We start from the raw sequence: 55,038 nt of genomic DNA on the forward strand, positions 1-55,038 counted from the left end.
AAACCGATTTCCGGGCATTGGGACCATCGCGTGACCCGTTGAATCACGTTCACGAACGCAGTTCAAGAGTTTGTGAACAACGCTCGAGCGTGTCGAGTCATGGGTTTAGCGATGGTTGCTAAGGCGGACGCGCTGCGGACATGTCCGCACCTACTGCGGACGCGGGCGCAGTGACGGGCGCAGTGACGGGGTTTTCGCCATCGTGGCGAGAACGTCCACAGGCTTGGATGCAGCGGCGGATGCAACGCCCCACGGCGGGGCGATGGTCGGCCACGGAGTAGCGTTCCACGGTGGAACGCCACTGCGTCGGCCAGCGTCGGCCACGCGCCAGTCGTTGCCATAAGGCAACACGTGAATTTCGACATTTGCGATTGGAGCCCTGCGACGGGGCGTCAATGGCGTTCGGGGCGATTTCGGGCCGCCCGCGGTTTTTGACGGTCGAGCAACTGATTTCGGATCGGATCGGCTGCGCCCCCTACTGGTATATTAGATGTGTCTCACCAGTGAGACTATGGGAGTAGCCAAAAGGGGCCTTACAGTCTCACCAGTGAGACTATAGACGTTCGATAGTCTCACTGGTGAGACTATGCTGTCTCACAGGTGAAACTATGTGTCTCACCAGTGAGACTATGAGCCGGCCGCTCCTGCGTCTTTTTTTTGGGGAAGCGCGACCACGTTGTCGACGACGCGGGGACGCTTGAACTCGTTTGTCGGAGCCTCGCCCGTCACGTCATTGCGGCGATGTGTCAGTCGATATTCTGCGGCCGTGCGCTTCATGCTGTAGCTCGACGCCTTCATGAGACGGACGAAGCCGGCGTTCTCCAACTCGAGGATTGCACGCGCGGCCGTCGCATGGCTTATGCCGATGCGTTTGGCGAGATCGCGCGTCGGCACGACGATCTTGCCGTTGTTGCAGCCGTCGTAGCGCAGCACAATGTCGATAAATGCCTTCGCTGCGACGCCCGATAGATCGCGCCAAGCCGGCGTCTCGGCGATCGAGAGCGGAAGGGCGGCAAACCGCCCCTCGCTCTTGCTCCGGCCCGTGCGATCATGTTTCGCCATTCGGCCGGGCCTCTTTGCGCAGATACTCGAGCAGGCTCGCCTGAGTGTAACCACGCTCCCCACTCGCCTCGTCGATCCAAGCCCAGGACATACGATTGACCCGAAGCCTCGGCCATTTCCGGGCCAGCGCCGCGCGGCTGGGGACCCGCGTGTTCTGGCGCTCTTCGGCCGCCGCCAGGGCGCGGCGCGCGGCGTCGAGCTTCTCGCTGCGGGCGCCCATTACGCAGCGTCCCGCTTGACCGCCTTGGCGTCGCGCTCGGCGATGCGACCGGCGATCCAGCCGATAACCTCGCTGCGGACGAAGGCGATCCGCCGGAATCCGACCGGAACAGGCTGCGGGAAGCGACCCTCGGCCCGATAACGATTAATCGCTGTGCGGGACAAGCTCGTCAGCTCGCACGCGTCATTGAGCGAGATAAGAGTCGGGATATCGATATTCGGCATTGCCATTCCTCACTGGGTTGGAATGGTTGCCAACTATGAGCATAACGACGCGTTGGTCACGTCACCCGAACGAGCCACGAACGGGTTACTAAAGTCCTCTATCCTTGAAGTGATTTCGAAGGATGGGTCCATCCAAGTGCTTAAACGCATTCCAAGCCTCACTCACGGGCTTGATTGAGATTAGATATTTTTTTGCGACGATTTCCCATGCATCTCTGACTTTCGCTCCATTCGAGACGAGGCGCATCGTTTCATAAAAATACGTGGGGTATCGTTTATCCGCATCGCGCTGTGTCTTCGTCTTTTCTGATTTGAATACGAGCCGAACACCTTCATGACCGGGGCTATCGGTGTCGATCAGATCGGCAAGCTCCCGCAGGATGAATTCCGGGGGAGCTACGCCAGCGCGAAGGCGCTTCACGAATTCGGCCGGTTCGCCCTTGGCAAGCCGTATGAGCGAAAGTGCCCAAGCCGAGGGCCCGTCCAATTCCCACGTCGTCGGATCGTTCATATCGAAGCGCTTGAACAGTAGATCGTCGTCGTTCTCGTTGTTCATCAGCTGGCCCTCGCGATCGCGACCACATTTGCCGGCCGGACGGTCGCGCAATAGCTCGCCCATGCGGCCATGAGCCGCCGCCGCTTCTCCAGCGCATCGCCGCGTCGATATGCGCGCTCCACCGCGTCGCCAACGGCATGGCTGAGCGCCGCCTCGGCGACCTCGCGTTGAAAATTCGTTTCCTCGGCCGCCCAGTCGCGGAAGCTCGATCGGAAACCATGCACGGTGTATTCGCCGGCGCCGGCCGTCTCGAGCGCCTTGGAGAGCGTCATGTCGGACAGTGGACGCTTATCGCGCTGGCCCGGAAAGACCAGAGCATTGACAGCGACGGCCTCCATTTCGCGCAGGATCGTCACGGCACGATCGGAGAGCGGGACGCGATGCTCCTTCTCCGATTTCATCCGCTCGGGCGGGATCGTCCAGACCTTCGCCTCGAGATCGATTTCCGCCCAGGTCGCGCCGCGCGCCTCGCCGCTGCGCACGGCCGTCAAGATCGTGAATTCCAGCGCCTTCGCCCCTACCCCGCCGATCGCACGAAGACTCACCAGGAAGGCCGCCACGTCAGAATACGGCATAGCCGCATGATGACCGCGCGAGAGCTTCGAATGGGTTGGTAAGATTTGGTCGAGATGGCCGCGCCATTCGGCCGGATTATCGCCGCTGCGCAGGCCGCGCGCCTTGGCGTGGTCGAGAACGATCTTCATGCGCTCGCGCACCTTCGTCGCCGTCTCGATTTTTTCATGCCAGAGAGGGCGAAGGACTCGAACCACGTCCTCGGTCGTGAGCTTATCGACGGGAATCTTTCGGATCGAATTGGCGTAGCTCGTGGCGAAGCGCTGCCAGCCGGCGAGCGTCGCCCTGCCCCGCCATTTCGATTTCATGGTCTCGATGTATTCGTCCGCCACCTTGCCGAAGGTGACTACGGCGACGGCCGCCTTGCGCTCGGCCATATCCGTCTTCGGATCGCCGCCGGCGCCGACAATCTCGCGGGCCTCGTCCGCCTTGGCGCGGGCCGTGGCGAGCGTGACGCGCCGCGTCCCGGCGTCATAGGAGCCGAGCCCGATTTCGCGCCGGGCGCCGAAGCGCTTCCAGATGAAAACCCACGATCGCCGGCCGGTTGGCTGGACGCGAAGATAGAGCCCGTCGCCGTCTCCGTAGATGCCCGCGACGGTTAGAGTCCTGATTTTTGAGTCAGTGAGCTTGTGTCGAGCCATGCGTAACGACCTTCATAACCGGGGCCTGTGTCACCAGGGTTAACCTCGGCGACACTCTCGCTCCCGTGGTTATGAAAATCAATGCGATGTTTCCAGTAAGGACAGCAAAAACAGTCGCTTGCCCCCTGCTCGGGGAGCCAACCGCTACCTTTCTCCCGAAATCCGCACACTCTCGAGCGAGGCGTCCACGCCGGCCCGTTCATCGCCAGCCAAAATTGTCGACGGCGAAGAATTGTGAAGTCTGCGTTCGTTCTCGAGCCCCGTCGCGCTCCGCGACGGAGCCGTCGTATTCTTCTGTGTCAGAAATCATCCTGATCCGAGAGCACTGCGTGAACCTGTCCCATGATCGCCGACAGCATATAGAGAGCCGCATGTTGCGGATTGCCGTGACACGCCTTGGCGGCGACGATGATGACAGATGATGTATTGACAGATATTGCAAGTAAAATATCATCAACCATACGCCGACCTCTTTCGTTCTCGATAAAGTCTTTTATATCCCGAAACTTTATCGCATCAAGATCGTCGCATATTTGGGCTATGTCATTGTTAATATCGACAATCATGATTTTCCTCCTTTTAGATTTCAGATTTTTATTGGGTCTTATGTTGCCGCCGCAGCTGCTGAATAGATATCACTTGCATTTAACTGTGCTTATATTTGACGATACATTTGTAATCGTGCGCGTGGTCAGCACGCTATTCACACCCGTGCTTACAACGCCGACGCTTCGGCCGTCGCCCCTGTGAATACCGCCTCTCGGCGCCTAGATTGGCGGCACGGGAGCCTCGCCATGCAAAAAACCATCGTCGTCACTGTCTCGCATGACCTCGGGGTCGAGACTGCGCGGGCGCGCGTCGCCGCCGGACTCGACCAGCTGCGACGGGACTATGTGGACAAGCTCGCCCATTCCGAGGTCGCCTGGACCGAAAATGCGGCCGATCTGAAGGTCGTCGCCTTCGGCCATGCGATGCAGGCGCGCATCGACGTGCTGGCCGATTCGCTGCGCATAGAGGTCTTGCTGCCGTGGCTTCTCGCCGCGCTCACCGGCCGCATCCAATCCGCCCTCGCCCATAGAGCCGGCGAGGCGCTGCAGATCGAGCGCAAGCCGGAGGGTTGACGCTCAGCGCCGCTCGCCGGCGGCCGGCCGCGCCGCGCGACGCCGATAATATTGCAGGCGCGTCGTGCGCAGGCCGTCGACGCCATGGCGATCGATGAAGCTCTGCCAGGCCTCGAACTCGTCTCTGGTGAGCGAATAGCGCCGACAGACCTCGTCGAGCGTGACCCGCCCGCTGCGCACCGCGGCGACGACCTCGGCTTTGCGGCGCGCCACCCAGCGCGTCGCCGTCGGAGGCAGGCTCGCGGAATCGAATCGATTCTCGACGCCGGCGTTGTCGCCGACCGGACCAAGCGTCGTCATGCGCCGCTCCAAAAGGAGATGTTCCGCATCACATCGCGGAAGCAGGTTTCCGCCGGAACGGAGACCGATGCGAGATTTCCAGCAAAGGTTGAAAAAAGTCTTTCGGCGCGGCGTGGCGCGAGACGCGCGCTTAACCACATCCGCTCGCGGCTCCGATCATTCGGCGCGCCATGGTCTAGACTGTGCTTCGATTCGAAATCGGAGCCGTCCCATGTCGAAAGCCCTGCTCGTCGCATCGATCGTCGCAGGCGTCGCTCTCGCGACCGCCGCCACGGCGGAGCCTTTCGGCGCCGCGCGCTCCCGTGAGAACGGCGTTCAGCCCGCGCCGCAGACGCGGGCCGCCGAGGACCAGCGCCGACGCGATCTCTGGGAGGCGCGCGAGCGTCTGGCCGAGCAACGCCAGCGCCAACGCCACAGGCAGCAGGCCGGCCAGAACGCGGGCGGCTATCCGGGACAAACGCCCTACGCCTATGGCCCGCCGAATGGCGGCTATGGCGCTGGCGGCGGCTATTCCGGCGATTACGGCAATTACGGCAATCCGCCGCCGCCGCGCCCCGCGCCGCCGCAATCGCCGCGCGGGCTGCATGACGGCCTCTGGTATTACTGAAGCGTCGGCGCGGTCCCGGCCCCGCCGCGGCGCTCCAGCGCCGAGCTCACGATCTCGAGCGCTATGGCCAGAAGCGCCTCGGCGTCATTGGGCTTGACGAAGACCTTGTCGGCGCCGGCGCGCATCGCCTCCTCATGGATCGAGGGCGCGGTGGAGGTCGTCAGCACATAGACCGGCAGATCCTTCAGCAGCAGCGAGCGACGCAGCGACTTGAGGAATTTGACGCCGTCGAGCCGCGGCATGTTGAGATCGAGCACCAGCACATCCGGCAGCTTGTCGGTGATCTCCTCGCGCGAGACGAGAAAGATCGCGTCGAGGCCATTGTCCACCTGCTCGCATTCAATGTCGCGCTCCAGCATGGAGCGCACGGAATCGAGGGCGCGCTTGAACAAAAAGACGTCGTCCTGATCATCCTCGATGATTAAAACGCGGCAGGCTCGGTTCTTCGTCTCGACAGCGGACATCACAATCCCCATCTTCTCGATTGCGCTCGTTTCTCCGACGCTGTTTCCTAAAATAGGATGCGGACGCCCCGCGCGCAGCCAACGAGCGCGTCAGACGCGCGCGAGAAGGGGTGCGAGGATGAGCTTCGACAGCATAGGCGAAGATCAGTTTCGCCTAGCGGTGGAATCGGCGCCCGCCGCTATGATCGTCAGCAGCGCCGACGGGCTCATCCAATTCGTCAACGCGGAGACCGAGCGTATGTTCGGTTATCGTAGCGACGAACTGGTCGGGAAGTCCATCGATATTCTCGTGCCGGCGCGCATGCGCGCGGCGCATTCCTCCTTGCGCCAGAGCTTCTTCGCTCATCCGAGCAAGCGGCCGATGGGCGTCGGCCGCGATCTCAAGGCGACGCGCCGCGACGGCAGCGAGTTTCCGGTCGAGATCGGACTCACGCCGATCGAGAGCGAGAGCGGCGCGATCGTGCTCGCGACCGTGCTCGACATCACCGCGCGGCGCGAGGCCGAGAACGCGCTGTCGCAGCGAGCGGCCGAGCTCGAGCGCGCCAATGAGCGGCTCGCGCAATTCGCTTATGTCGCCTCGCATGATCTGCAGGAGCCGCTGCGCAAGATCGCCGCCTTCTCCGATATTCTCGAGCAGGCGATCTCTTCCGCGAACCAGACCGACATGACCTACGCCAACAGCGTCATGCGCTCCTCGGCGCTGCGAGCGCGCGAGCTCGTCGACGATCTCTTGACCTATTCGCGCGCCATCAATGACGCGCAGAATGTCCAGGAGCTCGATCTGCGCGAGGAGATAGAGCTCGCCATCGACGATCTCTCCGAGGCGGTCGCCGAAACCGGCGCGCGCCTCAGCATAGAGGCGCAGCATGTCGCCTTTCGCGCCGATCGCTCGCAATTCGCACGGCTCACGCATAATATCGTCTCCAACGCGCTCAAATACCGCAAGCAGGATTGCGCGCCGGACATCGTCGTCTCGACGACGCAGAACGAGCGCGAGATCGTCGTCGCTTTCGCCGACAATGGCATAGGCTTCGAGAGCAAATATGAGCAGATGGTCTTCGAGCCGTTCAAGCGGCTGCATCCCAAGGGCCGCTATCCCGGCACGGGCATCGGCCTCGCGATCTGCAAATCCATCGCCGATCGCCATGGCTGGCGACTCTCGGTCGCGTCGCAACCGGGGCGTGGCTCGACATTTTATGTCGCAATTCCGATGAAAAGGCCCGGCAATACGGAGTAGGCGTCAACGGGTCGCCGCCCACTCGTCACGATACGGAGACACGACGATGATCGACCTTCATTTTTGGCCGACGCCCAATGGCCACAAGATCACGCTCTTTCTGGAAGAGACGGGGCTCGCCTATCGGATCGTCCCCGTGGACATCTCCAAGGGCGAGCAGTTTGCGCCGGCCTTTCTGGCCATCTCGCCCAATAATCGCATGCCCGCGATCGTCGACCATGCGCCGGCCGACGGCGGTGCGCCGGTCGCGCTGTTCGAATCCGGCGCCATTCTCGTCTATCTCGCCGAGAAGACCGGCCGCTTCCTGCCGACCGATCTGCGCGGCCGCGCGCGCACGCTGGAATGGCTGTTCTGGCAGGTCGGCGGCCTCGGCCCCATGGCCGGACAGAATCATCATTTCCGCAATTACGCGCCGGAGACGATCGCTTATGCGATCGATCGCTATGTGAACGAGACCAATCGCCTCTATGGCGTGATGGAGCGGCGGCTGGCGGGGCGCGACTTCCTCGCCGACGATTACTCCATCGCCGACATGGCCGCCTATCCGTGGGTCGTTCCCTACGAGAGACAGGGACAGAACCTCGACGACTTTCCCAATGTGAAACGCTGGTTCGAGGCGATCCGCGCGCGGCCGGCGGTCGAGCGCGCCTATGCGAAAGGCGAGGCGGTCTCCCGCCCGCGCGAGGGCTTCACGGAAGAGGAGCGAAAAATTCTCTTCGGCCAGACCGCCGCGAACGTCCGCGGCGCCGGCTGAGAGCGCTCACTCGCTCGGCTTTTTCGCCTCGCGGGCGAGCCGGCGCTTCTTGTTCCGCCATGACGCGAAGAAGATCACGGCGAGGAAGATATTGATGGCGATGACCCACCTGTCGCTCCAAGGCAATTGGGTCCAGATCGTGTGCAGATAGGACAATTCGCTCTCCCTTGGCGGGCGCTCGCGGCCCGCTTTTTTCGTTTTTCGCCGTCGCCGCGGCGCAGGTCCGGAATTTACGCGCAATGGCGCTTTCGATAAAGGGCCGGCGCTCTCATCCCGCCCGCAGAAGCTTCACCGCCTCGTCGCGCTCGAAGAGATAGAGCAGGACCCTGAGCGCCTCGCCGCGGGGGCTCGAAAGCTCCGGATCGCGGCGCAGGATCAGCTCGACGTCGTCGCGCGCCGTCGCCAGCAGCCGCGCATGCGCGGCGAGATCGGCGAGGCGAAAGCCCGGCAGGCCCGATTGCCGCGAGCCGAGGATTTCCCCCTCCCCGCGCAGGCGCAAATCCTCCTCCGCTATGCGAAAGCCGTCCTCGGTCTGGCGCAGCATGACGAGCCGCGCCTTGGCCGTCTCGCCCAGCGGGCCCTTGTAGAGCAGCAGGCAGGAGGATTTGCCGGCGCCGCGGCCGACGCGTCCGCGCAGCTGATGCAATTGCGCGAGGCCGAAGCGCTCGGCGTGCTCGATCACCATCACCGTGGCCTCGGGCACGTCCACGCCGACCTCGATGACCGTCGTCGCCACGAGAATGCGCGTGCGGCCGTCCTTGAACGCCTCCATGGCGGCGTCGCGCTCGGCGGCCTTCATGCGGCCGTGAACGAGGCCGACGATCTCGCCGAAAATACGCGTCAGATCCTCGTGACGATCCTGCGCGGCGGCGAGGTCCAGATCCTCGTTCTCCTCGACCAGCGGACAGACCCAATAGACGCGCGCGCCGGCGGCCAGAGCGCGGCGCACGCCCTCCACCACATCGCCGATGCGCGAGACCGGCAGCGCGCGCGTCTCGATGGGCGAGCGGCCGGGCGGCTTCTCGTCGAGGACGGAGCTGTCCATGTCGCCGAAATAGGTGAGCGCCAGCGAGCGCGGAATCGGCGTCGCCGTCATCACCAGAACATCGACGCTCTCGCCCTTGGCGCCGAGCGCGAGGCGCTGCTGCACGCCGAAGCGATGCTGCTCGTCGACGACGGCGAGGCCGAGATCGGCGAAGGCGAGCTCGCTCTGCACCAGAGAATGCGTGCCGATGACGATGTCGACGGCGCCGGCGGCGATCGTCTCGTAGAGTCGGGCGCGCTCGGACGGCTTGGCTCTCCCGGTGAGCAGAGCGAGGCGCAGCCCCGCGGCTTCGGCGAGCGGCAGCAGGCGCTCATAATGCTGGCGCGCGAGAATTTCCGTCGGCGCCATCAGCGCCGCCTGCCGCCCGCATTCGACGACGCTCACCATAGCGAGCAGCGCGACAATGGTCTTGCCGGCGCCGACGTCGCCTTGCAGCAGCCGCAGCATGCGGCGCGAGGAAGCGAGATCGTCGCGTATCTCGGCGAGCGCGCGCTGCTGCGCGCCGGTGAGCGCATAGGGCAGCGCCGCCTCGATGACGCGCCTGATGCGGCCGTCGCCGGCGCTCTCGCGGCCGGGCTCGCGGCGCATTTTGGAGCGGATCAGCCGCAGCGCCAATTGCTGCGACAGCAATTCGTCGAGCGCGAGACGCTGGCGCGCCTTGCTGGCGGGCTCTATGTCGGCCGCCGATTTGGGATTCTGCGCCTCGGCGAGCGCGGCGGCGAAATCGGGAAGCCCATTGGCCGCCAGCACGGAGGGGTCCTGCCATTCCGGCAGGCGCGGCAGCCGCTCCAGCGCCCCGGCGACAGCCTTCTGCACGAAGCGCTCCTGAAGCCCCTCGGTGAGGCCATGCACAGCCTCGGCCGGCGGCAGCTTGGCGAGGCCGGCCTCGTCGAGCACGCGGTCGGGATGCACGATCTGGCGGCGGCCGTCATAGAGCTCGATCTTGCCGGAGATCCAGCGCGTCGCGCCGACCGGCAGGCTGCGCTCGATCCAATCGGCGTTGGAGAGGAAGAACACCAGCTCGGCGTCGCCCGTGTCATCCTCGACGTGGACCTTGAACGGCGCCTTGGAGTAGCGCCCCTGCGGCTTGCGATGCTCGGCGACGCGCACCTTCAGCACGACAACGCGATCCGTCGGCGCCTCGGCGATCGTCGGGCGCAGGCTGCGGTCGACGAGATTGATCGGCAGATGAAACAGCACGTCGACGAGACGCGTCTCCTTGCCCGGCCGGGCGAGCAGACGGTCGAGATGCTTGGCCGTCTTCGGGCCGATCCCGGGAAGGGCGGCGGCGCGGCCGAATAGCGGATCGAGGATCGAGGGACGCATAGCGCGCCTTTTCTCCTATCGGAGGCGCTTTGTCATGTCCGCCCGCGCTAATCCGGCAGCACATCCGGCGTCTCCCAGGCGAGATGCTGGCCGCCGTCCACGGCGATCATCTGTCCGGTGACGCTGCGCGCCTCGGCGAGATAGACGACGGCGTCGACGACTCCCGAGACATCCGCCGGCCGGCGGAGCGGGACCCCGCGCGCCTCCGTCTCGAAGCCTTTTTGTCCATGCACGGCGTTGGGAAACACCGGCCCCGGCCCCACCGCGTTGACGCGAATGCGCGGCGCGAAGGCTTGCGCCATCGTGCGCGTCGCCGTCCACAGCGCGGATTTGGCGAGCGTATAGGTGAAATAGCGCGGGGTCGGCCGAAACACGCGCTGGTCGACGATATTGACGATCGCCCCCTCGGCGTCCTCCGGCAATTGCGCCGCCATGTCGCGCGCCAGCAGCAAAGGCGCGCGCAGGTCGACGGCGAATTGCCGGTCGAAGACGTCGAGCGTGAAATCCTGCGCGGCGTCGAGCTCGAACACCGAAGCATTGTTGACGAGCAGCGTTATCGGCCCGAATTGGCGCGCCGCGAAGCCCATGAGATCCTGCGTCTCGCGCGGGTCGGAGAGATCGGCGCCGACAACCGCAGCGCGGCCGCCCTTGGCGCGGATCGCCGCCGCGGCGAGCTCCGCCTCCTCGATCGAGCGTCGCGAGGCGTGCAGCACCACGGGGCGCCCGGCATGCGCCAGCCGCGCCGCGATCGCCAAACCGATCCGCCGCGCCGCGCCGGTCACCAGTGCCGGCCCCGAACCGCCTGCGCTCATCGCACGAATCCCCATCCTGCTCGCGAGCAAGGGAATTCTCACGCCGCGGCGCCGCGGTCAATGCGCGATCGAGACGTAACCGAAGGCGATTTTACGCATTATTAGGCAATCTGAACGCCTGTTTGCGATAGACTGATCTGGAGCCGGATCGATGACGCCAGGATAATCTCGGTTAATTCTAAATATAACATGGTTTCGACACAATCAATACGTTGGAGAGCGCGCCGGTTTTGCTTTGAGACGAGCGCGGGCTCGGGCGGCGCAAGGCTCCGTTAACGTGAACGATTTTAATTCGACTGAGCTCTGGCTGGGCCTTGCCCCTCGCCTACGCCGAGTTTTGTGACCGCGAGCCGAAGGCCCCGAAGGCGCGCGAATGTGGAGTCGAGTTCGATGAGACCTATGCTGCTTCCCGCGCTGCTGGCGCCCGCTCTGCTCTGCGCCGGCGCGACCGCCCTCGCCGCCGATCTGCCGCGGCGCTCCGCCCCCGCCACCGATTATTACAGCCCGCCGCCCGCCTTCACCTGGCAGGGCTTCTACATCGGCATCAACGGCGGCTATGCGCTCGGCGCGTTCCAGAACGGCAGCAAGACTCTGCTCGGCGACCCGAATGGGTGGGTGGTCGGCGGCACCACCGGCTATAATCTCACCTTCGCTCCGAACTTCCTCGTCGGCGTCGAGGCGGACTTCGATTTCAACAGCTCGAAGGACGGCCGCTCGCCTTTCGTCGGCGTGTCCGGCAATGGCTCCGTCGACAATACGCTCACCATTCGCGCGCGCGCCGGCGTCACTGTCGATCGCGCATTGCTGTTCGTCACCGGCGGCTTCGCCGGCAGCAACACGTCCGTGAGCGTGAACAATGTGTTCCAGGGCTTCTACGGCCAGCAGTCGAAATTCCTCGCCGGCTGGGCGCTGGGCGCCGGCGTCGAATTCGGCATCGCGCCCAATCTCTCGGCCAAGGCGGAATATCTCTTCACCTCGGTCGGCGGCGATCGCTATTTCGATTTCTCTGCCAATTCGCTGCAGACGAATATCGACACGTCGACGATCCGCGGCGGCCTCAATTATCACTTCTAGAAGCACACGCCGATCCCGCCAGACCAGCTCCCGATCCAGACCGATCGGGAACTGGTCTCGCCTTTCGTTCGAAGCGCATTCTCGTCGTTCGAACCACTCGGCTCGAACGACTCGGCTCGAAAGGAAAGCGTGAGAGAGCGGGGTCTGCAGTCATTCGCGCGACGCACGATCGGATGCGCCTTTCACGGATGTCGTCGCGATCAATTCATGTGCGGCTTGCTCAATGCGCGTGAGCCGGCTTTGAAAAGCAGATAGGCGACGATCGACACGGCGACGACGGCGATCACGACGGCCTCCGCGAGCAAAGTGAAAACGATCGGATCATTGGCTCCATAAATGGACATTGCCGGTTCCTCCAGTCGCCTGTGCGATATTTCGAGACGCCAAGCTTGCATGAAAGATTAGGCGTTCGATCAGATGCACGACGAGCGCGCGCGTCGCCGCAGCGTCAAACAACCGCAGCAGCGCTGCACTCGCCCGCAGAAGCGCGCAGCGCGAATGAATTTGATTTTCATCAAATGAAAGATTGATCGCAGCGGCGCGGCGCCTCTCGTCGGCGCGCATCGGCGACATAGTTCAATCTCGTTCGGAAAGAACGACGCGACGACGCGCGTTCTTTCGCAGCACGGACGCGCGACAACGCGCGTTCTTTCGCAGACGCGCGACGACGCGCGTTCGCAGCATGGACGGAGGAGATCGCATCATGAGCACAGTCGTCAGATTGTCGGCGGTCGTGTTGGCGCTCGTCGTCGGCCCGCTCGCCGTCGACGCCGCCGTCGCCAAGGAAAAGCGTTGTCGGCAAGTGTGCGAGGAGAGAACCGAATATGAGCCGCCGCCCTGCGAGCATAGGACGAGCTATGTGCAGCGCATCGTCGAGCGCCGGACCGTCTATGTGGCCCAGCCCGAGGTGGTGGCGACCCCGGTGATAGCCTACCCCGCCTATTCTTATGGATACGCCTACCCATACGGATATGGTTACGGCTATGGCGCGAGCTACGGCCTCGTCGGCGCGAGCTACGGCGGCGGCTGGGGCTGGTAGATGGCGCTGGTAGATCAGAGCGCTTTCGATCGAGACGGAATCGTTCGTACGATCAGAACGCTCCAAACCGCGAGCGCGGCGCGATGCATCGAGCGCCGCGCCGCCAGCGACTGCAATACGCGTTTGACAATGTCGAGGCCTCGCCTGATAGTTCAGCCTGAAAATTTTTCAGGCTGGCGAAGATGATCGACGAACAAAATAGCGAATTTCTCGATGATGAATCCCGCTCCGAGGCTTCGCCGAAACTCTCCCGCCGCGCGCTGCTGACGGGGCTTTTCGTGCTTCCGATCGCCGCGCTCGACGCCAGCTCCGCCGAGGCGCAATATATCGGATTCGGTCCCTTCCGGCTGCATCTCGGCCCGACCGGCGGCGGCTATAACGGCGGCGGAGGCTATTCCCATCGCACGCGCCGGCCCCCGCGCCAGGCCGTCCACCATCATAGCGGCGGAGGCGGCTCACGCCATGCCTCGCGACGCAGCCGGGGTGGCGGCGGCGGCCATGACGGCGGGGGTGGCGGCGGCGATACGGGCGGCGGCGCCAACAGCAGCGCGACCGGGCTCGGCAAGGCGGATTACTGAAAAATCCGCCGAAACGCTTCCGTCAATATTTGCCCGCTTTGCGGAGCGCCTCCAACGCCTGGGCGGCGCCTGGAAAATCCTGCGTCTTGGCGAGGCGGTAGAGTTCGCCGGCCTTCCTGACGTCCTTCTTCAGAACGTTGGACACGCCCTTCTCATAGGCTTTGCCCAGCCAGAACTGGCCGCGGGCGTTGTTCTGCTCGGCCGCCTTGGTGAACCAGCGAACCGCCTCCTCGAGGTTTTCGCCGCCGTCCGCGTCGCCGTTCTGATACATGTTGCCGAGCATCGCCTCCGCTTCCGGAAACTCCTTCTCCGCTGATTTCTTGATCCATTTGAAGGCTGTCGGAAGATGCTGGGAGCGCCCCTGCCCTTTCAGCGAAATCATGCCGACGATGAATTGCGCCTCCCTCTCGCCTGTCTCGGCGAGGGGCTCGCCGATCGCGAAAGCGCGATCGAACTCCCTCTCCTTCACCGCCCGGCGCAAATCGGCGATCGTCCCGGCCGAGCCGAGCGAGGCTTTCTCGACGGTAGCGGTCTTCTGACCCGGGACAGACGACGGCTGGCAATCGGCTATGCTGAAACCTTCATTGCATTTGGGCTTCGACGGCGTATCCGTCGTCGCGACCGCCGGCCGGTCGATCTCGTTTCGCACCGGCTTGATCTCTCCGACCTGGGCGTAATCATAGCTCTTCGCCGTCTGGCGGCGATCGATCTCGGGCTCCGCCGCGCGTCGGTCGCGCTCTATTCGCTCATCGTGCTTCTTCGCCCCGCCTTCGGCGTCGCCGCCGCCGCCGAACAGCAGAGGCGCGACGGCCGCGAAGGCGACGATCGCCACCGACACGCCCTGCAACGCCGGATGAAGCGATTTGAAGCGCCGGACCAGCGAGGTGGAGCGGCTCCGCGCGACGGCCAGAGCGACGGACGGCAAGGAGGCGGCGGCGGCGGCGCTCGCGGTCTGCGTCGTCCTGTCGAGGAGATGGGCGGGGCTCTGGACGATCGTCGTCGCGTCGACGCGCAGGCTCGTCGCGCCGATCGCGTCGCTGAAGGCGCGGATCGACGGATAGCGCTGCTCGGGCCGCTTGGCGAGCGCCTTCATGAGCGCGGCTTCCAGGGCCGGCGTCACGCCGACGACGCGCGGCACCAGCGGCGGCGGGTCCTTGCCGATCTGCGCCTGAAGCAGCTCGACCTCGTCGAGTCCGGCGAAAGGCGGCGCGCCCGAGAGAATCTCGTAGAGCACGACGGCGAGCGAATAGAGATCGCTGCGCTCGTCGCCCTCGCTGCCGCGACGCTGCTCCGGCGCCATGTAGAGCGGCGTGCCGATCGCCGTGCCGGCGCGCGTCATCCGCACGCTGCCCTGCACGCGCGCAATGCCGAAGTCCATGATCTTCACGCGGCCGTCATTGCCGATCATCAGATTGGACGGCTTAATGTCGCGATGGATCACGCCCATCTGATGCGCATAGGCGACGCCATCGGCCGCCTGCGCGATGATGGCGAGGCTCTCCTTGACGCCGAGCGGTCCGCCGCGGTCGCGCAGCACATCGTCGAGCGCGCGGCCGCGCACCAGCTCCATCACCATATAGAGCGCATTGCCGTCGGGCAGGAGCGAGTAGAGCGTCGTGATGTTGGGATGGTTCAAGCGCGCGAGGCTCTGCGCCTCGGCCTTGAAGCGTCCGACAAATTCGGGGTCCTGAGTCAGCTCCGCGCGCAGCGATTTGATCGCCACCTCGCGATCGATGAAAGTGTCGAAGGCGACATGCACCTTGCCCATCGCGCCGGCGCCGAGCAGCTCGACGATCCGGTAATGGCCGATCATTCTCTGGTCGCTCATGACCTTATGCCTCTATCGAACGACAATGACGCGCGTCGGCGGCCCGCCGTCCGCGACGACTGAAATCTTCTGCGTCGCCGCTTGATCGGCGCGCGCGCCGGGCGGCTGCGCGACGATGCGAAACACGCCGACCGAAATATTGTCGTGACCGCCCGCCGCGAGGGCGGCCTTCACCAGCAGACCGCAGGACTCCTGCGGCGCGCGCTCGGGAACGATCGCGGCGAGATCCGCCTCGGAGACGAGATTGGAGAGGCCGTCGGAGCACAATACGATCGCGTCGCCGACCTCGAGCGGCAAGCCCTCCGACCAGATCGTCGGCGCGACCTCCTTGCGCGTTCCGACCGCCTGGAGAATGACATTGCCGCCGGGGCTGCGCTCGGCCTCCTGCTGCGTCATCACCCCGTCGCGCACCAATTGCGCATGCAGCGTCTGATCGTCGGAGAGCTGCGTGACCTCGCGGCCTCTGACGATATAGGCGCGACTGTCGCCGACATGGGCGAGCCAAAGCCTGCCGTCGCGAATGACGACGGCGGTGCAGGTCGTGCCCATGCCCTTGCATTCGGGCTCACGCGCGCTCTGCTCGAAGATGGCGCGATTGGCGGCGTCGAACGCCGCCTTCAACGCGCGCGGCGGCTCGACATCGAGCGAGTAGAACACGCGGCGCACCACTTCCGTCGCGAGAGCGCTCGCCACCTCGCCGGCGGCGTGGCCGCCCATGCCGTCGGCGACGATGGCGAGATAGCCCGATCTCGCCTCCGACGCGCCGGGAGCCGGCGCGACGAAGGCGACGCTGTCCTCATTGGAGGAGCGCACACGGCCGACATCGGTCTGCATCGCGCCGATGACGCGAAATGCGCTCCCGGGAGCTTCGAGCCCCGTCATCATTCCCCGACCTTCGATCAATTGCGCTGCGCGCGCAGCAGGTCCCGCCCGAATTTGATCGGCACGGCCAGCGTCACGCGCGCATCGCCGCGGCTGCGGCTATAGGTGAACAGGCCGATGACCTTGCCACTCGAGTTGAACACCGGGCCGCCGCTATTGCCGGCGCCCGTCGCCAGCACGGAGAGCTGAATGCGCTCGCCGGCGCTGGTCAGCGTCACGCCGTCCTTTTCCTTATAGCCGGTGGAGAGCTTGGAGACGATGCCGTCCGTCACCGTCGCCTCCGGAATGACTTCGTTCTGGACGCGCGTCAGGCCATTCTCCACCGTGACCTGCCGCTGGACATTCTCCACCGAAATGCCGGGATAGCCGAGCACGACGACCTTCTCGCCGATGGTCACAGCATCGTCGTCGGCGAGCTCGACCTTGTCCAAGAGCTGCGGCGAGTCGATCTTGATGAGCGCGGCGTCGGAATCCGCGGAAGCGCGCACCAGAGTGGCGTTGACGCCGAGCCGCGCGCCGGGGAACCGCACCTCGAGCTGCTCGTTGCGGCCTTCGAACGTGCGCTGCTCATTGCGCGTCATGTCGGGAATATTGTTGCGGCCGATCGGTATGGCGACGCTCGACGGGAAGATGACGCCGCCCGCCTCCGGGACCCACATGTTCAAATCCGCATAATCGTCGGATTCGAGATCGATGACGCCATATTTGCGCAATTTGGCGTTCTTCGCGCCTGGGCCGCCGCCGAGATCGAAGACGAAGCCGAAACGCGACGTGTCGTAGGTCACCTTCCAGCCTGCGGCGACATGCTTGTTGGTCAGCAGATAGCCCTGCTCGCTGATGACGAATCCGGACCCGTGTCCCGCGCCGGCGATCTGCAGATTGGAGCGCTGATCGTCCTCGAGCGTCAGCCAGCGCACGACGCGGCCATTGGGCAGGCGCACATAGGCCGGCAGCGTGTCCTTGCCGATCTTGAACGTCTGATGGAAGATCGGCTTGCCGGTCTGCGTGTCGAAGAGACGCCAGCGCAGATCGATGCGCGCCGTGGCGTTGGCGTATTTATTGTAGATATCGAGCGGCGTCATGCCGATGAGATTGGTCTTCACCTCGCCCTGGAGGGCCGCCGCGCGCTGGTCGACATGCTTGGTGTCGGCCTTGACGTCGGCGAGCTCGGCCTGATGACGCTCGTCATCCTTGAGCTGCTTCCAATAGACGGCGCCGCCGCCCAGCGCGATGAAGGCGAGGAGACCGGCCGCCACGGCGCCCCAGGTGCGGCTCACCGAGCGACGCTCCTCGACGATCAGCCGCTGCACCGTCTCCTGGCCGACGCCGACCTTGTGTGGCGGCGCCTGGGTCCCGGTGGAGGCGATCTCGGCGACGGCGGTGGAGGCCGCCGTCTGCGCCGTCTCGATCAGCCGGGTCGCGGCGGAATCGTCTATGCCGATGACGCGCGTGCGCGCCGCGAAGCTGGCCGGACGCGGCTGTAGATCGAAGGTGAATTTCGGCCCCTTGGCGCCGCCGAGCTCGATCTTGTCCTCGGGCAGCAGCTCGGCCTCTTGAGAAATGCGCTGGCCATTGAGGAAGGTGCCGTTGCTGCTGGCGAGATCGATCAGCTTGAACTTCGCCTCGTCGCCTTCGCCCTCGATGCGGATCACCGCATGCTGCCGGCTGACCACCCCATCGATGGTGGGATCGAAGGCGATTTTCGAGGTCGGATCACGGCCGATGGTGATCTCTTTCAGATCGCCGATCGGAAGCTGCTCGATCTGATTGGCCTTCGACCCAGACAAATGTCGAATGACGACGCGCTCGACGACTCCACCCATAGCCCCGCCCCTGAAAAATAATCGCGACTTTGCTTCTGCGCGCGGAAACAATAAAAAAAATGCGCCAGTGTCGCCTCGATTTACAGAATACCAGGGGCTCGAGCCGACTAGCAAGAGGACTTCGCCGAGCGAGCGCCGACCGACTTGCGCCGAGCGGCCCGATCGTATAGCACCTTCGCGCTGGACGATGAGCGCGGAGTCCCTCGCCCGATGAGCAAGAAGCCCTTGAACCTGATACATTTGTCGACGCTGGTCGCGGTCGCGATCCTGGTCGGCACGGAGCTCGTCGGCGCCTCCTGGGCGGCCGGCTGGGCGCTCGGCGGCCTATTTCAGCTCGATCCGGCGGTGAGCCGCATTTTCGAGGTCGTGTTCGCGCTGGCGGGTTTCGTCGGCCTGTATTTCTTCATGCGGACAGCCGTCCGCCATGAACCGATACGCTGAGCCGCCGATACTGAGCCGCCGATACGCCGAGTTGCTGATCCGCTGATTTCACGCGCCTTCGGCCGACGACAGGCGCTTCCCCGCGCTGCGAGGTTTCCCGCATGATCGACGACACCGATCGCCGCTCCTTCCTCAAGGCCGCGGCGGCCACGAGCGCGCTCGGCGCCGTGGCCGCGACCGAGGCGCACGCCCAGCCCGTCGCCGGCCGACTCGATCTCGGACCGGCCGAGCCCTTCTCCTTCGAGCGGCTGAAGGAGACGGCGCGGCGCCGCATCGCCGAGCCCTTCCGTCCGCCGAGCCAGCCCGATCCCGAGATCACCTCGAAAATCGATTACGAGGCCTGGGGCAAGATCCGCTATGGCGCAGATTACGCGCTGACCACCGGCGCCGGCCGTTTCCCGGTCGAATTCTTCCATCTCGGCGCCTTCTTCAAAAAGGCCGTCCACATGTATGCGGTCGAAGGCGGCCAGGCGCGCGAGGTGCTCTACAATCCCAAATATTTCGACATGCCGGAGGATTCGATCGCGCGCCGGCTGCCGCCGGGAGCGGGCTTCGCCGGCTTCCGCATCCAGGAGCCGAAGGACGGCGCGCTCGACTGGCGCAAGAACGACTGGGCGGCCTTTCTCGGCGCCTCCTATTTCCGCGCCATCGGCGCATTGCGCCAATATGGGCTCTCCGCCCGCGGCGTCGCGCTCGACACTTGGGCGCCCGACCGGCCGGAAGAGTTCCCGGACTTCACCAATGTCTATATCGGCCCGGAGACCGCGGACGGACTGACGCTGCATCTCCTGCTCGAGGGCCCGTCCATCGTCGGCGCCTTTCGCATTCTCGCAAAGCGCGGCGAAGGCGTGGTGATGGACGTCGACTGCTCGCTGCATTTGCGCGGGAGCTTCAGCCGCTTCGGCGTTGCGCCGCTGACCTCCATGTATTGGTTCTCCGAAACCAAGAAGCCGACCGCCGTCGATTGGCGCCCGGAGGTGCATGACTCCGACGGTCTCGCAATGTGGACCGGACGCGGCGAGAGACTGTGGCGTCCGCTCAACAATCCCGGCCGCGTGATGGCGTCCGCCTTCTCCGACGAGAATCCGAAAGGCTTCGGCCTGCTGCAGCGCGACCGCAATTTCGATCATTATCTCGACGGCGTGTTCTACGATCGCCGCCCGAGCGTGTGGATCGAGCCCAAAGGCGATTGGGGCAAGGGCGCCGTGCAGCTCGTCGAGATTCCGACCGACGACGAGATCCACGACAATATCGTCGCCATGTGGGTTCCCGAGACGCCGGCCGTCCCCGGCGCGACATTCGATTTCTCCTATCGTCTCCATTGGCTCGCCGACGAGCCCATTCCCATGCCGCTCGCGCGCTGCGTCGCGACGCGGCTCGGCAATGGCGGCCAGCCGGGCCGGCCGCGGCCAAAGGGCGTGCGCAAATTCATGGTGGAGTTTCTGGGCGGCCCGCTCGAGCGCCTGCCCTTCGGCGTGAAGCCCGAGCCGGTGCTGTGGTCGTCGCGCGGAACCTTCTCCTACATATACACAGAAGCGGTCTTCGACGGCGTGCCCGGCCATTGGCGCGCGCAATTCGATCTCACCGTCGACGGAAACGATCCTGTCGAGATGCGGCTCTTCCTCGCGCATAAGACCGAAGCGCTGTCCGAGAACTGGCTCTATCAATATCACCCGTTCTGAGGCGCAGGGCTCAGCCCGCTGCGTCGAGCCGCGACGGATAGTCGCCCTCGCGCAGAAGGCGCGCCAGCGCCTCTGCGGACCGGCGCCAGGACAATATGTCGCAGGCCTGGGCGGGGGCCGAGGCGGCCAGCGCCTCCTTCATACGAGCCAGCAGAGCGTCGCTGTCGGCCGGATCGAAATAGGAGACCCAGTCGCCGCCGACCTCCCGGAAGACGCGAATGTCGCTGGCGATCGCGCGCGCGCCGAAATGCGCCGCCTCGACCAGCGGCAGGCCGAAGCCTTCCGCGATCGAGGGAAACACCAGCGCGCGCGTGCGCTCGTAGAGATAGCGAAGATCGGCGTCGCTCGCGCCCTGCAGCCAGAACAGGCGGCGTCCGAATTCGGGATGCTCGACGATGCGCCGCTCCAGAGACCGCACATTCCAGCCTTTCGAGCCGACGATCACATAGCGGACGTCGGCGCCTTCCTTCCACCAGCGGTCGAAGGCGCGCAGCGCGATCGCATGGCCTTTGCGCGGCTCCAGCGTGCCGACGCCGAGAAAGAGCGGCTGAGCGCCCGCCGCCGCCTGGACCGCGCGCGGCGACGGCGCCGCATCGCCGGAGGTCCGAAAATCCGCGCCGAGCGGCCACCAGCCGAGCCGTAATCCAGGCTTGCAGGGCAGCGGCCTCGCGCGCGCGGCGCGCGCGTAGGCCTCGAAATCCTCGATGACGGCCTTGGAGATGCCGACGATCGCATCGCTCTTGCGCACGAGCAGATCGAACCAATCCACAAAGGCGACATGCGCCGAGATTGTCACCACCGACGGATAGAGGAGCGGAATGAGATCATAGAGGCAGCCGATGGTCTCGCCGCCCGCTTGCGCCACCCGATCGATCATCCGCGAATATTCCGCGGTGAGATGCCAGCCGGCGTCGAGCAGAAGAAATTTGTCGCCGGCGGCGGGCGTCACCTCGTCGGGCAAATTCTCATGCATGAAATGGGAAAAAAGACGCCCGTTCTCCATGAAAACGGCAATTCCGGCGCCGCTCTCGACCATGGCGCGCGCGATCTCGCGCACGACGCGCTGAATGCCGGTGCGGCCGATGGAGCGATGAGTGGCCGTCATATCGATGAGCAGCCGCGCGCTCGTCGCGGGCGCGGGAATATCGCCGGTCAGCGCTGTGCGCCACGCCGTCGCCTTTTCGCCGCTCGGCTTGCGCCACACGCCGTCGTGAAGCCGGCCGAGCCCGAGCAGCCGCGTCAACGTCCAATAAAATTCACGGGCGCGCGCATAGACGAATTTCGTAAATTCATCGACCTCGCTCCGCGCGAGCTCGTCGATCTCCGCCTTCATCTCATGCAGCAGATAGGCCTCGATCTGGCCATCGCCCGTCGTTCTTTCGACCATCTGTCCGCGACCTCTCCATCGTCGTCGCGGACAATAACGGCATGATCCCGCTATTCCAAACGGCCGCCCGAATTCAAACGGATTGGCCGCCCTAGCGCGCGCACGAAGCGCGCGCTCGAATGCGAAAACGCCGGCCATGATCGCCCGAGGGATCGTGGCCGGCGTAGCGCAAGCGAGAGCGTCTCGCTCAGAACGCCCCGTGCGAAATGATGGGCGCGTAGTGGACAAGGGTCAGGATCAGAGCGATCGCGCCGATGAACCACGCCAGAGACTTGACGATGTCCTTCCCAGAAGTCTGCAGAGCCATTTTCTTCTCCATTAGACGCCGCCGCTCGTTTTTTCGAATTGGCTGCATGCAGAGGCGTCGAGACGTCGCAGCTTATCTATCGAATGGCGACATATTTCGTCGCGCGCAAGTTAATTTTTCGAGCAGGTCCGGAAAACGGCTCACTGCGCCTGCCGCGGCTCGCCGGCGTCCGGCCCCATCTCGCCCGGACCCTTCATCTCCTCATGGCCCGAGCGGTGATCCTCTTGATGCATATCACCCTCTCGAGGCGTATCTGCGGCGCCGCGGCTATTCGCCTTCTCCCACCGCTCCATCGCCTCGGCGTCATGCGCATGCGCGGCGTCGGGCGCGTCGATCGCCGCGTCGATGAGCATTTCGCCGGCCTTCTCGAACACCAGAGTGAGCTCGAATCCCCAGCCGACCGGATTGATCTTCTTGATGCCGGACAGATGGACGAAGGAGCCGCCGGGCGCGAGAGTCACTTTCGCGCCATTGGGAAAGAAGATCGCGTCCGCCGCGACGGCGAACTGCGGAGCGACATGCAGATCGAAGCCGCCGATCTCGGGAGATTTTACCCCGATCAGACGATCGGCGGCGTCGCCGCGATTGTAGACCACCATGAAGAGATTGGCGTCGCTCTCGCCGTCGCGCGGCGCGCGCAGCCAAGGATGCTCGACCTTGAGCCCGCCTTTCTCATATTCATGCGCATTGGCGAAACCGAGGCCGCCCGCCGCGAGCGCAGCGGCTCCGCTCAACAACAGAACGCGTCGTCGATCGATAGACATGCTCGCCTCCTTTTCGGCGAGCCGCAGGGCCGCGGCGTCGCCCCCGTGACGACGAAAGCGCTCCGCCGCGATCAGGCCCGCGGCGGCTTCGTCTTGAAGGAGTTCTTGTACCAGAGTCCGAATCCGACCAGTCCCAGCACCGCAAAAAATGTCGCTATCGTGATGTTGCGGGTCTCGGTCTCGCCGACCGAGAAAGGAAAGCGCGAGACATAGTCTTTCGATCCATCCTCGTTTCGCGCTTTCACCAGTCCGATGAATTTGCCTTTTTGCTTGAAGTCGTATTCGAAATTGAGCGTGCCGGTGCGATATTTCTTCGCCGGCACATAGGTCTCCGTGTTCTGCTCGAGGTTCTCGTCGTCGTTGGACTGACCGACGTCTCGCAGAATGCGGATCTCCAGGCTCATGTCGCGCAGCTCGTCCTGCACGGCGTCGAGCACGATGATGGTCGGGCCGACATCGGGAATGTCGTCGCAGAATTGCTCGCGCGACTTCAACGGCTGATAGCCGGTGAAGTTCATCTGATCGGGCCCGATCTTCATCTTGCATTGGCCTTCGTCGATGCTGACGCCGCCATGCGCCTGCGCCTGCGTCGCACAGCCTATGCTCACGAAAATCACAGCGGCAAAAAATCGGACGTTCATCGTATTCCTCCCTATTCCGCACGTCATTCGCGCGCGCGTTTGGTCCGAGCGCCGCCGCCGTTCGGCGCTCATCGTGATACGATAGATATATATCGTATAGCGATATAAATGCAAGATGGCATTGCACGGGCCCTGGGGCGGCCCAGCGGGCGCCTTGACCAGGCGCGGGGCGAAGGTCATCATGCGCGCTTGGCCGAAGGTCGCTTGGCCGAAGGTCGCGGCAGCGCATCCGGGAGAGCGAGTAAAATGGCGACGGCGCTCGAGAGCCGCCCTCAGGAAGACGACGACAGCCGCCCGTCGGAGGAGGAGCTTCGCGCGCTCGCGAATTTCCGCTACGCGCTGCGGCAGTTTCTCGCCTTCAGCGAGCAGGCGGCGGCGACCGTCGGGCTGACCATGCAACGCTATCAGGCGCTTCTCGCCGTCAAGACCTTTCGCGCTGGAGCGCACATCAGTGTCGGCGAGCTCGCCGACCAATTGCTGATCCGCGATCACAGCGCCGCCGAGCTCGTCTCGCGTCTCGAGCAGGCCAAGCTCGTCAAGCGCAAGAACGATCCGCTCGATCGGCGCCGCTCGCTCGTCGTGTTGACCGCGCTCGGCGACCGACGACTGGCGCAGCTCGCCTTTTTGCATCTGCGCAAGCTGCGCGCGGATAAGAGCGCCTTTCTCCCGCTCTTCCAATCGGAGCAGGAGGCTCAGCCCGACGAGACGCCCGATCGCGATCCGGCGCAGAGCTGACCATGCGACGCAAAGGCCTTCTGGTCGCCTCGCTCTTATTGCTGTCGCCATCGCTCTGCGCGGCCGACGGTGCAGCGCTTCGTCCCACGCATTTCGTCCGGCGCGGCGCCGTCGTCTGCCTGCGCCGCCAGGATTTGACGAAGATCGAGCACGCGACGAACAGCCTGCGCTATTTCGGCCAGCTTCGCGCGCTCGTCGCCGAAGGACGCTGTCGACGCTACGCCGAGCGCGAGAAAATCATCGAGATCGGCGCGATCGAGCAAGCCGAACGACATGCGATCATTTCGATCAGAACAGACGAAAAGCCCGATATCGTTCGGTGGATATCACCGCACGACATTCGGGCGATCAAACGATTCTCGCATCTTCGGTGAACGACCCCCGGAGCCGTCTTCGCGGACGGCTCCGAGAGACGAGCGGCGACGACGGATCAGGTCTGCGACGACCACGGACGCATGAAGCTCAGAACCGTCGCGCTCAGCGTGCTGCCGGTGAGCACGACCGTCGCGCCGAGAGCCAGTAGAGCGACGAGATTGAGAACGAGATCATTGCTGTTGCCGGCGACCGCGAGAACGCCGAGCACGATAGCGGCCAATCCGGCCAGCGCCTGAATGCCGGCCGAGCCGGACGCCATCTCGCTCGCCAGAAACTCACCGCCGATGTTCTGCGCGACATTCTGCGACTGCGTGGACTGCGTGGACTGCGTCGCTTCGCTCTTGGCCTGCGCGTGACGCAGCGTGTAGAGATGCCACACGGCGTTGCTGCTGAGCACGAGCGCGGTTCCGAAAGCGATCGTCGCGATCGGCGTCAGCACGCCGGAGTTGATGCCGAGCAGCGAGAGCACGCCGAGCACAATTCCCGCCGCTCCGACAAGGAAGACAGCCGAGAGGCTGCCGCCTCCGAAATGTTCGAAATTCGCGGTTTTGGCGCCCGCGGGAAAGATGATCTGCGCATATTCGGACAGCATTGCGCCGCCTTGAATGAGCAGCGCGACGCCGAACACGATCGTCGCGATGCCTGCCATGAGCGGCGGATTGACTCCGGCCAGCCCACAGACGGCAAGGACTATTGTTGCGATGCCTCCCACCGCATCGACGAGACCGCCATAGACTGCGGCATTTTCTTGCGCTGTCGCCTCTCGGAAGGTCATGGACATAAGGACACTCCGTTTCCTGCAGCCCGTCCTGCAACCCCGCGCACCATCTAGTTGCGCTGTCCGAGCCGGCAAGAGCGACGATCGCGCCCGTCGGCGCGAGCGTCACCGTCGCGCTCCGACATCGAGCCGGGCGCAGGAACCAATCCCAGCCGAACGTGTTCAGTGGAGTCGGGGAATTGTTTTGTCGGGCGGCCGGCCCCATTGGCGACGGAGGGCGTGATGAAATACAGAACTCTCGAAGAAATAACTAAACTTGCCGGAGTCGAGCCGGTCGAAGCGCGGCGCGAGCAAGCCTCGCTGCGGCGCGCGCGATTGGAGCGGCTCGCCACATTGATCGAAGCGCATGTCGGACGCATTCGCCTCTTCTCGATGATGGAATACGTGCCCGTGAAGGATCGCGTCAAGCTGCGCCAGGACGAGTCGCCCTTGTCGATCGCCTATCGCGATACCCTCTTCCGCGAGCAGGGCTTGAAGGGCGACAGGCTCGGCGACGCGATCGACTTCTTCCAGCTGTCCATGCGCGAGGCGCATCATATTTTCTGCGATTGCAATTATTCCGGCGCGATCACGCCCGCCGCCGTCGCGGCGCGCGCGCGCTCGGTCGCCGAAAAGAAAACGCTCGGTGAGCTGTGGCGCGGCTTCACGCAGCGCCTGGGCTTTGCATGAAGCGATCGTGACGCGATCGGCGCGACGCGCCGATGAATTGATCGAGCGCGGCGCCTCGGCGCCGCGCCGCGCAGGGAGACAGCTCAGGCCGCGGTCACGCGGCGCCCTGCGTTCATCAATGCGAAAGGCGCGCCGGACAAAAGAATATCCAACGCCGCGAGCGATTGATGCCGCCCGTTCACCGAGAGCCGCGGGAGCGCCGAGAGATGATCGCGGTGCTCGGGAAAAATCATGCCGGGACGCGTCGTCACCGCGCTGGCGAAGCCGAGCCGCGCGGCGAGCTCGAACTCTCTTCGTCCCGCCGATGTCGGATCGCCGACCGGATAGCAGAAATGCGGGACCGGCCGCTCGAGCTCGGCTTCTATGCGCAGCCGGCTCTCGGCCATCTCGAAAATCGCCGTCGCGCAATCGACCTTGGCCAGTCGCGCATGGGTCACGGAATGCGCGCCGATCGTCGCGAGCGAATGCCGCGCCAGCACGCGCAGCTCGCTCCATCCCAGACAGAGCCGCCGCGTCAGCGCATGCGGCTCGAGCCGCGCTTCGGCCGACAGAGCGGTGACGACGCGCAGCAGCTCCTCCTCGTCGTCCGCGCGCAATTGCGCATAGATTTCGGCAAAGGCGCGGCGCTTCTCGGTCGCCGTCGCGGTATCGCAGCGCACGCGCCTGCCGCCGGCGATGACGTCGACATGATCGAGACGTCGGATCGCCTCCTCGAGCTCGACCCACCACAGCCGCGCCGAAGCATCGGCGTATCCGGAGGTCAGATAGAGCGTGAAAGGCGCGCCGTGGCGCTCCAGCACGGGCAGCGCATGCTCGACGAAATCGCGATAGCCGTCATCGAAGGAGAGCACGGCGAAAGGCGCTCCCGACACGCCGTCGCGCAGCCGCATGAGCGCGGTCTCGAGCGAGACGATCTCGACGCCGCGCTGACGCAGCCATACGATCAGCGCATTCAAGAACTCCGGCGTGATCTCCAGCGGCTGATTGGGCTCGAAAGCCTGCTCGAGCCGCGGCCGCACGCGATGAAACATCAATATCGCGCCGAGCCCGCGTGTAAAAGGCTCGGCCAGATGGTGGGCGCCGCTCGCGCGGAAGAACTCCATCCCCGCTTCGATCGCCATTCGACGCCATTTCGTCACAGCCGCGCCTCCCGCGCCATTGCTTTTCTCGCGCCACCATCTCGAGGTCTCGTTGACCTTTCCTTGCTAGTGTCGTGAAGAAGCGCAAACATCAGCAATGCGGCGGCGATATGGTTAACGCAAGAGCAGAAAATCTCAGAGCAGAAAACATCATGGAGCTTTCGCGGTTCGAAACGACGATCGACGAAATCGCGCTCGATGTCTTCTCCACTTTCGAGGGGGCGCGCGACGATTGGGAGGCTCTGTTCGCCGATGCTCCGGCGAGCGCCTATCAATCTTTCGGCTTCGCGCGCGATTGGTTCGAGACATTCGGCCGCGCCCGGCGCCTCGAGCCGATGATCGTCGTCGCCCGCCATGCCGCGGGCGCGCGCCCGCTCGCTCTGCTCGGGCTCGGCGTGTCGCGGCTCGGGCCGCTGCGGATCGCGCAATTTCTCGGCGGGAAGGAGAGCAACTTCAACCTCGGCCTCTTCGCCACGGACGCGCGTCTCGACGCCGCCGCCATTCGCGCGCTGCTGCGCCGCGCCGCCCGCGCGGCGGGCGTCGATCTCTATCGGCTCGGCAATCAGCCGCAGGCTTTCGATGGCGTCGGCAATCCGCTCGCCCTCCCCGGCGCGGCGCCGAGCCCCAGCTTCGCCTATGGGACGACAGTGCCGGCGACTTTGAGCGCGCTCGACGCGCGCTTTTCCAGCGATGCGCGGAAAAAGCTGCGCAAGAAGCAGGCGCGATTGGAAAAAATGGGTGCGCTCGTTTTCGAGCATCGCGCGGAGGGCGCGCGCGGACGCGAGATCCTCGAGGTTCTCCTCGCGCAAAAGGCCACGCGGCTGCAGGACGCGTCTTTCGACAATGGCGCGATGCGCGATTTCGTTCTCGGCCTCTGCGGCGGCGCATTGGAGACTCATGCGCTGACGCTCGACGGGCGCATCATCGCGACCTATGCCGGCTTCACCCATCGCGGACGCTTTTCCGCAATGCTCAACTCCTTCGCGACGGACGACGAGATCGCGCGCTCTTCGCCGGGCGATCTCTTGCTGCATTCGCTGCTGCGCGATCTCGTCGCGCGCGGCGTCGGGCGTTTCGATCTCGGCGTCGGCGAGGCGCGCTATAAGAACGCCGTCTGCGACGAGACGATCGCGCTCGTCGACAGCGTCATTCCGGCGACGCCGCTCGGCGCGCTGGCCACGCCCATCATCGCCGCTCTCACGCGCGCAAAGCGCGCCTTGAAGCAGAATCCGCGTCTCTTCGCGTCGCTCACGCGGCTGCGCCGTCGCGTGCGGTAAGTCCGGCGGAGGCGTCGGCGGGGCTCTCCTCCTCGAGCAGGAAGGCGTCGCTGACGCCGGCCTGCGCCAGCTCGTCGATCACCGCCTCGGCGGCGCGCTCGGAGCCGCTCACCAGCACGATATCGAAGGACGGCGCGAGGAACATCGTGCGGTCATAGTCGCGCGTGGCGAAGACGATGAAATCATAGGTCTGCGCCAGCGCCTCGAGCACGGATTCGGCGTCCTGATCATAGTCCGCCGCGGCGCGGCCGCCCGGCATCACATGCAGACGCGAATCGAGATCGCGGTGAATGGCCTCGCCGAAGGTCGCGCCGCCGCTGGCGAGATCGGCCAGGCCGAGCGGCCGGGCGCGATCGACGTCGGGCACGAGCCGATCATAGAGCTCGCCTTCGGACTCGGCGTCGGCGGCCACGATTATCGCGAGGCCGCGCCGCGCCAAGGAGCGCGACAAGGTCACGGCGCTGTCGAAGCTGTGCTCGGCGTCGGCGCAGCCGACCATCAGAACCTTGACCGAGAGCGTCGCCATGCGGGCGGCGTCGATCCGGCCGACGACGCTCGACCGATGCGCGCGCATGGTTTGGTCCTCGAGCTTGGGCGTGCGTTCATCGGGCGGCGGAGAAAAGCGCGCCGTCTGCGGCGTCTCCTCCGGCTCGGCGAAGGCGGGCTCGCGCCGCTCGGCCGCGATGCGGACCTTCGGCGGCGCTTCCAACGCCTCCTCGGGCGCCGGCGCCGGCAGCGGCGTCGGACCGGCTATTCGCGCGCGGCCGCCGAGCAGCTCGATCGCGATGATGGAGCCGGCGGTGAGGATGAAAGCGGCAATGGTCGCGAAAGTGGTGATCGGCAGCTTTTTGGGGAAGGAGGGAATGGGCGGCGCGACGGCGCGCTGGATAACGCGCGCGTCGGCGGGCGACGCCTTCAGTCCATCGCGCGCCAGCGCCTCCTGATATTTGGCCGAATCCGCCTCGAGCTGGTCCTTCAGCACGCGAGCGGCGCGCTCGAGCTCGCGCAGCTGCACCTCATCGGCGCCAGCCGCCCCGGCGACGCGCTTTTGCTCATCCATCGCCCGCGACAGATTCTCGACGCGAGAAAATGCGATATGGGCCTCGTTCTCGAGCGTGCGCGCGGTGCGCTCGGCCGCGCGGCGCCAATCGGCTTCGAGATCGGAGAGCTGCGCCTGCAGCTCCTTTATGCGCGGATGGCCGGGCAGCAGCGTGCGCGATTCGAGCGCGAGCTGGGCGCGCAGCGACACGCGCTGCTCGCCGATGCGGCGGATCATCTCATTATTGGCGACATCCGGAATCTCGCCGACGCGATTTTGCCGCAACATCTCGCGCACCAGCTTCGCCTTCGCCTCGGTGTCCGCCTGGGCGGTGCGCGAAATGGACAGCTGATTGGTGAGATCGCCGAGCTGCTGCGTGGCGATCGTCATATTATTCGTGCCGACGAAAAGGCCCGAGCGCGAGCGGAACGCCTCCACCTTGGCCTCGGCCCTGGCGAGGCGCTCGCGCAGATCGGTGACCAGCGGACTCAGCGACTGGGCGGCGTCGCGCGCATTCTCGCGCTTCGCCTCGCGCTGTATGTCGATATAAAAGGCGGCGATCGCATTGGCCGCCCGCGCCGCGAGATCGGGATCGCGGGCGGAAAATTCGATCTGCAGCACGCGCGTCTTCGTCGGCGAGAGCACCAGAAGCTTGTCGAAATACGCGTCCAGCATCCGCTCTTCCGGCGCGAGCTTGGACGGATCGCGCGTAATTCCGAGCATCACGCCGATCTTCGTGCCGAGCCCGAGGCCGCCCGCGAGCGGATCGAATTCCGAATTGCCCTGGAGATCGAGCGATTTCAGCACGCGCCGTGCGAGATCGCGCGAGGTGAGCATTTGAATCTGGCTCTGCACCGCCTCGGCGTCCGGCGCGGCGGCGGGATCGGCGCGCTCCTTGTCGGCGCGCGTCAGATAGCTCTCCTGATTCTCGAGCAGGACGCGCGCCTCGGCGGTGTAGCGCGGCTTGACGACATTGACGAAGACCAGAGCGCCGAGAAAGGCGGCGAGCGTCACGCCGATCACAATCCGGCGGCGACGCGACAGCGCGCCGGCGATCTGCCCCAGATCGATGTCCCCCTGCGGGCTCTCCGCAGCATCGTGAGCGTGGCCGAAACTCATCTGCGAACTCCATGTAGCGCGCAGACCATGTACCGAGATTATGGTTTCCGCAGGGTTAACCGCGGCGATCTGGCGCCACCGACGAGGCGATCACGCTTCGATGATCGGGCGATCAGGCTTTGTTAACCATAAGCTCTTAAAAAATTCCTCCGGAACCCCGTTCTTAAGCTGTTCCTCGAGCCCGAGATTCTAAATGCCGAGATATGGCTTTCTCCTTTTCTGGCTGATGATGTGCGCGACATTGTCGGGTTGCGCCCTACCGGGCGCCTATATTCCCGAGCTGCTGGCGACCTCCACCGAGGAGCCCTACACGCTCGCGGCCGGCGATCGTCTGCGCGTCATCGTGTTCGGCCAGGACGCGATTTCCAACAGCTACACGGTCGACGGCTCCGGCCATATAGCGATGCCGCTCATCGGCATCGTTCCGGCGGCCGGCCTCACGACCCAGGCGCTGCAACATGAAATCGCCGCACGTTTGCGCAACGGATTCATCCGCGACCCGCGCGTCTCGGTGGAAGTCGAGGCGTATCGGCCGTTCTTCGTGCTCGGCGAGGTGCTCAGCGCCGGACAATATCCGTTCGTCGAGGGACTCACCGTGCAGAAGGCGATCGCCATAGCCGGCGGATTCAGCCCGCGCGGCTATCAAGGAGAAGTCGATCTGACACGCGACTACGGCGGCGCCTCGGTCACTGGCCGGGTGCCTCTGCTGCAAGCGGTCAGGCCGGGAGACACGATCACGGTACGCGAACGGATTTTCTGAAGACAGATGCGAGCGGAGCCGCAGAGCAGAGCGAAGGACGACACGGCCCCCGGACGGCTGCGCATCGTGCATGTCATGCGCGCGCCGATCGGCGGCCTGTTTCGCCATGTCGTCGATCTCGCCGGCGAGCAGGCCGCACGCGGCCATGCGGTCGGCCTGATCGCCGATTCCTCGACCGGCGGCGAGCGCGCCGAGGCGATTCTGCGAATGCTGGAGCCTTCGCTGGAGCTCGGCGTCACGCGCCTGTGCATACGCCGCCTGCCGAGCTGGAGCGACCCGATCGTCGCCTTTCGCATCGCCTCGGCGTTGAAGCGCCTCGCGCCCGACGTCGTCCACGGCCATGGCGCGAAGGGCGGCCTCTATGCGCGCCTGCCGGCGCTGCTGCCGTTTTTTCCGACGCTGCCGCATCCGCATATTCGCGTCTACACGCCGCACGGCGGCAGCCTGCATTTCGACCCGGACGCGCTCGTCAATCGTCTCTATCTCTCCGTCGAGCGCGCGCTCGAGCGGGTGACCGACTTCATCCCTTTCGAGAGCGCCTATGCGCAAAAGCGTTTCGCCAGAGCGATCGGCTTTTCCCACGCCGTTGCGCGCGTCGTGCCCAATGGGCTGCGTCCCGAAGAGTTTGCGCCCGTCACGCCGATCGCCGACGCCGCCGATTTTCTCTATGTCGGCGAGTGGCGCCAATTCAAAGGCGTCGACACGCTGATCGAGGCGCTGGCGCTCATCCGCGATGAGACCGGCGCCGCGCCGCGACTCGCTCTGGTCGGCTCCGGGCCGGACGAAGCGGCGTTGCGCGCGCTCGCCGAACGGCGCGGCGTCGACGATCGACTGTCCTTCGCGCCGCCCATGCCGGCGCGCGAGGCGCTGCGATCGGGGCGCATATTGGTCGTGCCGAGCCGCGCCGAGTCGCTGCCTTACATCGTGCTCGAGGCGATCGCCGCGCGCACGCCGCTCATCGCCACCAATGTCGGCGGCATCCCCGAGATCTTCGGCGACTATGCGGACCGGCTCGTCGAGAGCGACGATCCCTCGGCGCTCGCCCGCGCGATGATCGCCGCCGGCGGCATGGATGCGGCGACGCGACGCCGCGCCAGCGACCAACTGGCTGAGAGAGTAGCAGAAAATTTCAGTTTGACTGCGATGGAGGAGGCAGTCCTGCGCGGCTATCGCGACGCGCTGGAAGCCGCCGGATGTCGCCGCGCCGCGGAGGCCGTCCTGCCGCAGAGAGCCTGATGAGTGGAGTGACGTCATGTGTGCATTCGCCCTACGCGACATCAAAGCGGCCGCGCCCGCCAATGATGACGGCCGCGCCGCCTCGAAGCTCGCGGAGATCTCGGCCGATGCGCGGCCGACGCGCGCTTATTCGCCGATCGTCCTCGCCGGCCTCGTCCGCATTCTCGAATTTCTGCTGATCGCGGCCGGCGGCTTCGCCGTGCATCGGCTGCATGTCGCGCCCGCCTACGGCTATGGGGTCGAATATTTCATCGTCATTCCGGGGATGGCGCTGGTCGCCGTCATCGTCTGGCAGGCGCTCGATCTCTACACGCCCGCGGCGTTTCGCTCGCCGATCGGCCATGGGCTGAAGCTCGCCGGCGGCTGGACTTTGGTCTTTCTCGCCGCCCTCGCGGCGATCTTCTTCTTGAAGCTCGACAATGCTCTGTCGCGCGTCTGGCTGCTCGGCTGGTATGCGGGCGGGCTCGGCGTGCTGGCGGCGGAGCGCTTCGCGGTCGCCGCGGTGGTGCGCTCGCTGACGCAGCAGGGCAAGCTCGATCGTCGCACTGTCGTCGTCGGCGGCGGCCCCGCGGCCGAGCCCGTGCTGCGCGATCTCGCCGCCGCGCAGCAGGACAGCGATCTGCGCATTCTCGGCATTTTCGACGACCGCCGCGACGATCGCTCGCCCGATGTCGTCGCCGGCTATCCCAAGCTCGGCACGATCGACGATCTCGTCGAATTCGCGCGGCACACGCGGCTCGATCTCGTCATCTTCACCCTGCCGATCTCCGCCGAGGCGCGGCTCCTGCAGATGCTGCGCAAGCTCTGGGTGCTGCCGATCGACATTCGTCTCGCCGCCCACACCAATAAGCTGCGCTTTCGCCCCCGCTCCTACTCCTACATCGGCAATGTCCCGGTGCTGGACGTCTTCGACAAGCCGATCGCCGATTGGGACGTGCTGGCCAAATCCGCCTTCGACAAGATCGTCGGCGCGATCTGCCTCATCCTCTTCGCGCCGCTGATGGCGGCGACAGCGCTGGCGGTCAAGCTCGACTCGCGCGGTCCGGTGCTGTTCCGCCAGACCCGCTACGGCTTCAACAATGAGCGGATCGAGGTCTATAAATTCCGCTCCATGTATGCGGACAAGCTCGACCCGGCCGCGTCCCGGCTCGTCACCAAGGGCGACCCGCGCGTGACCCGCGTCGGCCGCTTCATCCGCAAGACCTCGCTCGACGAGCTGCCGCAGCTCTTCAACGTCGTGTTCAAGGGCGATCTGTCGCTGGTCGGCCCGCGCCCGCACGCCATGCACGCCATGGCCGCCGAGCATCTCTATGACGAGGTCGTCGACGGCTATTTCGCCCGCCACCGCGTGAAGCCGGGCCTCACCGGCTGGGCCCAGATCAATGGCTGGCGCGGCGAGACCGACACGCCGGAAAAGATCCAGAAGCGCGTCGAATGCGACCTCTACTACATAGAGAATTGGTCGATCCCGCTGGATATCTACATTCTCGCGCTGACGCCGATCGCCCTGCTGAAGACCGAGAACGCCTATTGAGCCTGAAGCCTCGCCGCGCCGCGACGAGATGCGAGCCTGAAGCCTCGCGGTCCAAAGCCCTCCCTGGACCGCGAGGCTTCAGGCTCGCTTCGTCTCGGGATCATTGCTCGACGCCTCGCCAGAGCCTATCCTGACCTTCGCCGCGGCGCGCGAACGCCCGCGGCGCACGACCTCATCCTGACCATTAACATGAGCAGAATTTTCCTTATTCTGCTTTGCCTTATGCAGAGAAGTTGATGCAGCGCTCTAACCTTCTCATCGTCTCTCTCGCCGCCCTCGAGGGCGCGGCCGGCGTCGCCCTCTCGGCTGCGGCGGCGCATATTTCGAGCGCCGCCAATCTCGATACGGCGAGCCGCTTCCTGATGATCCACGCCGCGGTGGCGCTCGGACTCGGCTCCCTGCTGGCGGCGAAGCCGCCGCTGGCGCGCTGGCTCACGGGCGTGAGCTTCGCCCTCATCGCCGGCGTCGCGCTGTTTTCCGGCGACCTCGTCGCCCGCACCTTCGCCGGCGACCGGCTGTTTCCCTATGCGGCGCCGATCGGCGGCTCCTTGACCATAGCGAGCTGGCTGGCTCTGGCGATCTGGGCGCTCGCGGCGCAGCGCGTGAGATAGCTTTGCGCGCGAGATAGCAGCTGCGCCGCCATGGCGGCAGATGAGACTATTCCGCTCTGGACAGGAGCCGGAATCGATCCCACGATCGCGAGCGTGGGGGCGCTTGCATGAGGGCGATGGAACAATGGCGCGGCGAGGCGGCGTTCGGTCGCCGCGTGCTCGTCGTCGAGGACGAGCCGCTGATCGCGCTGGCGCTCGAGGAGACGCTGGCCGAGCATGGCTTCCATGTCGTGGCCTCGGCCCAGACCGTCGCCGTCGCATTGCGGCACGTCGCCAGCGCGCAATTCGACGTCGCGCTGCTGGACTTGGCGATCGGGGCCGAGAGCGTGGAGCCGGTCGCCGACCGCCTCGCCGCAATGGGGCTCCCTTTCGTCTTCGCCACCGGCTATGGCCGCTCGGCCCTGCCGCCGGCGCATGCCGCGCGTCCGATCGTCGCAAAGCCGTTCCGCACCGAGGCGCTGATCGCCGCCCTCGTCGCAGCTGCGCGCCACGCCGCGCAAAGCGCTTGAGACAGCGGGCGGCTTGTCTCTCGCGATCACGCTCCATTTAAGGGGGAGTTGCGTCAAAACGGGTGCCGCGTCATGTCATCGTGTAAAAGCGGCGATCGGGGAACATCGCCCCATCGTCGCCTCGCCGCCCTCGGCGGCCTGATCCTGGCCTTTCTCATCGCGGCGCTCGAGCCACCTCCCGCATTCGCCCAGGACTTTTTGCAGCAATTGTTCGGCGGCGGCGGCGGAGGCGGCGGCTATTCGGACTATGGCGGCGGCTATCCGAGCTATCGCCGCCACGCCGGTTCTCGGCGCCACGCCAACGCCCATCAGGCGCCACGAGCCGAGCCGCAGCCGCGCTCGCATCCGCGAGCCGCCGCCCGCGGCCGCGGCGAGCCGGAGCGCTCGGTCTATACCGAGACGGCGAGCGGCGGACGCTCCTATTGCGTGCGCGAGTGCGACGGCTATTTCTTCCCCGTCGGCCTCTATTCGAGCACGAGCGACACGGCGAGCCATCAGCGCGCCTGTGGACGCCTCTGCCCCGGCGCCCGGACGACGCTCTATGTCATGCGCGGCGGCTCCGACAAGATGGAGGATGCGGTGGCGGCGCGCGGCGGCGGCAGCTATTCGCGGCTGATGGCCTCTCTCCAGCGCAAAGCCGAGGGAGACAAGGACAACGAATGCTCCTGTCACGCGGGCCAGTCCAATGAGAGCTCGATCGAGGCCATCTATCTCGACCCGACGCTGCGGCGCGGCGACGCCGTCATGACCACGCATGGCGTCGAAGTCTTCCATGGCGGCAGCCGTTATCCCTATTCGAAGAATGACTTCCGTCCCCTCGCCCGATCGCCCGATCTCGACGAGCCGGTCCGTCGCCGCCTGGCCGCGCTGGAGCGCGCCAGCAAGCACGCGCGTGGCGCCGTCGAGCGTCGCGCCGCGCGACCGCTGGGCGAGCGCCGCAGCCAATCTGGCGGCCGCTAGCCGCGCGACTCTCAGCGGGTCGTTCGCCTACTAAATAATGGAAGCATCGCAGCGATCGGGCCCAGCATCGCCCTTGCATTGCCCGCTCGCGTTGAACGCGAGGGAGCCCCGAACCTGCCGCCGGGATCGATAAGCCTGGATCGAATGCTTCACGACGCCGGCGCAGCGCTGTCCACTCACTAATCACTTGGCGAAGTTACGTCTTCGGCCGCGATTTCGACGGCTGTCGCCGCAGCGCTCGCCGTCCGGCTCCGCGGCGCGCGCGACCAGGGCCGGTCCTCGCCCGGGCCGCGGGCCGTGCGCCATTGCGCCGCCTCGCCGGTAAAGCGCAATGTCACCGCCCCCGTCTCGGCGAGCTTGCGACGGTCGAGGAGAATCGGCGCGCCGCAGCCCGCTGGCGCATAAAAGGGAGCGATGACGATGGCGGCGCGAGCGCAATCCTCGATCAGCGCCTTGCGATCCGTCACCAGAGCGACCGAGCGGCCGTCGACCGCTCTCGCCACGCAGCCGAAATCGTCGCAGAAGACGCCGCCGCGCGCGTCGGCCGGCGCGCGCGTGTCGGCGTCGGCGCGCAGCCATTGCTCGCCGACGAAGGAGAGTTTCCCGCGACCGAGCAGAGCGAGCTCGCCGGTCGGCAGCCGCAGCGCCGCGGCGTCGCCGCCGGGGGCGACGGCGAGATCGAACCCCTCGCCATTCGCCGCGCCGAAAAGACCGAGCGCCGCGAAGGGAATGGCCATCGCCCGGAATATCCACGTCCGCCACAGGACCAGCGACAGAACGGCGAGCGAGAGGAACAGGATCGCGAAAGGCGCGAAGCTCTTGACCGGCAGGCTCGCGCCCGGCGCGGCGGCGATGAGCCGCGCGATCGCCGTCACCAGATCGATGCCGAAGCCGAGATAGCGCCACACCGGGCCGTCGAGGCCGAAAGGATAGAGAAAGGCGCCGAGCAGAGCGCCCGGCACCGCGAAGAATTCGATGATGGCCAGGGTCAGCGGATTGCCGATCAGCACATAGGGACTCAATTCGTGGAAGTCGTCGGCCATGAAGGAGGCCGTCGCCGATGTGGCGCAGAGCGTCGCGAAGATCGGCGCCGCCGGCCCGCGCAGCAGCAGCTCGCCGGCGCTCTCTCGCCATCGCGCCGAGCGCGAGGGCGTCCGGCCGAAGACCGGCGGCTCGCGCCGGCGGTCGATCAGCGCGCCGCCCGCCTCATAGACCGCGACCAGCGCCGCCACAGCGGCGAAGGAGAGCTGAAAGCTCGCTCCGAGCAGCGCCTCCGGCTGGAAGGCGACGATGAGGAAGACCGCCAGAGCGAGATTGCGCATCGACAGCGACGGGCGGTCGAAGAGCACGGCGACGAGCATGATCGTCGTCATGATGAGCGCGCGCTCCGTGCCGACGCGCGAGCCCGTGCCGATGTCGTAGAGGACCGCCCCGAGAATCGCGAGGCCGGCCGCCCATTTCTTGATGGGGTAATTCAGCGCCAGCGTCCGCGACAGCGCCAGCAGCCGCCGCAATCCCACGAAGAAAATGCCGGCGACCAGGGTCATCTGCACGCCGGAGATGGTGATGATGTGGAAAATGCCGGCGCGGCGGATCAGCTCCTTCGCCTCCTCGCTCAGAAAATCGCGCTTGCCCGTCACCATTGCGGCGGCGATCGCGCCGGTGTCGCCGCCGAGCGCGCGCGCGACCCGCGTCGCGAGAGCGTTGCGCAGCCGATCGATGGCGGCGAAGAAACGCAGCGACCAGGGCGCGGGATCGGGCGGCGGCAGGATGTCGATGCGGCCGAGCGCATTGCCGACGCCGCCGAGCGAGGCGAAATAGGCGTCGCGCGAGAAATCATAGCCGCCCGGCAGAGCGGCATGGGCCGGCGGCAGCACGCGCGCCTTGAGGCCGATGAAATCGCCGGCGGCGAATTTCGCCTCGCCCCGCGTCGTCAGCCGCACGCGAAACGGCGCGACGTCATTGGGCAATCCTTCGGCGCTGGCGAGGCGCACGATGAAGCGCGCGCCATTGGGGCGCAAATCGAGCTCCTCGACGAAGCCGGTCAGAAAGCCCACGCCGGCGCGCGGAACAATGGGAGCGTCGACGCGCGCGGCGCGCCAGACGGCGGCGAAGAAGCCGCCGCCGAGGCAGGCGAGAACGAGAAAAAACGCGCCGGCGCGATGCGCGCGAAAGACGAAGGCGAGCGCCGCAAAAGCCGCGAAGGCCGCCGCCGAGAGAGCCAAGGACGGCTCGCGATCCGCGCCGAAATAGAGGATGACGCCGGCGCCCGCCGCCACCGGCAGCCACAGAAACGGCCGCCGCAGCGCGGTCTCCTCTTCCAGCGCGGCGCGAGCGGCGGCCGAAAGCGACGCCGACGCCGCCGAGACGGCGGGGCGAATGACGCCCCTCGCCCGATCGGCCGCGCCGGCGGCGGCTTTCGCGCTCCAACTCAAAAGGGCCTCGGCTATGGCTGCTCGAACATTGTCGAGCCCATGCTATACCCGAAGCCGGCCGGCGCGCGAGCGTCCCTCCGGCGCTCGGTCAAAAGCGCGTCGTCACATTCGTCAGCCAATCGGGCGAGGCGGCGACGAGCGCGGCCTCCAGCGGCTTGTCGAGCCCGGTCGCGATCAGCAGGCCGACCGAAGCCAGCGCCGCGCCGAGCGCGCCCTTGCCCCATTTGCCGCCGACCAGCAGCGAATGCCGCAGCCGCGTCGAGAGGCTCCGCGACGCCGCGCCGAGCGCGACCAGCGGCAGGCCGGCGCCGAGGCCGAAGGCGCCCATCACCACGCCGACCTGGCCGAGATCGTGGCCCTGCGCGGCGAGCAGCGAGGCGGCCCCCAGAGTCGGGCCGGCGCAGGGGCTCCACACCGCGCCGAGCAGCAGGCCGAGCCCCAATTGGCCGCGCAGCCCATGGGTCGAGAATCCGGCGAAGCGGCGCTCGATCCAATCGGCAACGGGACCGCCGGCGGCGGCGAGCCTCACTTGCAGCGCCGGCGCCGCCAGCAGCACGCCGAGCGCGATCATCAGCAGCGCCGCGCCGAAGCGCAGAGCGTCGCCGTCGATCCCCGCCCCGAAGCCGATCAGCGCCAGAAACAGGCCGATGGCGACGAAGGAGGAGGCCACGCCGACAGCGAGCGCCGCCGGCCCCATTTTGTGCTCGGACGCCGCGGCGCCGAGGATGATCGGCAGCAGCGGCAGCACGCAGGGCGAGAGAATGGAGAACAGCCCGGCCAGAAAGGCGAGCCCCGCCCCGGCGAGATCGACGCCCATCACAGCGCCTTGTCGAGCAGAGCCGCGATCGACGCGGCGCCGGTGTCGCCGACCGAGCGGCCGGTCTCGCTCTTGCCCTTGAAGACGATCAGCGTGCTCTGCGTCGTCGCGCGGAAGCTGCGCAGCGCGTCCTTCTGGCTGTCGAAATCGACCTCGAACACCTGCAGCGCGTCGAATTTATGGTCCTTGCCGAGCTTCTCGAGGATCGGCTGCTGCGCCTTGCAGGTGGGGCACCAGGGCGCGTGAATCTCGACGAGGATCGGCTTACCGGCCGCCTGCGCGGCCTCGAAAGCCTGCGGCGTGAAAGCGCGCTTCTCGGCGGCGAAAAGCGGCGTCGCGAGCAGAACGGCGGAAAAAAGCGCGGCGGTGAAGCGTATCGACATGGGTGCAATCCTCTTCGGGGCGGCTCCGCGGGGGACGCGGAAAGGGCGGCGGCGGACGAATGGGAGATCGCCCGCCGTCGCAGCTCTATTCGCGAGCGGATCGCCGGACGTTACAGCCGGCGATCGATCGCGGCGTCACGGCTGCGGCAGCCCCTTGCGCGCCTGCTCCTTCTCGGAGACGAGCATGGCGAGCAGCATTTCGACGAGTCCGCCGCCATTGGCGCGGCCGTCGCCGCCGCCGACGACAATGCCGGGCACCAGCGGCAGCTTGCCATTCTCGATCGCCTCGGCGAAGCGCAGCAGCACCGTCGAATTGAGCTGATATTGCGGCCCGCCATAGGCCTCCACCTGCTTTTCCGTCGCCTCCGCCTGGGCGAGGCCGATGGCCTTGATCTTCTCGGCGTCGGCGAAGCCGATGGCGCGGATGCGATCCGCCTCGCCCAGTCCCTCGAGGCGGGCGCGCTCGGCATTGGCCTTGGCGGTCACCTGGATCGTCTCGGCCTCCTGTCGCGTCTGCGCGAGCCGCGCCTTGCCCTCGTTCTCGCGCAGCTGAATGGCGAGCGAGGAGGCCGTGATGCTGGCCTGCTGCTCGGCGATCGCCTGCTTCTCGCGCAGGCTGCGCTCCTGCGCCGCGGCAGCCTCCTGCAGCCGATAGGTCTCGACCTTCTCGACGGCGATCTGCCGCTCGCGCAGCTGCGTCAATATCAGCTCTATGGCGGAAGCGCCGCGCTCCTTGTCGGCGCGCGGCGTGCCGATCAGCACCTCTTGCAGATCGAGACTATAGGCGGCGAATTTGGCGCGCATCTCCTCGCTGGAGCGGCTCTGTATGTCGGCGCGCTCCTGCAATAGCTGGATGAGCGTCTTGGTCTGGCCGATATTCTTGAAATAGGCCGAGACCATCGGATCGAGCGTCTGCTCGACCAGCCGCTTCACATCGCCGAAGCGCTGCACGACCAGCGGCGCCTTCATATAGTCGATGTGGACGACGACGGAGAGCGGCATCAAGGGCTCGAACGCGTCCTTGGTGATGAGGCCGATCTCCGAGAGATTTTCGTCGAGCCGATGCGGGCCGGTGGAATCGGCCGTCCATTTCAAGACGAAATTCGTCGTCGGCACGGTGATGATCTTGCCGGCATAGGTGTTGAACGCATATTTGCCGGGCAGCAGCGGCTTGCTCCACACGCCGCGGCAGCCGGGCGCGACCAATTCGCCATGACGATAATCGACGCCAGAGACATCGACGCCGCTCGCGCCCGTATAGGACACGACGACGCCCACCGTGCCGACATCGATGATGGTCTTTTGAACGAGCTCCACCGTCGCGAACAGGCGATTGATGTAATAGCTGCCGTCGACGAGCACCTGATGCTGCCGCCCGCGATAGCCGCCGGCGCGCAAGAACGCCTCCGGATTCTGGAAATTATTGTGGAAGTTCGGATCGGCGGTCTCGCCGCCGACGGAGGGCGCGATGATCTCGCCCTCGCGCAGCGCCGGCCCGTCATGCACGGTGACGACGCCGATCACATCCTGCTCGTCCTTGATGACAATGGGCTCGAAGCCATGACGCGCGCCGATGATCGCCGCCGTGCGCGTGAACAGCTCATTGTCGTTGGGCGACAGCGCCACGGCGTAATTGCGCGCCGCCGTCAGCACGACGAATTGCGCGAGATTGATGGCGTAGACGCCCTCGCGCAGCACTTTGCGCTGCGGGCCCTTCTGCCCGCCCTTCTGCAAAAAGCCGCGCAGATCCTCGAAATCGGAGGCCGTCTCATTGGAGGCGAGCGTCTGCTCCGGCGCGAGCGCGAAGCCGTCGCGGGCGTAGACATAGCCGATCTGTCCCTGCGGAATGGAGACCAGCGGCACGCGATGCACGCGATATTGGAAGGGCACGAAGAAATGAAAGCCGCCGCGCAGCGCCTCCGGCTGGAAACCGGCCTCGCCCTTCAGCGCGATGAAGCCATCGCTGATCGAGCCGCGAAAGCTCCAGAGCTTTTCGAGCACGCCGAGGCGATCATTGGGAATGTAGCGGACAGCGCCGCCGATGAGCGCGAGAAGCAGCAGCAAAGCGACCGCTCCGGCGACGAGAAGGCTCGTGTGCCAGAACGGCGTCAGAGAATATTCGAGGGGAAACATCTCATTTGCTCTTGGTTGAGCGGAATGCGCGGTTCGAAACCTTTTTCCCAGGCGCATTCCGCCGGGAGCATGCGGCGCCGCGCCTTCGGCGCAGCCGCGGATCATGCGGCGCGAGATGTGGGGTGGAGGCGCAGGCTTTGCAAGGAGGGGTGGGGCGGGAGGGGGTGCGAATGTCCGATCAATCATTTGATCTAACGAATCAAAAAAATCGCCCTCGACGTCTTGGCGCCGTTGCGCACGCCTTGCGTTTTCACCCGCTTGCAGCCATCCTAATCGCAGCGCGGAGCTTTTTTGATGGCGAATTTGGAAGGCGGCGAGGAGCAGCCGCGGATTTACGATCGAACGAGCCTGAAGCACCGGCTCGATGCATTGCCACCTGATCAACAGCGACAAGTGGCCGTCGTGATCGCCGCTCGCGCAGCGCTCCGCATATTGCCGCTGACGGCGCGTGAGACGGGATTGCACGCCTCATTGCTACGCTTATCGGTTTTCTGGAGCAACGCAATGGCCAGGGTCGCCGCGAAATATCCGACCCGAGCCAATCACATTTCTCCATACGCTGTCGCCGAATTCGCCGCGATGGACCCGGTCGCCGTCGCCGCAGCAATCGCCGCCGAGCACGCCAACTACTCCGCTATCATATACCACGCCGCCGTGGTCGCCGCCGACGCCGTCGCGGTCGCCGCCGACGCTGTCACGAGCGCCGCCGATGCCGTGAACGCGGCTGACATCTGGAGTTCGACAACCAGCGATTTCGAGGAACTCGAAAGAGGTCGCCTGCCAAACGAACTCTCGGGCGATCCGCTCTGGCCACGGGGTGCGCCGGATTGGGCAGAGGAACACTGGGCGCATCTGCGCCAGCTCCCCCGGGAGGAGGGTTGGAGGCCCTGGCTGGATTGGTATCGGCGCCGACTCGACGGCGAGGAGCTCTCCGAGGAAATCGAGCTCCTTTTCGCGACGTTGCCAGTCAACCCAGAAGAGAAAGCGCCCACTGAGCAGAACGCGCTGCTCGCACGGGAGATCGCGCGGCTGATACCGAAACAGAAGCCCCGCGAACGACCGAAAATTCCGGAGTCGAAACCTGCTGCGCTCGAGCTGATCTCGGAAGACGGCAAAATTCTCCTCCGGAAAAAGCTCGCAAGCGCCGATCTCGACGCACGCGTTCTCAATGCCTCCCTACGTGCGTTGAAACAGCAGTTCGCCGATCTCCTCGAAAGTCTCGACGCAGAGTCGAACATCGACAAGCGCGCGGCCGCCTCTCTTCGGCGCCTCGCCGATCTCATACCGACAAAGCGTCCGACACAGGAACAGTTGTTCCGCCTCGCGCATGAGCAGGAAAAGCTCGAGGCCTATGCCGCGAGCGTCGTCGAAGAATGGCCGCGCATGCTCGCCGCTGATTATCTCGCAGCGACGCGCGCCTTCGATCGCACTGTGCGACAGTTCCCGAGCTGGCGACAGTTCAAAGCGAATGCAGAAAAAGACCGCCTCACCGCCGAGCAGCGCGAGGAGGCGCCGCGCATCGCGGCCGAATTCGCGGAAGCGTTACGCGACGACGAGGGGGCGCAATTCGTCGAGCAAGAGATCGCAGCGATCGTGAGCGAGATGGCGAGCCGCCTCGCCGCTGAGCGCGAAGCGCAGACCCAACGCATCGATCCGATCGCCGCGGGCGCCGATCTTCTCGCGGAAGACCTCATCGCCAGCATCGACAATGTGTTGAAGACAATCGCCGAAGCTGCGATCTCGACGAAAGACGGCGTCGCGGGAGTGGTGAAGCGCGCCGGGACAAATTTCGCGAGCCATGCCGAAAAGAGCATCGTGAAGGAAGCTGGAAAGCTCGGCGACGGCCTCGGTCCCAAGCTTACGAAATGGGCAAAGCGGACGCTGCTCGGCGCACAGGTCGCCGGCACGGGCTACGCAGGCGTGAAGACCGGAGCAATCGCATCGGTCATCCACAAATTGATGCACCAATTTCCGCAAATCGAGGAGTGGCTGCGGCCCATTCTCGATTTTCTCTCGTGACCGGGACACGATCACGCCGCTCCTTCGTCATGGCCGGGCTTGTCCCGGCCATGACGCGCTGAGACACAGGCCGGGGAACGCCCCCGCCCCCGCCCCCCGCAGTTCCCCCCCGGCCCGCAGCGTGCTAGACGGGCCGCAACGCTCATTTCTCGGGAATCGTCAGCCGCGCTCATGTCTCAAGTCGTCACGCGCTTCGCCCCCTCCCCCACCGGCTTCCTCCATATCGGCGGCGCGCGCACGGCGCTGTTCAACTGGCTCTACGCCAAGCGCCACGGCGGGCGCTTCCTGCTGCGCATAGAAGACACCGACCGCGAGCGCTCCACTCAGGCGGCGATGGACGCGATCATCGACGGAATGCGCTGGCTCGGGCTCGATTGGGATGGCGACGTCACCTATCAATTCGCGCGCGCCCCGCGCCATCGCGAGATCGCCGAGCAGCTGCTCGCCATGGGCAAGGCCTATCGCTGCTACGCCAGCGCGCAGGAGCTGGAGGAGATGCGCGAGAGCGCGCGGCGTGAGGGCCGCCCGCCGCGCTATGACGGACGTTGGCGCGACCGCGACGCATCCGAGGCGCCCGCCGGCGTCGCGCCGGTCATTCGGCTGAAGACGCCGCAAGAGGGCGAGACGGTGATCGAGGACGCGGTGCAGGGCCGCGTCGTGTTTCCGAACAAGGATATCGACGATTTCGTGCTGCTGCGCTCGGATGGCGCGCCGACCTATATGCTCGCCGTCGTCGTCGACGATCACGATATGGGCGTCACCCAGATCATCCGCGGCGACGACCATCTCACCAACGCCGCGCGGCAAAAGCACATCTATGAGGCGCTCGGCTGGGAGGCGCCCAAGCTCGCTCATATTCCGCTCATTCATGGGCCGGACGGCGCCAAGCTCTCCAAGCGCCATGGCGCGCTCGGCGTCGACGCCTATCGCGGCATGGGCTATCTGCCGACCGCGCTGCGCAATTATCTGCTGCGCCTCGGCTGGAGCCAGGGCGATCGCGAGTTCTTCTCCACGCAGGAGATGATCGAGGCGTTCGATCTCGAGAGCATTCATCGCTCGCCGGCGCGCTTCGACTTCGTGAAGCTCGAGAATATGAACGGCCACTATCTGCGCAGCAGCGACGATGGCGAGCTCTTGGAGGCGCTGGTCGCGACGCTGCCCTATCTCGAGGGCGGCGCGGCGCTCGCCGCCAAGCTCGACGACAAGCGCAAGGCGCAGCTCGCCGCCGCCATGCCCGGCCTCAAGGCGCGCGCCAAGACGCTGATCGAGCTCGTCGACGGCGCCGGCTTCCTGTTCGCCGAGCGGCCGCTGGCGCTCGACGCCAAGGCCGCCGCGCTGTTGTCGCCGCCCGCTCGCACAAATCTCTCCGCTCTGATCGAGGCGCTCGCCGCGCTCGACGAATGGACCGCGACGGCGACCGAGACGGTCGTGCGCGAGACGGCCGCCGCGCTCGGCGTGAAGCTGGGCGATCTCGCGCAGCCGCTGCGCGCCGCGCTCACCGGCCGCACCACCTCGCCCGGCATTTTCGACGTGCTGGCGATTCTCGGCCGCGACGAGAGTCTCGCCCGCCTGCGCGATCAGTCCGTGCAACGCGCTTGAACAGCGGGCGGGGGATGCTATAGTTTGTGCAACGCACAAACAGGTCCTCTGCTCGACCCTATGCGCCGTAACGCCGCGTCCCGACCGACGCGCGCGAGCCACAGCGGCGCGACGACCGACGCATATCCGCCGGCTATCGCAGGAGGGTTTTGAATTTAAAGCGCTTTTCATTCGATCGCGCGGACCCGGCGGTCCGTCGGCGCAACAACGCCCGATGTTCGGATGAATTCGCGCACCGTTCCGAGCCGCGAGGGCGAAGCGCGGCTGGGGCGTGGCGTAAAATATGCTGCGGTATTTCGCCGGGAGCCGCAATTTGCACGGATAACGCGAAAAGGTGGGGCCATGACGAAAAAAGAAGCGTCCTTTCACACCGGCGAGAAAACCGTCAGCCTGCCGATCATGGAGGGCACGATCGGCCCCAGCGTCGCCGACATTCGCAAGCTCTATGGCGACACGGGCATGTTCACCTATGACCCGGGCTTCACCTCGACGGCGAGCTGCGAGTCGAAGATCACCTATATCGACGGCGACGAGGGCATACTCCTCTATCGCGGCTATCCGATCGACCAGCTCGCCGAGCACGGCGACTTTCTCGAGACCTGCTATCTGCTGCTCTATGGCGAATTGCCGACGGCGACGCAAAAGGCCGATTTCGACTATCGCATCACGCGCCACACGATGGTGCATGAGCAGATGGCGCGCTTCTTCCAGGGCTTCCGCCGCGACGCGCATCCGATGGCGGTCATGGTGGCGTCGGTCGGCGCGCTCTCGGCCTTCTATCACGACTCGACCAATATCGCCGATCCTGTCGAGCGCATGGTCGCCTCGACGCGCATGATCGCCAAGCTGCCGACGCTGGCGGCCATGGCCTATAAATATTCGATCGGCCAGCCCTTCGTCTATCCGAAGAACGACCTCGACTACACGTCGAACTTCCTGCGCATGTGCTTCGCCGTGCCTTGCGAGGAATATAAGGTCAATCCGGTGATGTCGCGGGCGCTCGACCGCTTCTTCATGCTGCACGCCGACCACGAGCAGAACGCCTCCACCTCCACCGTGCGTCTCGCGGGCTCCTCGGGCGCCAATCCCTTCGCCTGTGTGGCGGCGGGCATCGCCTCGCTGTGGGGACCGGCGCATGGCGGCGCCAATGAGGCGGTGCTGAAAATGCTCGCCGAGATCGGCACGCCGGACCGCATTCCGATCTATATCGCCAAGGCCAAGGACAAGAACGATCCGTTCCGCCTGATGGGCTTCGGCCATCGCGTCTACAAGAACTATGATCCGCGCGCGAAGATCATGCAGCGCACGACGCGCGAGGTGCTGGCCGAGCTCGGCGTCAAGGACGATCTGCTCGATGTGGCGATCGAGCTCGAGCGCATCGCGCTGCACGACGAATATTTCATCGAGAAGAAGCTCTATCCCAACATCGACTTCTATTCCGGCATCACGCTGAAGGCGATGGGCCTGCCGACGACCATGTTCACCGTGCTGTTCGCTGTGGCGCGCACGGTCGGCTGGATCGCGCAATGGAAGGAGATGATCGAGGACCCGGGCTCGAAGATCGGCCGTCCGCGCCAGCTCTACACGGGCGAGAAGCAGCGCGACTATCTGCCCATGTCCAAGCGCTGAGCTCTTTCCAAGCGCTGAGCTTTTCCAAGCGCTGAGTCTTGTCCTTCGCGGCCTTCGTGGTGAAAAGCCACGAAGGCCGCGTAGCATTGTGCGCGAACGCACAGCCTTCCGCCTCCGCTCCCGCCATTGTCTCCGCATGATTGCTGAGGAGGCGGAAATGATCGAGACGGGGTCCTATGAATTGCTCTCTTTCGAGGAGGCGCGCGACAGGCTGCGCTTCGATCGCGAGATCAGCCTCGGCCTCTTCGATCTCTCCTCCTTCCGCATCGCCTATTGCCCAAGCGATTTCGTCTATGGCGGCGACATAGAGCTCTATCAATGGATGTGGTGCGACAAGATCGCGGGACTGGTCGTCGACGGCGATATGACGATCGACGGCGACCTCATGGACAATTCCTTCGACGGCTCGGCCGCCTTCGTGCTGGCGCGCGGCAATCTTCGCGCGCGCTCGGTGACTCTCGGCGGCGCCGAGGTCGTCGTTCGTGGAGACCTGCGCACGGAAGGCCCCGTCTTCAATAATTCGAGCGCCGGCCGCTGCGAGATCGGCGGCTCGGTCTATGCGAGCCATCTGGTGACGGATGATCATGCGACCGTCGTCGCCGGGCGCACGCCGGCGCGCTCCTTCGCGCTCGGCTATGTCGATCCGACGATGAGCGAGAAGCTGCGGACCGTGAATTCCTATCTCGATCTTTTGACGCCGGAGGCGGCGACCGAATTCGACGCGCGCGGCCGCGGCGCCGGCCCGGAGATCGTCGTTCGCATCGTCACGGCGATTCGCTCCGGCCGTCCGGTCCTGCGCGTCTGACGCGCGGGACCTCTGCCGCAATCGACTCGAAAAAGACACGTTCGTCGCCGCCAATGGCGGCCGTTCGCTTTACGATTCGCACAGCATTTTTTCTCTTTGCGCGCGTTTTTCATCGCCCGCGTTTCATTCGTCGATTTTCAGCCTCTGCGAATCGCAGCCTCGCGATTCGCGATCATCGGATCATCCTCATGAATGAGACACGCCCGCCCCGCGAGCGGCCGAATCCGCCGCGACCCCAGGCGCCGCCTGTGAACTCCGTCGTCGCCGCCGCGGTGACGGCGCATGATTTGGACGAGCGCCGCAAATCCGTATTAGAAGCCGAACGCGATCAGACGAGCGCGACGCGGCCGACGAGACGAAGCGGGAGACGACGATGGGGGCTGTGAACGATCTGGCGCGGAACGAGACGAGCGCCCCCGACGAGCAACATTCCCGCGCGCAACACGCGCAACATGCAGACGCGCAACACTCCTGGGACGCGATCGAAGCGCGATATCGCGAGGAATGCGCGACGATGCTGCGCGACGCGCGCCAGCATTTCGAGCAGCGCGCCGCGCGCGAGCAGACGACGATCGAAAATGTGCTCGCGACTTTCGCACGCGATTTCGACGCCTGGCTCGATCGCGAAAGGCGCGGAATCACTTCGCCCAAGCCCAGCCTCGCGACCTTGTTCGAGATCTGGCTGGAGCGCGGCGCGCGGCGTTTCGAGTCTGCGAGCGCTCCGGCCGAGCCGAGCCTGCGGCGCGAGGCCGTCGCAGAGGCGCAATCGCTCGAGCTGCAGCACCGTCTCGACGAAGAGAGCCGCCGCATCGAAGAATTGGAGCGGCGTCTCGCCGAGGCGGAACATCGCGCCGAACGACAGATCGCCGAGGCCCCGATCATCGTCGCCTCGCCGGCGCTCGCGCTCGCAGCGCCGACGCCGCGACAGCCGCGCCGGCGCGCGACAGTCTTCATCATGGCGCTCGTCTTTCTCGGCGCCCTCGTCGGCGTGGCGCGATTGGCGCAGCATTCGGACGCGGCGCCGCCGGAATTGCGCGCGGCGCTCGCGCGTCTCGACGATTACGCGACGGAGATGGAAGCGCGCGGCCGCTCCGCGCTCGGCCATCTCGCGGCGAGCCACGCCCGCGAGGATGCGCTCGCGGCGCTGCTCGTCCAGGACAAGGACTATGTGATCGCGCGCGCCGTCGCGTCCGACCCGCAGCTGACGCGCGCCAAGATCGACGCGCTCGCGCCGAGCCGCTCGGCGCCCGCCGCCGAGGCGCAGACCGAACCACCGACGCGCGACGCGAACGCCGCTCCGCCCCGGATCGCCGCACCCGAAGCTGCGGCCCCGGCGCCCGAAGCGACGACGCCGCCACAGGAGGAGGCCGAGCGGCTTCCTCCCGCGATCATCGGCCCGCAAAAGCCTGCGACCTTCCGCGGCTTCGAAAATCGCGACATCGCCGGGCCGACGCTGGCCACCTCGCGCAAGCTCGATCAGCCCGCCTGCGTCGCCGCCTGTCGCGGCCGGGACGATTGCAAAGCCTATTCCTTCGATCGCTGGAACCGCATCTGCCGGCTGAAGGGATCGGCCGGCGCGTTCATGCTCAATCCGCGCATGATCAGCGGATTGCGCGACGACATCCGCATCCCGCGCGCGCCCTCCGGCGCGCTCTCCATGGAGCGCTATCCCTCCAAGGCCTTTCCGGGCGCAGGCTACCAAACGGCGTCGCTCGACGGCCCCGAGGCCTGCGAGAACGCCTGCCGTGAGGAAGACGCCTGCGTCGCCTTCACCTTTCGTCTCGACGAGAGCGCCTGCCATTTGTTCAAGACGACCGGGGAGTATTTCTCCAATGAGCTCGCCGACAGCGGCGGCAAGCGTCAAGAATAGCTGCTACGCACGTATCGTGTTTTTCGAATATGCCGTTGGAGCAGCGATCCAGATCAGCCTCTCGGGCTCGTCATACAATCGTTATTTTGCATCATCTCTCCCATATGGGGGATGCCGGCGCGCGTAAGCTCGGCTATTGTTGTCAAATTGTTCAAAGCGCTTTTCAATTTCAGGGGGCAGTCGGGAGTCCGGAAACTCGGCTTCCCCCTTTTTGATGGCGCCCCCTCCGGCGATCTCTCGCCCCTTCGCGATCCAGGCAATCACACGCTCAGCGGCGCGAGCGCTCGGGCTGCGGCCTTCCGCCGACATGCGCTCGCGAACGCGGGCAAGGCCGCTCACCTGCGCCACGCGCTCCGCGCCGCCGCGCATGAGCGGCTCCAGCGCGGACGCCAGCGCCGCCGGATTCGCCCGCCCCTGCAGAAACTCGGGAACCAGCCGCTCGCCGAGCACGAGATTGGGCAGCACGATGCTGTCGACGCTCACCAGAATGCGCAGCGGCCATTCGAGCGGCGCGACCTTATAGGCGACCGCCATGGGAACGCCGGCGAGCGCCAGCTCCAGCGTCGCCGCGCCCGACGCCACCAGCGCCGCTCGCGCGCGGCGGAACGCCGGCGGCTTTTCGTCTTGCGACAGCAGGCGCGGCTGCGCCCTCCAGTCCTCTTGTGAAGCCAGGCGCGGCCGCGCCCTCCAGTCCTCTTGTGAAGCCAGGCGCGGCTGCGCCCTCCAGGCGGCGAGGCCGCTGTCGATCTCCTCCGCGACATGCGGCACGACGGGCAGAGCAACATCCAAGGGCCCGCATCTCTCGGCGAGCATCGCCAGCGTCTCGCCGAAAACCGGCATGAGCCGCGCGACCTCGGCGCGACGCGAGCCGGGCAGGACCAGCAGCAGCGGCCGCTCCGCCTCGCGCGCCGCCAGCTCGGCGGCGGAAGGGGTGAGCGCGTCGAGGCAATCGAGCAGCGGATGGCCGACATAGCAGCAGGCGGGGCCGCCGAGCCGCTCATGCGCCGCCGGCTCGAAGGGCAGCAGCGCCAGCACCTCGTCGACATAGGCGCGCATGGCCCGCGCCCGCCCGGGCCGCCAGGCCCAGACGCTCGGGCTCACATAATCGATGATCGGCAGAGCGGGCCGCGCCCGGCGCACCCGCCGCGCGACGCGATGGGTGAAGTCCGGCGCATCGATCAGCACGAGGCAATCGGGCTCCGCCGCCAGCGCCGCGCGCGATGTCCGCTCGATGCGCTCCAGCAGCTGCGGCAGCCGCAGCAGAGGGGCCAGCAGGCCCATCACGGCGATATCGGCGAGCGGGAAAAGGCTCACGAGCCCTTCGCGCGCCATCGCCGCGCCGCCGACGCCGGAAAAGCGCATGTCGGGCCGCTCGGCGCGCAAAGCGCGCATCAGCAGCGCGCCCAGGAGATCGCCCGAGGCTTCTCCGGCGACGAGAAAGACATGTCGCGGCGCTTCCACCGCCCTAGCCCCGCCCCGGACGCGGCGCGCAGAGCGGCCGGTCCCGCTCGGCCCGCAAAAAGGCGAGAATGGCCTCGACATCCTCGGCGCCGGCGAAATCCCGCGCGGCGGCCTCGATCCGCTCCGCGAGCACCTCGGCGCCCGTCTCCTGCGGAAACAGTCGACGGAACGCCTCGCGTAAAAGCGCGAGGCGCGCATCCGAAAAGCCGCGGCGGCGCAGGCCGACGAGATTGAGCCCGAACAAATGCGCGCGATTGCCGCCGGCGAGGCCGAAAGGCGCGAGATCGCCCTCGAGCCCCGAGAGCCCGGCGACAAACGCCTGCGCGCCGATGCGGACGCGCTGATGCACCACGGTCGCGCCGCCGATCGCCGCGTGATCGCCGATGCGGACATGGCCGCCGAGCAGCACATTATTGGAGAGCACGACATGATCGCCGATGCGGCTGTCGTGGCCGACATGGGAATAGGCGAGAAAGGCGCAATCATCGCCGATGCGCGTCTCGCCGCCGTCCGCCGGCGTCCCGGCGTTGATGGTGACGCCCTCGCGCACGAGGCAGCCGCGGCCGATGACGAGCGCGCCCGTCCGCCCGCGCGACTTCAAATCCTGCGCCGCCGCGCCGAGCGAGGCGAAAGCATGGATTTCCGCATCCGCGCCGATGCGCGTGCGCCCCGCGAGAACCACATGCGAGAGGAGACGCGCGCGATCGCCGAGCTCGACCTCGGCGCCGATATGGCAGAAGGGACCGACGACGACGCCCTCGCCGAGGCGCGCGCCCTCCTCGACGACGGCGGATGGATGGATGCGCGCGCTCGAGGTCATGGGCCCATCCGGGCGATGCGGCGGCGTCAGCCGCCGATCATCACGCTCAGCTCCGCCTCGCAGACCAGCGCGCCATCGACCAGCGCCCGGCCGGAATACCAATAGATATCACGCTTGCGGGCCTTTTTCGTCATATGCAGCTCGACGCGGTCGCCCGGCGTCACCGGCCGGCGGAACTTGGCTTTGTCGATGGTGGTGAAGAACACCTTGCGCGCAAATCCGGGCGGCTGCGCGCGAACGGCGATGACGCCGGCCGTCTGCGCCATGGCCTCCACCAGCAGCACGCCGGGGAACACCGGATTTTCGGGGAAATGGCCCTGAAATTGGGGCTCGTTGAAAGTGACATTCTTGATTCCGACGCCGCTCTCGTCGCCGCGAATGTCGACGACGCGATCGACGAGAAGCATCGGATAGCGGTGCGGCAGCAGCTGCAAAATCTGGCTGATGCTCAGGGATTCCGGCGCGTCGGCCGTCGTTTCTTCGGTCATATTCTGTTCTCCCCTGCAGGCCCGGTCGTCATTGCGCCCGGCCCGTCTTGCTTTCCGGCGTCCTGCGCCGGTTTCACTTGGCGTGGCAACGGCTTCACTCGGCGTCGCGTCGGCCTGACTCGGCGTCGCGCCGCTTCATTCGGCGTCGCGCCGCGCTTGGCGGTCGAGCAGCAGCTCGCCGCGCAAATGGCGTCGCGCGGGACGCGCCGGCGCGCCGCTCCAGCGCGCGCCGGCCGGCACGTCGCGGGTTACTCCGGACTTGGCGGCGATCTGCGCGCCATCGCCGATGGTGAGATGGCCGCCGATCGCGGATTGGCCGCCCAGCGCCACGAAATCGCCGAGCTCGCAAGAGCCGGCGAGACCCGATTGCGCGACGATGACGCAACCCCGCCCGATCACGACGTTGTGACCGATCTGGACCAGATTGTCGATCTTGGTCCCCTCCCCGACGATGGTGTCGCGCGTCGCGCCGCGGTCGATCGTCGTATTGGCGCCGATCTCGACGTCGTCCTGCACGATGACGCGGCCGATCTGCGGCGCCTTCACATGGCCGTCCGGAGACAAGGCGAAGCCGAAACCGTCCTGGCCGAGGCGCGCGCCCGGATGCACGATGACCCGGTCGCCGAGCAACGCGCAGACGATGCTGGCGTTGGCGCCGATCGAGCAGTCGCGTCCGACGCGCACGTCCGGCCCGATCACAGAGAGCGGGCCGATCACGCTTCCCGCGCCGATCTCGGCGCGCGGGCCGATAACGGCCCCGGGGTCGACCGACACGCCCGGCTCCAGCCGCGCCGTCGGGTGAATGATCGCGCCGGGCGAGACGCCGCTCGCCGAGAATAGAGACTGCGGCCGCAGCGAATCGGGAAACAGCCGCGCCATCACCCGGGCCATCGCCTTGTGCGGCTCGGGCGTCACCAGCGCGATGACCCCGCTCGGCAGAGCGTCGAGATCGCGGCTCCGCAACAGGCAGGCGGTGGCGCGGCAGTGGCGCAGAGCCGCCGCGTAGCGTCTTCGATCATAGAAGGCGAGCTCGCCCGGGCGCGCCAAATCGAGCGGCGCGACGCCGATGATGATCTCCGCCGCGTCGGGCGAGATCTCGGGAATGCGCGCGCCGGCGATCTCGGCGATCTCCCCCGGCGTCAGCGGCCGGTCGAGGCGGAAAAATCCTGCGGCGCCCATGCCGCGCACTCCCGAATCGTCGCGCCCGGCCGCGGCCGGGACGAAAAGCGGAAAAGAGCCCCCGCCGGCCCGTGCAGGGCCAATCCGGGCGCTCTCGACGAAAACGATCCCCGAGCGGCGGGTCTCGCCGCTCGGGGATCGCAAATTCTAGTCGCTGTATCGGCTGTGCGCCAGCGGCGACGCCTTTAGAAATTGGTGCCGCCGGAGAAGCGGAAGCGCTGCGTCACATCGCCATAGGCCTTGGACAGCACCACCGCATAGTCGAAGCGGATCGGCCCGAGCGGCGATTGCCACAGCGCCGAGGCGCCGACCGAGGAGCGGATCTGCGCCTTATCACCCGAGACGACGATGCAAGAGCCCTGGCCATAGGTGGGAGCCGAATAGGGATAGACGCAAGGCAGGTTGGCGACGCCATACAACGAACCGCTGAAGTTGGTCTGGCCCTTGTAGCCCCACAGCGTGCCGGCGTCGGCGAACAGAGCGCCACGCAGGCCGATGTCCTTCGGCAGGCCCCAGATCGGGAACTGCACCTCGAGCGAGCCGCCGATATAATTGCTGCCGCCGAGCGAGTTGCCGCGCGAGCTGGTCCAGTTGGAAATGTCGCGCGGGCCGAGGCCGCCGGGCGCGAAGCCGCGCACCAGCGTCGGGCCGAGGTTGAAATTGTCCATCACCCGCATCTTATAGTCGCCGAGCGCGAACATATTGCCGCCCTGCACGCGCGCGATGCCGACGACGTCGTCGACGAAGGGCAGCTCGTGGAAGTAGCGCAAATCGCCCGTCGTACGCACATAGCGGCTGTCCCCGCCGAGCCCGGCGACGTCCTGCGACAGCTGCGAGTGGATGCCGTTCTTCGGATTACGGAAATTGTCGAGCGAGTTATAGGCCAGCGTGTAGCCGACGAGCGAGGTCAGACGCGCGCCGACCGATTCCTTGATGGCCAGCGAGGCCTCGCCGTTGGACTGACAATTGTAGAGGATGCTGAGATCGGCCTGCGTCGGCGCGAATATGTAGCCGAAGCCCGGCGTATACCCCGGCAGCGGCGACTGACAGTCGTTGTAGGGCCGGTTGCTGTCGTTGGGGATGGAGATCGTCGTATTGTAGATCGAGTAGCGCGGCGAGAGGCTGATCTCCTCGGTGATCGGAATGCCGAAGCGCAGCGTGCCGCCGATCGAGGTCGTGCTGTAGTAGGAGTAGTTATACGCGTCCGACTTCTTCGCGAAGAGATCGAAGCCCGCCGAGAAGCGCTGATCGAGGAAATAGGGCTCGGTGAA

General features: G+C 65.9%; 55 protein-coding genes (1 of these 55 only partly in view). 24 read left to right on the plus strand and 31 right to left on the minus strand.

Annotated elements, in window-relative coordinates:
* Positions 1–627 precede the first annotated feature (627 nt).
* From VIF40_RS20480 to VIF40_RS20505, 6 genes are all read right to left on the minus strand, one after another.
* Positions 628–1,062, minus strand: coding sequence for a winged helix-turn-helix transcriptional regulator (locus VIF40_RS20480; protein ID WP_331939368.1), 435 nt, complete (start codon positions 1,060–1,062; stop codon positions 628–630).
* Positions 1,049–1,282 carry a hypothetical protein gene (locus VIF40_RS20485; RefSeq protein WP_331939369.1) on the minus strand — a complete coding sequence of 78 codons (234 nt, stop codon included), beginning with the start codon at positions 1,280–1,282 and terminating at the stop codon, positions 1,049–1,051. The genes VIF40_RS20480 and VIF40_RS20485 overlap by 14 nt, the downstream gene beginning before the upstream one ends.
* On the minus strand, positions 1,282–1,506 hold the full coding sequence (locus VIF40_RS20490) for a helix-turn-helix transcriptional regulator (RefSeq protein ID WP_331939370.1): 225 nt from the start codon (positions 1,504–1,506) through the stop codon (positions 1,282–1,284). Before VIF40_RS20490 ends, VIF40_RS20485 begins: the two co-directional genes overlap by 1 nt.
* Before the next feature lie 88 nt (positions 1,507–1,594).
* Positions 1,595–2,062 (minus strand): hypothetical protein, encoded by a 468-nt coding sequence (locus VIF40_RS20495; protein ID WP_331939371.1) that lies wholly within the window; start codon positions 2,060–2,062, stop codon positions 1,595–1,597.
* A complete protein-coding gene (locus VIF40_RS20500) occupies positions 2,062–3,276 on the minus strand; it encodes a tyrosine-type recombinase/integrase (protein WP_331939372.1) in 1,215 nt (404 codons plus the stop codon). The genes VIF40_RS20495 and VIF40_RS20500 overlap by 1 nt, the downstream gene beginning before the upstream one ends.
* 299 nt (positions 3,277–3,575) lie before the next feature.
* A complete protein-coding gene (locus tag VIF40_RS20505; protein ID WP_331939373.1) occupies positions 3,576–3,842 on the minus strand; it encodes a hypothetical protein in 267 nt (88 codons plus the stop codon).
* A gap of 228 nt (positions 3,843–4,070) precedes the next feature.
* Between VIF40_RS20505 and VIF40_RS20510 the strand changes: the two genes are divergently transcribed.
* Complete coding sequence (locus VIF40_RS20510; RefSeq protein ID WP_331939374.1) at positions 4,071–4,397, plus strand: polyhydroxyalkanoic acid system family protein; 327 nt, start codon at positions 4,071–4,073, stop codon at positions 4,395–4,397.
* 3 nt (positions 4,398–4,400) lie between these two features.
* On the opposite strand, the gene VIF40_RS20515 is transcribed toward VIF40_RS20510, so the two are convergent.
* Complete coding sequence (locus tag VIF40_RS20515) at positions 4,401–4,697, minus strand: DUF1153 domain-containing protein (RefSeq protein WP_331939375.1); 297 nt, start codon at positions 4,695–4,697, stop codon at positions 4,401–4,403.
* Positions 4,698–4,908: 211 nt separating this feature from the next.
* Here VIF40_RS20515 and VIF40_RS20520 point away from each other — a divergent pair, with 211 nt between their 5' ends.
* Positions 4,909–5,304, plus strand: coding sequence for a hypothetical protein (locus tag VIF40_RS20520; protein WP_331939376.1), 396 nt, complete (start codon positions 4,909–4,911; stop codon positions 5,302–5,304).
* Here VIF40_RS20520 and VIF40_RS20525 read toward each other — a convergent pair.
* On the minus strand, positions 5,298–5,768 hold the full coding sequence (locus tag VIF40_RS20525) for a response regulator (RefSeq protein ID WP_331939377.1): 471 nt from the start codon (positions 5,766–5,768) through the stop codon (positions 5,298–5,300). The genes VIF40_RS20520 and VIF40_RS20525 overlap by 7 nt on opposite strands.
* A gap of 118 nt (positions 5,769–5,886) precedes the next feature.
* Between VIF40_RS20525 and VIF40_RS20530 the strand changes: the two genes are divergently transcribed.
* Together VIF40_RS20530 and VIF40_RS20535 are read left to right on the plus strand one after the other, a co-directional pair.
* Positions 5,887–7,005, plus strand: coding sequence for a PAS domain S-box protein (locus tag VIF40_RS20530; protein ID WP_331939378.1), 1,119 nt, complete (start codon positions 5,887–5,889; stop codon positions 7,003–7,005).
* Between the two features lie 46 nt (positions 7,006–7,051).
* Complete coding sequence (locus VIF40_RS20535; protein ID WP_331939379.1) at positions 7,052–7,759, plus strand: glutathione binding-like protein; 708 nt, start codon at positions 7,052–7,054, stop codon at positions 7,757–7,759.
* A gap of 6 nt (positions 7,760–7,765) precedes the next feature.
* Here the strand turns inward: VIF40_RS20535 and VIF40_RS20540 are convergent, their stop codons facing one another.
* The 3 genes from VIF40_RS20540 to VIF40_RS20550 form a co-directional block, all read right to left on the minus strand.
* On the minus strand, positions 7,766–7,915 hold the full coding sequence (locus VIF40_RS20540) for a hypothetical protein (protein WP_331939380.1): 150 nt from the start codon (positions 7,913–7,915) through the stop codon (positions 7,766–7,768).
* A 112-nt stretch (positions 7,916–8,027) separates the two neighbouring features.
* The gene (gene recG, locus VIF40_RS20545) at positions 8,028–10,130 is read right to left on the minus strand and encodes an ATP-dependent DNA helicase RecG (RefSeq protein ID WP_331939381.1); all 2,103 of its coding nucleotides are present in this window, start codon (positions 10,128–10,130) and stop codon (positions 8,028–8,030) included.
* 47 nt (positions 10,131–10,177) lie between these two features.
* The gene (locus VIF40_RS20550) at positions 10,178–10,942 is read right to left on the minus strand and encodes an SDR family oxidoreductase (RefSeq protein ID WP_331939382.1); all 765 of its coding nucleotides are present in this window, start codon (positions 10,940–10,942) and stop codon (positions 10,178–10,180) included.
* Positions 10,943–11,332: 390 nt separating this feature from the next.
* Here VIF40_RS20550 and VIF40_RS20555 point away from each other — a divergent pair, with 390 nt between their 5' ends.
* Positions 11,333–12,016 (plus strand): outer membrane protein, encoded by a 684-nt coding sequence (locus VIF40_RS20555; RefSeq protein WP_331939383.1) that lies wholly within the window; start codon positions 11,333–11,335, stop codon positions 12,014–12,016.
* A gap of 200 nt (positions 12,017–12,216) precedes the next feature.
* On the opposite strand, the gene VIF40_RS20560 is transcribed toward VIF40_RS20555, so the two are convergent.
* Together VIF40_RS20560 and VIF40_RS20565 are read right to left on the minus strand one after the other, a co-directional pair.
* Positions 12,217–12,360 carry a hypothetical protein gene (locus VIF40_RS20560; RefSeq protein ID WP_331939384.1) on the minus strand — a complete coding sequence of 48 codons (144 nt, stop codon included), beginning with the start codon at positions 12,358–12,360 and terminating at the stop codon, positions 12,217–12,219.
* Positions 12,338–12,589: a hypothetical protein gene (locus VIF40_RS20565; RefSeq protein WP_331939385.1), complete on the minus strand. Its 252-nt coding sequence runs from the start codon at positions 12,587–12,589 to the stop codon at positions 12,338–12,340. Before VIF40_RS20565 ends, VIF40_RS20560 begins: the two co-directional genes overlap by 23 nt.
* 130 nt (positions 12,590–12,719) lie before the next feature.
* Between VIF40_RS20565 and VIF40_RS20570 the strand changes: the two genes are divergently transcribed.
* Together VIF40_RS20570 and VIF40_RS20575 are read left to right on the plus strand one after the other, a co-directional pair.
* Entirely contained in the window at positions 12,720–13,055 is a 336-nt protein-coding gene (locus tag VIF40_RS20570; RefSeq protein WP_331939386.1) for a hypothetical protein, read from the plus strand.
* A 182-nt stretch (positions 13,056–13,237) separates the two neighbouring features.
* On the plus strand, positions 13,238–13,633 hold the full coding sequence (locus tag VIF40_RS20575; RefSeq protein ID WP_331939387.1) for a hypothetical protein: 396 nt from the start codon (positions 13,238–13,240) through the stop codon (positions 13,631–13,633).
* Positions 13,634–13,655: 22 nt separating this feature from the next.
* Here VIF40_RS20575 and VIF40_RS20580 read toward each other — a convergent pair whose 3' ends face one another.
* Genes VIF40_RS20580 through VIF40_RS20590 form a run of 3 tightly spaced genes read right to left on the minus strand, consistent with a single transcriptional unit; the run spans position 13,656 to position 18,166 of the window.
* Positions 13,656–15,461, minus strand: coding sequence for a serine/threonine-protein kinase (locus tag VIF40_RS20580; RefSeq protein ID WP_331939388.1), 1,806 nt, complete (start codon positions 15,459–15,461; stop codon positions 13,656–13,658).
* A gap of 12 nt (positions 15,462–15,473) precedes the next feature.
* Positions 15,474–16,346, minus strand: a complete 873-nt coding sequence (locus VIF40_RS20585) for a PP2C family serine/threonine-protein phosphatase (RefSeq protein ID WP_331939389.1) — start codon at positions 16,344–16,346, stop codon at positions 15,474–15,476.
* A 14-nt stretch (positions 16,347–16,360) separates the two neighbouring features.
* Positions 16,361–18,166, minus strand: a complete 1,806-nt coding sequence (locus VIF40_RS20590) for a trypsin-like peptidase domain-containing protein (protein ID WP_331939390.1) — start codon at positions 18,164–18,166, stop codon at positions 16,361–16,363.
* A gap of 210 nt (positions 18,167–18,376) precedes the next feature.
* Here VIF40_RS20590 and VIF40_RS20595 point away from each other — a divergent pair, with 210 nt between their 5' ends.
* On the plus strand, positions 18,377–18,607 hold the full coding sequence (locus tag VIF40_RS20595) for a hypothetical protein (protein WP_331939391.1): 231 nt from the start codon (positions 18,377–18,379) through the stop codon (positions 18,605–18,607).
* A 101-nt stretch (positions 18,608–18,708) separates the two neighbouring features.
* A complete protein-coding gene (locus VIF40_RS20600) occupies positions 18,709–20,289 on the plus strand; it encodes a glucan biosynthesis protein D (RefSeq protein WP_331939392.1) in 1,581 nt (526 codons plus the stop codon).
* 10 nt (positions 20,290–20,299) lie between these two features.
* Here the strand turns inward: VIF40_RS20600 and VIF40_RS20605 are convergent, their stop codons facing one another.
* The 3 genes from VIF40_RS20605 to VIF40_RS20615 all read right to left on the minus strand — a co-directional run bounded on the left by VIF40_RS20605 (position 20,300) and on the right by VIF40_RS20615 (position 23,388).
* Positions 20,300–21,676 (minus strand): glycosyltransferase family 1 protein, encoded by a 1,377-nt coding sequence (locus VIF40_RS20605; protein WP_331939393.1) that lies wholly within the window; start codon positions 21,674–21,676, stop codon positions 20,300–20,302.
* A gap of 447 nt (positions 21,677–22,123) precedes the next feature.
* Entirely contained in the window at positions 22,124–22,747 is a 624-nt protein-coding gene (locus VIF40_RS20610) for a copper chaperone PCu(A)C (protein WP_331939394.1), read from the minus strand.
* Positions 22,748–22,818: 71 nt separating this feature from the next.
* On the minus strand, positions 22,819–23,388 hold the full coding sequence (locus VIF40_RS20615) for a hypothetical protein (protein WP_331939395.1): 570 nt from the start codon (positions 23,386–23,388) through the stop codon (positions 22,819–22,821).
* A gap of 246 nt (positions 23,389–23,634) precedes the next feature.
* On the opposite strand from VIF40_RS20615, the gene VIF40_RS20620 reads away from it, so the two are divergent.
* Both VIF40_RS20620 and VIF40_RS20625 read left to right on the plus strand, forming a co-directional pair.
* On the plus strand, positions 23,635–24,123 hold the full coding sequence (locus tag VIF40_RS20620) for a helix-turn-helix domain-containing protein (RefSeq protein WP_331939396.1): 489 nt from the start codon (positions 23,635–23,637) through the stop codon (positions 24,121–24,123).
* 2 nt (positions 24,124–24,125) lie between these two features.
* Positions 24,126–24,497: a hypothetical protein gene (locus VIF40_RS20625; RefSeq protein ID WP_331939397.1), complete on the plus strand. Its 372-nt coding sequence runs from the start codon at positions 24,126–24,128 to the stop codon at positions 24,495–24,497.
* Between the two features lie 56 nt (positions 24,498–24,553).
* Here VIF40_RS20625 and VIF40_RS20630 read toward each other — a convergent pair whose 3' ends face one another.
* Positions 24,554–25,279, minus strand: a complete 726-nt coding sequence (locus VIF40_RS20630; RefSeq protein ID WP_331939398.1) for a hypothetical protein — start codon at positions 25,277–25,279, stop codon at positions 24,554–24,556.
* A gap of 219 nt (positions 25,280–25,498) precedes the next feature.
* On the opposite strand from VIF40_RS20630, the gene VIF40_RS20635 reads away from it, so the two are divergent.
* Positions 25,499–25,945 (plus strand): hypothetical protein, encoded by a 447-nt coding sequence (locus tag VIF40_RS20635; RefSeq protein ID WP_331939399.1) that lies wholly within the window; start codon positions 25,499–25,501, stop codon positions 25,943–25,945.
* A gap of 83 nt (positions 25,946–26,028) precedes the next feature.
* Here the strand turns inward: VIF40_RS20635 and VIF40_RS20640 are convergent, their stop codons facing one another.
* A complete protein-coding gene (locus tag VIF40_RS20640; RefSeq protein ID WP_331939400.1) occupies positions 26,029–27,066 on the minus strand; it encodes a polysaccharide deacetylase family protein in 1,038 nt (345 codons plus the stop codon).
* A gap of 170 nt (positions 27,067–27,236) precedes the next feature.
* On the opposite strand from VIF40_RS20640, the gene VIF40_RS20645 reads away from it, so the two are divergent.
* Positions 27,237–28,361 (plus strand): GNAT family N-acetyltransferase, encoded by a 1,125-nt coding sequence (locus VIF40_RS20645; RefSeq protein ID WP_331939401.1) that lies wholly within the window; start codon positions 27,237–27,239, stop codon positions 28,359–28,361.
* On the opposite strand, the gene VIF40_RS20650 is transcribed toward VIF40_RS20645, so the two are convergent.
* A complete protein-coding gene (locus VIF40_RS20650; RefSeq protein ID WP_331939402.1) occupies positions 28,333–30,519 on the minus strand; it encodes an exopolysaccharide transport family protein in 2,187 nt (728 codons plus the stop codon). The genes VIF40_RS20645 and VIF40_RS20650 overlap by 29 nt on opposite strands.
* 193 nt (positions 30,520–30,712) lie before the next feature.
* On the opposite strand from VIF40_RS20650, the gene VIF40_RS20655 reads away from it, so the two are divergent.
* The 6 genes from VIF40_RS20655 to VIF40_RS20680 all read left to right on the plus strand — a co-directional run bounded on the left by VIF40_RS20655 (position 30,713) and on the right by VIF40_RS20680 (position 36,129).
* Complete coding sequence (locus VIF40_RS20655) at positions 30,713–31,279, plus strand: polysaccharide biosynthesis/export family protein (protein WP_331939403.1); 567 nt, start codon at positions 30,713–30,715, stop codon at positions 31,277–31,279.
* A 6-nt stretch (positions 31,280–31,285) separates the two neighbouring features.
* Complete coding sequence (locus VIF40_RS20660; RefSeq protein WP_331939404.1) at positions 31,286–32,515, plus strand: glycosyltransferase family 4 protein; 1,230 nt, start codon at positions 31,286–31,288, stop codon at positions 32,513–32,515.
* 16 nt (positions 32,516–32,531) lie between these two features.
* A complete protein-coding gene (locus VIF40_RS20665; RefSeq protein ID WP_331939405.1) occupies positions 32,532–34,049 on the plus strand; it encodes an undecaprenyl-phosphate glucose phosphotransferase in 1,518 nt (505 codons plus the stop codon).
* Between the two features lie 236 nt (positions 34,050–34,285).
* Entirely contained in the window at positions 34,286–34,660 is a 375-nt protein-coding gene (locus tag VIF40_RS20670) for a DUF423 domain-containing protein (protein WP_331939406.1), read from the plus strand.
* Between the two features lie 107 nt (positions 34,661–34,767).
* On the plus strand, positions 34,768–35,169 hold the full coding sequence (locus VIF40_RS20675) for a response regulator (RefSeq protein WP_331939407.1): 402 nt from the start codon (positions 34,768–34,770) through the stop codon (positions 35,167–35,169).
* Positions 35,170–35,241: 72 nt separating this feature from the next.
* Positions 35,242–36,129, plus strand: coding sequence for a DUF2865 domain-containing protein (locus VIF40_RS20680; RefSeq protein WP_331939408.1), 888 nt, complete (start codon positions 35,242–35,244; stop codon positions 36,127–36,129).
* Positions 36,130–36,308: 179 nt separating this feature from the next.
* Here VIF40_RS20680 and VIF40_RS20685 read toward each other — a convergent pair whose 3' ends face one another.
* The 4 genes from VIF40_RS20685 to VIF40_RS20700 all read right to left on the minus strand — a co-directional run bounded on the left by VIF40_RS20685 (position 36,309) and on the right by VIF40_RS20700 (position 41,897).
* Positions 36,309–38,564 (minus strand): ComEC/Rec2 family competence protein, encoded by a 2,256-nt coding sequence (locus VIF40_RS20685; RefSeq protein WP_331939409.1) that lies wholly within the window; start codon positions 38,562–38,564, stop codon positions 36,309–36,311.
* 88 nt (positions 38,565–38,652) lie between these two features.
* Positions 38,653–39,381 carry a cytochrome c biogenesis CcdA family protein gene (locus VIF40_RS20690; protein WP_331939410.1) on the minus strand — a complete coding sequence of 243 codons (729 nt, stop codon included), beginning with the start codon at positions 39,379–39,381 and terminating at the stop codon, positions 38,653–38,655.
* The gene (locus VIF40_RS20695; RefSeq protein ID WP_331939411.1) at positions 39,381–39,764 is read right to left on the minus strand and encodes a thioredoxin family protein; all 384 of its coding nucleotides are present in this window, start codon (positions 39,762–39,764) and stop codon (positions 39,381–39,383) included. Before VIF40_RS20695 ends, VIF40_RS20690 begins: the two co-directional genes overlap by 1 nt.
* 135 nt (positions 39,765–39,899) lie before the next feature.
* Positions 39,900–41,897: an SPFH domain-containing protein gene (locus VIF40_RS20700; RefSeq protein ID WP_331939412.1), complete on the minus strand. Its 1,998-nt coding sequence runs from the start codon at positions 41,895–41,897 to the stop codon at positions 39,900–39,902.
* 294 nt (positions 41,898–42,191) lie between these two features.
* On the opposite strand from VIF40_RS20700, the gene VIF40_RS20705 reads away from it, so the two are divergent.
* The 5 genes from VIF40_RS20705 to VIF40_RS20725 all read left to right on the plus strand — a co-directional run bounded on the left by VIF40_RS20705 (position 42,192) and on the right by VIF40_RS20725 (position 49,819).
* Positions 42,192–43,916 (plus strand): hypothetical protein, encoded by a 1,725-nt coding sequence (locus VIF40_RS20705; RefSeq protein ID WP_331939413.1) that lies wholly within the window; start codon positions 42,192–42,194, stop codon positions 43,914–43,916.
* Positions 43,917–44,087: 171 nt separating this feature from the next.
* Positions 44,088–45,515 (plus strand): glutamate--tRNA ligase, encoded by a 1,428-nt coding sequence (gene gltX / locus VIF40_RS20710; protein WP_331939414.1) that lies wholly within the window; start codon positions 44,088–44,090, stop codon positions 45,513–45,515.
* 342 nt (positions 45,516–45,857) lie between these two features.
* Positions 45,858–47,144, plus strand: coding sequence for a citrate synthase (locus VIF40_RS20715; protein ID WP_018265095.1), 1,287 nt, complete (start codon positions 45,858–45,860; stop codon positions 47,142–47,144).
* 157 nt (positions 47,145–47,301) lie between these two features.
* Complete coding sequence (locus VIF40_RS20720; protein ID WP_331939415.1) at positions 47,302–47,949, plus strand: hypothetical protein; 648 nt, start codon at positions 47,302–47,304, stop codon at positions 47,947–47,949.
* A 514-nt stretch (positions 47,950–48,463) separates the two neighbouring features.
* The gene (locus VIF40_RS20725; protein WP_331939416.1) at positions 48,464–49,819 is read left to right on the plus strand and encodes a PAN domain-containing protein; all 1,356 of its coding nucleotides are present in this window, start codon (positions 48,464–48,466) and stop codon (positions 49,817–49,819) included.
* 81 nt (positions 49,820–49,900) lie between these two features.
* Here VIF40_RS20725 and VIF40_RS20730 read toward each other — a convergent pair whose 3' ends face one another.
* The 5 genes from VIF40_RS20730 to bamA form a co-directional block, all read right to left on the minus strand.
* A complete protein-coding gene (locus VIF40_RS20730; protein ID WP_331939417.1) occupies positions 49,901–51,280 on the minus strand; it encodes a lipid-A-disaccharide synthase in 1,380 nt (459 codons plus the stop codon).
* Between the two features lie 4 nt (positions 51,281–51,284).
* Positions 51,285–52,100 carry an acyl-ACP--UDP-N-acetylglucosamine O-acyltransferase gene (gene lpxA, locus VIF40_RS20735; protein ID WP_331939418.1) on the minus strand — a complete coding sequence of 272 codons (816 nt, stop codon included), beginning with the start codon at positions 52,098–52,100 and terminating at the stop codon, positions 51,285–51,287.
* Between the two features lie 26 nt (positions 52,101–52,126).
* Positions 52,127–52,588 (minus strand): 3-hydroxyacyl-ACP dehydratase FabZ, encoded by a 462-nt coding sequence (fabZ, locus tag VIF40_RS20740; protein ID WP_331939419.1) that lies wholly within the window; start codon positions 52,586–52,588, stop codon positions 52,127–52,129.
* 135 nt (positions 52,589–52,723) lie between these two features.
* Positions 52,724–53,767: a UDP-3-O-(3-hydroxymyristoyl)glucosamine N-acyltransferase gene (gene lpxD, locus VIF40_RS20745; protein ID WP_331939420.1), complete on the minus strand. Its 1,044-nt coding sequence runs from the start codon at positions 53,765–53,767 to the stop codon at positions 52,724–52,726.
* Between the two features lie 185 nt (positions 53,768–53,952).
* Positions 53,953–55,038, minus strand: the end of a protein-coding gene (gene bamA, locus VIF40_RS20750; RefSeq protein ID WP_331939421.1) for an outer membrane protein assembly factor BamA. 1,404 nt of this gene lie beyond the right edge of the window; 1,086 of the gene's 2,490 nt are visible here — the last part of the coding sequence; the start codon falls outside the window, past its right edge — the gene reads right to left on this strand; its stop codon occupies positions 53,953–53,955.

Source organism: Methylosinus sp. (assembly GCF_036560965.1).
Taxonomy (GTDB): Bacteria; Pseudomonadota; Alphaproteobacteria; order Rhizobiales; family Beijerinckiaceae; genus Methylosinus.

Excerpts from the sequence above, each read along its gene's own strand:
- VIF40_RS20480 (WP_331939368.1), bottom strand. The coding sequence starts at position 1,062 with ATGGCGAAACATGATCGCACGGGCCGGAGCAAGAGCGAGGGGCGGTTT.
- VIF40_RS20485 (WP_331939369.1), bottom strand. The coding sequence starts at position 1,282 with ATGGGCGCCCGCAGCGAGAAGCTCGACGCCGCGCGCCGCGCCCTGGCG.
- VIF40_RS20490 (WP_331939370.1), bottom strand. The coding sequence starts at position 1,506 with ATGCCGAATATCGATATCCCGACTCTTATCTCGCTCAATGACGCGTGC.
- VIF40_RS20495 (WP_331939371.1), bottom strand. The coding sequence starts at position 2,062 with ATGAACAACGAGAACGACGACGATCTACTGTTCAAGCGCTTCGATATG.
- VIF40_RS20500 (WP_331939372.1), bottom strand. The coding sequence starts at position 3,276 with ATGGCTCGACACAAGCTCACTGACTCAAAAATCAGGACTCTAACCGTC.
- VIF40_RS20505 (WP_331939373.1), bottom strand. The coding sequence starts at position 3,842 with ATGATTGTCGATATTAACAATGACATAGCCCAAATATGCGACGATCTT.
- VIF40_RS20510 (WP_331939374.1), top strand. The coding sequence starts at position 4,071 with ATGCAAAAAACCATCGTCGTCACTGTCTCGCATGACCTCGGGGTCGAG.
- VIF40_RS20515 (WP_331939375.1), bottom strand. The coding sequence starts at position 4,697 with ATGACGACGCTTGGTCCGGTCGGCGACAACGCCGGCGTCGAGAATCGA.
- VIF40_RS20520 (WP_331939376.1), top strand. The coding sequence starts at position 4,909 with ATGTCGAAAGCCCTGCTCGTCGCATCGATCGTCGCAGGCGTCGCTCTC.
- VIF40_RS20525 (WP_331939377.1), bottom strand. The coding sequence starts at position 5,768 with ATGTCCGCTGTCGAGACGAAGAACCGAGCCTGCCGCGTTTTAATCATC.
- VIF40_RS20530 (WP_331939378.1), top strand. The coding sequence starts at position 5,887 with ATGAGCTTCGACAGCATAGGCGAAGATCAGTTTCGCCTAGCGGTGGAA.
- VIF40_RS20535 (WP_331939379.1), top strand. The coding sequence starts at position 7,052 with ATGATCGACCTTCATTTTTGGCCGACGCCCAATGGCCACAAGATCACG.
- recG (WP_331939381.1), bottom strand. The coding sequence starts at position 10,130 with ATGCGTCCCTCGATCCTCGATCCGCTATTCGGCCGCGCCGCCGCCCTT.
- VIF40_RS20550 (WP_331939382.1), bottom strand. The coding sequence starts at position 10,942 with ATGAGCGCAGGCGGTTCGGGGCCGGCACTGGTGACCGGCGCGGCGCGG.
- VIF40_RS20555 (WP_331939383.1), top strand. The coding sequence starts at position 11,333 with ATGAGACCTATGCTGCTTCCCGCGCTGCTGGCGCCCGCTCTGCTCTGC.
- VIF40_RS20560 (WP_331939384.1), bottom strand. The coding sequence starts at position 12,360 with ATGTCCATTTATGGAGCCAATGATCCGATCGTTTTCACTTTGCTCGCG.
- VIF40_RS20565 (WP_331939385.1), bottom strand. The coding sequence starts at position 12,589 with ATGTCGCCGATGCGCGCCGACGAGAGGCGCCGCGCCGCTGCGATCAAT.
- VIF40_RS20570 (WP_331939386.1), top strand. The coding sequence starts at position 12,720 with ATGAGCACAGTCGTCAGATTGTCGGCGGTCGTGTTGGCGCTCGTCGTC.
- VIF40_RS20575 (WP_331939387.1), top strand. The coding sequence starts at position 13,238 with ATGATCGACGAACAAAATAGCGAATTTCTCGATGATGAATCCCGCTCC.
- VIF40_RS20580 (WP_331939388.1), bottom strand. The coding sequence starts at position 15,461 with ATGAGCGACCAGAGAATGATCGGCCATTACCGGATCGTCGAGCTGCTC.
- VIF40_RS20585 (WP_331939389.1), bottom strand. The coding sequence starts at position 16,346 with ATGATGACGGGGCTCGAAGCTCCCGGGAGCGCATTTCGCGTCATCGGC.
- VIF40_RS20590 (WP_331939390.1), bottom strand. The coding sequence starts at position 18,166 with ATGGGTGGAGTCGTCGAGCGCGTCGTCATTCGACATTTGTCTGGGTCG.
- VIF40_RS20595 (WP_331939391.1), top strand. The coding sequence starts at position 18,377 with ATGAGCAAGAAGCCCTTGAACCTGATACATTTGTCGACGCTGGTCGCG.
- VIF40_RS20600 (WP_331939392.1), top strand. The coding sequence starts at position 18,709 with ATGATCGACGACACCGATCGCCGCTCCTTCCTCAAGGCCGCGGCGGCC.
- VIF40_RS20605 (WP_331939393.1), bottom strand. The coding sequence starts at position 21,676 with ATGGTCGAAAGAACGACGGGCGATGGCCAGATCGAGGCCTATCTGCTG.
- VIF40_RS20610 (WP_331939394.1), bottom strand. The coding sequence starts at position 22,747 with ATGTCTATCGATCGACGACGCGTTCTGTTGTTGAGCGGAGCCGCTGCG.
- VIF40_RS20615 (WP_331939395.1), bottom strand. The coding sequence starts at position 23,388 with ATGAACGTCCGATTTTTTGCCGCTGTGATTTTCGTGAGCATAGGCTGT.
- VIF40_RS20620 (WP_331939396.1), top strand. The coding sequence starts at position 23,635 with ATGGCGACGGCGCTCGAGAGCCGCCCTCAGGAAGACGACGACAGCCGC.
- VIF40_RS20625 (WP_331939397.1), top strand. The coding sequence starts at position 24,126 with ATGCGACGCAAAGGCCTTCTGGTCGCCTCGCTCTTATTGCTGTCGCCA.
- VIF40_RS20630 (WP_331939398.1), bottom strand. The coding sequence starts at position 25,279 with ATGTCCATGACCTTCCGAGAGGCGACAGCGCAAGAAAATGCCGCAGTC.
- VIF40_RS20635 (WP_331939399.1), top strand. The coding sequence starts at position 25,499 with ATGAAATACAGAACTCTCGAAGAAATAACTAAACTTGCCGGAGTCGAG.
- VIF40_RS20640 (WP_331939400.1), bottom strand. The coding sequence starts at position 27,066 with ATGGCGATCGAAGCGGGGATGGAGTTCTTCCGCGCGAGCGGCGCCCAC.
- VIF40_RS20645 (WP_331939401.1), top strand. The coding sequence starts at position 27,237 with ATGGAGCTTTCGCGGTTCGAAACGACGATCGACGAAATCGCGCTCGAT.
- VIF40_RS20650 (WP_331939402.1), bottom strand. The coding sequence starts at position 30,519 with ATGAGTTTCGGCCACGCTCACGATGCTGCGGAGAGCCCGCAGGGGGAC.
- VIF40_RS20655 (WP_331939403.1), top strand. The coding sequence starts at position 30,713 with ATGCCGAGATATGGCTTTCTCCTTTTCTGGCTGATGATGTGCGCGACA.
- VIF40_RS20660 (WP_331939404.1), top strand. The coding sequence starts at position 31,286 with ATGCGAGCGGAGCCGCAGAGCAGAGCGAAGGACGACACGGCCCCCGGA.
- VIF40_RS20665 (WP_331939405.1), top strand. The coding sequence starts at position 32,532 with ATGTGTGCATTCGCCCTACGCGACATCAAAGCGGCCGCGCCCGCCAAT.
- VIF40_RS20670 (WP_331939406.1), top strand. The coding sequence starts at position 34,286 with ATGCAGCGCTCTAACCTTCTCATCGTCTCTCTCGCCGCCCTCGAGGGC.
- VIF40_RS20675 (WP_331939407.1), top strand. The coding sequence starts at position 34,768 with ATGAGGGCGATGGAACAATGGCGCGGCGAGGCGGCGTTCGGTCGCCGC.
- VIF40_RS20680 (WP_331939408.1), top strand. The coding sequence starts at position 35,242 with ATGTCATCGTGTAAAAGCGGCGATCGGGGAACATCGCCCCATCGTCGC.
- VIF40_RS20690 (WP_331939410.1), bottom strand. The coding sequence starts at position 39,381 with ATGGGCGTCGATCTCGCCGGGGCGGGGCTCGCCTTTCTGGCCGGGCTG.
- VIF40_RS20695 (WP_331939411.1), bottom strand. The coding sequence starts at position 39,764 with ATGTCGATACGCTTCACCGCCGCGCTTTTTTCCGCCGTTCTGCTCGCG.
- VIF40_RS20700 (WP_331939412.1), bottom strand. The coding sequence starts at position 41,897 with ATGTTTCCCCTCGAATATTCTCTGACGCCGTTCTGGCACACGAGCCTT.
- VIF40_RS20705 (WP_331939413.1), top strand. The coding sequence starts at position 42,192 with ATGGCGAATTTGGAAGGCGGCGAGGAGCAGCCGCGGATTTACGATCGA.
- gltX (WP_331939414.1), top strand. The coding sequence starts at position 44,088 with ATGTCTCAAGTCGTCACGCGCTTCGCCCCCTCCCCCACCGGCTTCCTC.
- VIF40_RS20715 (WP_018265095.1), top strand. The coding sequence starts at position 45,858 with ATGACGAAAAAAGAAGCGTCCTTTCACACCGGCGAGAAAACCGTCAGC.
- VIF40_RS20720 (WP_331939415.1), top strand. The coding sequence starts at position 47,302 with ATGATCGAGACGGGGTCCTATGAATTGCTCTCTTTCGAGGAGGCGCGC.
- VIF40_RS20725 (WP_331939416.1), top strand. The coding sequence starts at position 48,464 with ATGCTGCGCGACGCGCGCCAGCATTTCGAGCAGCGCGCCGCGCGCGAG.
- lpxA (WP_331939418.1), bottom strand. The coding sequence starts at position 52,100 with ATGACCTCGAGCGCGCGCATCCATCCATCCGCCGTCGTCGAGGAGGGC.
- fabZ (WP_331939419.1), bottom strand. The coding sequence starts at position 52,588 with ATGACCGAAGAAACGACGGCCGACGCGCCGGAATCCCTGAGCATCAGC.
- lpxD (WP_331939420.1), bottom strand. The coding sequence starts at position 53,767 with ATGGGCGCCGCAGGATTTTTCCGCCTCGACCGGCCGCTGACGCCGGGG.